The organism is Pseudomonas sp. NLJ1 (assembly GCF_049486705.1).
GTDB lineage: Bacteria > Pseudomonadota > Gammaproteobacteria > Pseudomonadales > Pseudomonadaceae > Aquipseudomonas > Aquipseudomonas inefficax.
In genome coordinates, this window is the sequence record NZ_CP137735.1 from 2,089,280 (window position 1) to 2,145,237 (window position 55,958).

The 55,958-nt window shown below is 64.2% G+C and carries 55 protein-coding genes (2 of these 55 running past the window's edge); 27 read left to right on the forward strand and 28 right to left on the reverse strand.

Going from position 1 to position 55,958, the window contains the following annotated elements; all coding sequences use genetic code 11:
• Both R9B85_RS09365 and R9B85_RS09370 read right to left on the reverse strand, forming a co-directional pair.
• Positions 1-142 carry the start of an acyl-CoA dehydrogenase family protein gene (locus R9B85_RS09365; protein WP_207877231.1) on the reverse strand. The gene continues 1,511 nt to the left of window position 1, outside the view, so 142 of the gene's 1,653 nt are visible here — the first part of the coding sequence; its start codon is at positions 140-142; its stop codon lies beyond the left edge, outside the window.
• Positions 143-339: 197 nt separating this feature from the next.
• Entirely contained in the window at positions 340-2,328 is a 1,989-nt protein-coding gene (locus R9B85_RS09370; RefSeq protein WP_423770989.1) for a sensor histidine kinase, read from the reverse strand.
• A gap of 265 nt (positions 2,329-2,593) precedes the next feature.
• Between R9B85_RS09370 and R9B85_RS09375 the strand changes: the two genes are divergently transcribed.
• The 4 genes from R9B85_RS09375 to R9B85_RS09390 all read left to right on the forward strand — a co-directional run bounded on the left by R9B85_RS09375 (position 2,594) and on the right by R9B85_RS09390 (position 6,130).
• Positions 2,594-3,391 (forward strand): hydroxymethylpyrimidine/phosphomethylpyrimidine kinase, encoded by a 798-nt coding sequence (locus tag R9B85_RS09375; RefSeq protein ID WP_112253607.1) that lies wholly within the window; start codon positions 2,594-2,596, stop codon positions 3,389-3,391.
• A 13-nt stretch (positions 3,392-3,404) separates the two neighbouring features.
• On the forward strand, positions 3,405-4,028 hold the full coding sequence (gene thiE, locus R9B85_RS09380) for a thiamine phosphate synthase (protein ID WP_252379071.1): 624 nt from the start codon (positions 3,405-3,407) through the stop codon (positions 4,026-4,028).
• A 15-nt stretch (positions 4,029-4,043) separates the two neighbouring features.
• Positions 4,044-5,327, forward strand: coding sequence for a glutamate-1-semialdehyde 2,1-aminomutase (hemL, locus tag R9B85_RS09385; RefSeq protein ID WP_112253609.1), 1,284 nt, complete (start codon positions 4,044-4,046; stop codon positions 5,325-5,327).
• Between the two features lie 257 nt (positions 5,328-5,584).
• On the forward strand, positions 5,585-6,130 hold the full coding sequence (locus R9B85_RS09390; protein ID WP_085625747.1) for a tetratricopeptide repeat protein: 546 nt from the start codon (positions 5,585-5,587) through the stop codon (positions 6,128-6,130).
• 4 nt (positions 6,131-6,134) lie between these two features.
• On the opposite strand, the gene R9B85_RS09395 is transcribed toward R9B85_RS09390, so the two are convergent.
• A complete protein-coding gene (locus R9B85_RS09395; RefSeq protein WP_181457389.1) occupies positions 6,135-6,461 on the reverse strand; it encodes a DUF1820 family protein in 327 nt (108 codons plus the stop codon).
• Between the two features lie 249 nt (positions 6,462-6,710).
• Between R9B85_RS09395 and R9B85_RS09400 the strand changes: the two genes are divergently transcribed.
• Genes R9B85_RS09400 through lnt form a run of 4 tightly spaced genes read left to right on the forward strand, consistent with a single transcriptional unit; the run spans position 6,711 to position 10,566 of the window.
• Positions 6,711-7,709 (forward strand): PhoH family protein, encoded by a 999-nt coding sequence (locus R9B85_RS09400; RefSeq protein ID WP_112253612.1) that lies wholly within the window; start codon positions 6,711-6,713, stop codon positions 7,707-7,709.
• Positions 7,702-8,175: an rRNA maturation RNase YbeY gene (gene ybeY, locus R9B85_RS09405; protein WP_112253613.1), complete on the forward strand. Its 474-nt coding sequence runs from the start codon at positions 7,702-7,704 to the stop codon at positions 8,173-8,175. Before R9B85_RS09400 ends, ybeY begins: the two co-directional genes overlap by 8 nt.
• 25 nt (positions 8,176-8,200) lie before the next feature.
• A complete protein-coding gene (locus R9B85_RS09410; RefSeq protein WP_046613214.1) occupies positions 8,201-9,040 on the forward strand; it encodes an HlyC/CorC family transporter in 840 nt (279 codons plus the stop codon).
• 8 nt (positions 9,041-9,048) lie between these two features.
• On the forward strand, positions 9,049-10,566 hold the full coding sequence (gene lnt, locus R9B85_RS09415; protein WP_112253614.1) for an apolipoprotein N-acyltransferase: 1,518 nt from the start codon (positions 9,049-9,051) through the stop codon (positions 10,564-10,566).
• A 129-nt stretch (positions 10,567-10,695) separates the two neighbouring features.
• Here the strand turns inward: lnt and R9B85_RS09420 are convergent, their stop codons facing one another.
• Both R9B85_RS09420 and R9B85_RS09425 read right to left on the reverse strand, forming a co-directional pair.
• Positions 10,696-11,457 carry a YdcF family protein gene (locus R9B85_RS09420; RefSeq protein ID WP_112253615.1) on the reverse strand — a complete coding sequence of 254 codons (762 nt, stop codon included), beginning with the start codon at positions 11,455-11,457 and terminating at the stop codon, positions 10,696-10,698.
• A gap of 136 nt (positions 11,458-11,593) precedes the next feature.
• Positions 11,594-11,908: a hypothetical protein gene (locus R9B85_RS09425; RefSeq protein ID WP_112253616.1), complete on the reverse strand. Its 315-nt coding sequence runs from the start codon at positions 11,906-11,908 to the stop codon at positions 11,594-11,596.
• A gap of 227 nt (positions 11,909-12,135) precedes the next feature.
• Here R9B85_RS09425 and leuS point away from each other — a divergent pair, with 227 nt between their 5' ends.
• The 5 genes from leuS to R9B85_RS09450 all read left to right on the forward strand — a co-directional run bounded on the left by leuS (position 12,136) and on the right by R9B85_RS09450 (position 18,242).
• On the forward strand, positions 12,136-14,742 hold the full coding sequence (gene leuS / locus R9B85_RS09430; protein ID WP_112253617.1) for a leucine--tRNA ligase: 2,607 nt from the start codon (positions 12,136-12,138) through the stop codon (positions 14,740-14,742).
• Positions 14,743-14,802: 60 nt separating this feature from the next.
• Complete coding sequence (lptE, locus tag R9B85_RS09435; RefSeq protein WP_112253618.1) at positions 14,803-15,408, forward strand: LPS assembly lipoprotein LptE; 606 nt, start codon at positions 14,803-14,805, stop codon at positions 15,406-15,408.
• Positions 15,409-15,447: 39 nt separating this feature from the next.
• A complete protein-coding gene (gene holA / locus R9B85_RS09440; protein ID WP_112253619.1) occupies positions 15,448-16,485 on the forward strand; it encodes a DNA polymerase III subunit delta in 1,038 nt (345 codons plus the stop codon).
• Positions 16,486-16,700: 215 nt separating this feature from the next.
• Positions 16,701-16,865, forward strand: a complete 165-nt coding sequence (arfA, locus tag R9B85_RS09445) for an alternative ribosome rescue factor ArfA (protein WP_207877218.1) — start codon at positions 16,701-16,703, stop codon at positions 16,863-16,865.
• 60 nt (positions 16,866-16,925) lie between these two features.
• Positions 16,926-18,242 (forward strand): lytic murein transglycosylase, encoded by a 1,317-nt coding sequence (locus tag R9B85_RS09450; protein WP_215520465.1) that lies wholly within the window; start codon positions 16,926-16,928, stop codon positions 18,240-18,242.
• A gap of 134 nt (positions 18,243-18,376) precedes the next feature.
• Here the strand turns inward: R9B85_RS09450 and R9B85_RS09455 are convergent, their stop codons facing one another.
• From R9B85_RS09455 to R9B85_RS09515, 13 genes are all read right to left on the reverse strand, one after another.
• Positions 18,377-19,315, reverse strand: coding sequence for a S66 peptidase family protein (locus tag R9B85_RS09455; protein ID WP_181457390.1), 939 nt, complete (start codon positions 19,313-19,315; stop codon positions 18,377-18,379).
• A gap of 129 nt (positions 19,316-19,444) precedes the next feature.
• Complete coding sequence (gene lipA, locus R9B85_RS09460) at positions 19,445-20,461, reverse strand: lipoyl synthase (protein ID WP_112253622.1); 1,017 nt, start codon at positions 20,459-20,461, stop codon at positions 19,445-19,447.
• 2 nt (positions 20,462-20,463) lie between these two features.
• On the reverse strand, positions 20,464-21,111 hold the full coding sequence (gene lipB, locus R9B85_RS09465) for a lipoyl(octanoyl) transferase LipB (protein WP_112253623.1): 648 nt from the start codon (positions 21,109-21,111) through the stop codon (positions 20,464-20,466).
• Entirely contained in the window at positions 21,111-21,386 is a 276-nt protein-coding gene (locus R9B85_RS09470) for a DUF493 domain-containing protein (protein WP_003249736.1), read from the reverse strand. Before R9B85_RS09470 ends, lipB begins: the two co-directional genes overlap by 1 nt.
• Before the next feature lie 73 nt (positions 21,387-21,459).
• Complete coding sequence (locus tag R9B85_RS09475; protein WP_085591614.1) at positions 21,460-22,620, reverse strand: D-alanyl-D-alanine carboxypeptidase family protein; 1,161 nt, start codon at positions 22,618-22,620, stop codon at positions 21,460-21,462.
• A 270-nt stretch (positions 22,621-22,890) separates the two neighbouring features.
• Complete coding sequence (locus R9B85_RS09480) at positions 22,891-23,892, reverse strand: septal ring lytic transglycosylase RlpA family protein (RefSeq protein WP_112253624.1); 1,002 nt, start codon at positions 23,890-23,892, stop codon at positions 22,891-22,893.
• Positions 23,892-24,902 carry a lytic murein transglycosylase B gene (gene mltB, locus R9B85_RS09485; protein ID WP_112253792.1) on the reverse strand — a complete coding sequence of 337 codons (1,011 nt, stop codon included), beginning with the start codon at positions 24,900-24,902 and terminating at the stop codon, positions 23,892-23,894. Before mltB ends, R9B85_RS09480 begins: the two co-directional genes overlap by 1 nt.
• Positions 24,903-24,919: 17 nt before the next feature.
• Entirely contained in the window at positions 24,920-26,023 is a 1,104-nt protein-coding gene (gene rodA, locus R9B85_RS09490) for a rod shape-determining protein RodA (RefSeq protein ID WP_015271941.1), read from the reverse strand.
• Between the two features lie 38 nt (positions 26,024-26,061).
• On the reverse strand, positions 26,062-27,951 hold the full coding sequence (gene mrdA / locus R9B85_RS09495) for a penicillin-binding protein 2 (RefSeq protein ID WP_112253625.1): 1,890 nt from the start codon (positions 27,949-27,951) through the stop codon (positions 26,062-26,064).
• 16 nt (positions 27,952-27,967) lie between these two features.
• On the reverse strand, positions 27,968-28,435 hold the full coding sequence (gene rlmH / locus R9B85_RS09500; RefSeq protein ID WP_003249722.1) for a 23S rRNA (pseudouridine(1915)-N(3))-methyltransferase RlmH: 468 nt from the start codon (positions 28,433-28,435) through the stop codon (positions 27,968-27,970).
• Between the two features lie 10 nt (positions 28,436-28,445).
• Positions 28,446-28,865 carry a ribosome silencing factor gene (gene rsfS / locus R9B85_RS09505; RefSeq protein WP_009685825.1) on the reverse strand — a complete coding sequence of 140 codons (420 nt, stop codon included), beginning with the start codon at positions 28,863-28,865 and terminating at the stop codon, positions 28,446-28,448.
• Between the two features lie 43 nt (positions 28,866-28,908).
• Entirely contained in the window at positions 28,909-29,601 is a 693-nt protein-coding gene (gene nadD, locus R9B85_RS09510; RefSeq protein ID WP_423770990.1) for a nicotinate-nucleotide adenylyltransferase, read from the reverse strand.
• Positions 29,570-30,841, reverse strand: coding sequence for a glutamate-5-semialdehyde dehydrogenase (locus R9B85_RS09515; RefSeq protein ID WP_112253627.1), 1,272 nt, complete (start codon positions 30,839-30,841; stop codon positions 29,570-29,572). Before R9B85_RS09515 ends, nadD begins: the two co-directional genes overlap by 32 nt.
• 329 nt (positions 30,842-31,170) lie before the next feature.
• Here R9B85_RS09515 and R9B85_RS09520 point away from each other — a divergent pair, with 329 nt between their 5' ends.
• Both R9B85_RS09520 and R9B85_RS09525 read left to right on the forward strand, forming a co-directional pair.
• Positions 31,171-31,839, forward strand: a complete 669-nt coding sequence (locus R9B85_RS09520) for a DNA-3-methyladenine glycosylase (RefSeq protein ID WP_112253629.1) — start codon at positions 31,171-31,173, stop codon at positions 31,837-31,839.
• A gap of 3 nt (positions 31,840-31,842) precedes the next feature.
• Positions 31,843-33,159 (forward strand): bifunctional DedA family/phosphatase PAP2 family protein, encoded by a 1,317-nt coding sequence (locus tag R9B85_RS09525; protein ID WP_112253630.1) that lies wholly within the window; start codon positions 31,843-31,845, stop codon positions 33,157-33,159.
• Between the two features lie 116 nt (positions 33,160-33,275).
• On the opposite strand, the gene R9B85_RS09530 is transcribed toward R9B85_RS09525, so the two are convergent.
• Genes R9B85_RS09530 through R9B85_RS09540 form a run of 3 tightly spaced genes read right to left on the reverse strand, consistent with a single transcriptional unit; the run spans position 33,276 to position 34,951 of the window.
• The gene (locus tag R9B85_RS09530; RefSeq protein WP_112253631.1) at positions 33,276-33,866 is read right to left on the reverse strand and encodes an LON peptidase substrate-binding domain-containing protein; all 591 of its coding nucleotides are present in this window, start codon (positions 33,864-33,866) and stop codon (positions 33,276-33,278) included.
• Positions 33,867-33,875: 9 nt separating this feature from the next.
• Complete coding sequence (locus tag R9B85_RS09535) at positions 33,876-34,592, reverse strand: LrgB family protein (protein WP_013974365.1); 717 nt, start codon at positions 34,590-34,592, stop codon at positions 33,876-33,878.
• Positions 34,589-34,951: a CidA/LrgA family protein gene (locus tag R9B85_RS09540; protein ID WP_046613232.1), complete on the reverse strand. Its 363-nt coding sequence runs from the start codon at positions 34,949-34,951 to the stop codon at positions 34,589-34,591. Before R9B85_RS09540 ends, R9B85_RS09535 begins: the two co-directional genes overlap by 4 nt.
• A gap of 143 nt (positions 34,952-35,094) precedes the next feature.
• Between R9B85_RS09540 and R9B85_RS09545 the strand changes: the two genes are divergently transcribed.
• From R9B85_RS09545 to R9B85_RS09585, 9 genes are all read left to right on the forward strand, one after another.
• The gene (locus R9B85_RS09545; RefSeq protein ID WP_112253632.1) at positions 35,095-35,550 is read left to right on the forward strand and encodes a MaoC family dehydratase; all 456 of its coding nucleotides are present in this window, start codon (positions 35,095-35,097) and stop codon (positions 35,548-35,550) included.
• Positions 35,551-35,797: 247 nt separating this feature from the next.
• Positions 35,798-36,676, forward strand: a complete 879-nt coding sequence (gene prmA, locus R9B85_RS09550; protein ID WP_313856764.1) for a 50S ribosomal protein L11 methyltransferase — start codon at positions 35,798-35,800, stop codon at positions 36,674-36,676.
• A 42-nt stretch (positions 36,677-36,718) separates the two neighbouring features.
• On the forward strand, positions 36,719-38,089 hold the full coding sequence (locus R9B85_RS09555) for a DUF3426 domain-containing protein (RefSeq protein WP_313856766.1): 1,371 nt from the start codon (positions 36,719-36,721) through the stop codon (positions 38,087-38,089).
• Positions 38,090-38,343: 254 nt separating this feature from the next.
• Complete coding sequence (gene dusB, locus R9B85_RS09560) at positions 38,344-39,357, forward strand: tRNA dihydrouridine synthase DusB (protein ID WP_046613238.1); 1,014 nt, start codon at positions 38,344-38,346, stop codon at positions 39,355-39,357.
• Positions 39,354-39,674: a DNA-binding transcriptional regulator Fis gene (gene fis / locus R9B85_RS09565; RefSeq protein ID WP_019099786.1), complete on the forward strand. Its 321-nt coding sequence runs from the start codon at positions 39,354-39,356 to the stop codon at positions 39,672-39,674. The genes dusB and fis overlap by 4 nt, the downstream gene beginning before the upstream one ends.
• An 81-nt stretch (positions 39,675-39,755) precedes the next feature.
• The gene (purH, locus tag R9B85_RS09570) at positions 39,756-41,363 is read left to right on the forward strand and encodes a bifunctional phosphoribosylaminoimidazolecarboxamide formyltransferase/IMP cyclohydrolase (protein WP_063911866.1); all 1,608 of its coding nucleotides are present in this window, start codon (positions 39,756-39,758) and stop codon (positions 41,361-41,363) included.
• 135 nt (positions 41,364-41,498) lie between these two features.
• The gene (gene purD / locus R9B85_RS09575; RefSeq protein ID WP_075046492.1) at positions 41,499-42,794 is read left to right on the forward strand and encodes a phosphoribosylamine--glycine ligase; all 1,296 of its coding nucleotides are present in this window, start codon (positions 41,499-41,501) and stop codon (positions 42,792-42,794) included.
• 143 nt (positions 42,795-42,937) lie between these two features.
• Positions 42,938-45,709, forward strand: a complete 2,772-nt coding sequence (locus tag R9B85_RS09580; RefSeq protein WP_112253635.1) for a hybrid sensor histidine kinase/response regulator — start codon at positions 42,938-42,940, stop codon at positions 45,707-45,709.
• A 177-nt stretch (positions 45,710-45,886) separates the two neighbouring features.
• A complete protein-coding gene (locus R9B85_RS09585; RefSeq protein ID WP_112253636.1) occupies positions 45,887-46,483 on the forward strand; it encodes a MarC family protein in 597 nt (198 codons plus the stop codon).
• Here the strand turns inward: R9B85_RS09585 and R9B85_RS09590 are convergent.
• The 7 genes from R9B85_RS09590 to cobG form a co-directional block, all read right to left on the reverse strand.
• Positions 46,480-47,103 (reverse strand): hypothetical protein, encoded by a 624-nt coding sequence (locus tag R9B85_RS09590; RefSeq protein WP_112253637.1) that lies wholly within the window; start codon positions 47,101-47,103, stop codon positions 46,480-46,482. The genes R9B85_RS09585 and R9B85_RS09590 overlap by 4 nt on opposite strands.
• The gene (locus tag R9B85_RS09595) at positions 47,096-47,788 is read right to left on the reverse strand and encodes a hypothetical protein (protein ID WP_243432187.1); all 693 of its coding nucleotides are present in this window, start codon (positions 47,786-47,788) and stop codon (positions 47,096-47,098) included. Before R9B85_RS09595 ends, R9B85_RS09590 begins: the two co-directional genes overlap by 8 nt.
• A 58-nt stretch (positions 47,789-47,846) precedes the next feature.
• On the reverse strand, positions 47,847-48,530 hold the full coding sequence (locus tag R9B85_RS09600) for a hypothetical protein (RefSeq protein ID WP_112253638.1): 684 nt from the start codon (positions 48,528-48,530) through the stop codon (positions 47,847-47,849).
• 93 nt (positions 48,531-48,623) lie between these two features.
• Positions 48,624-50,306, reverse strand: a complete 1,683-nt coding sequence (gene cobJ, locus R9B85_RS09605) for a precorrin-3B C(17)-methyltransferase (RefSeq protein ID WP_423771060.1) — start codon at positions 50,304-50,306, stop codon at positions 48,624-48,626.
• A gap of 2 nt (positions 50,307-50,308) precedes the next feature.
• Positions 50,309-51,043 carry a precorrin-2 C(20)-methyltransferase gene (locus R9B85_RS09610; RefSeq protein WP_016712210.1) on the reverse strand — a complete coding sequence of 245 codons (735 nt, stop codon included), beginning with the start codon at positions 51,041-51,043 and terminating at the stop codon, positions 50,309-50,311.
• Positions 51,040-51,666, reverse strand: a complete 627-nt coding sequence (locus tag R9B85_RS09615) for a precorrin-8X methylmutase (protein WP_003257545.1) — start codon at positions 51,664-51,666, stop codon at positions 51,040-51,042. The genes R9B85_RS09610 and R9B85_RS09615 overlap by 4 nt, the downstream gene beginning before the upstream one ends.
• Positions 51,659-52,990, reverse strand: a complete 1,332-nt coding sequence (gene cobG, locus R9B85_RS09620) for a precorrin-3B synthase (RefSeq protein WP_215520468.1) — start codon at positions 52,988-52,990, stop codon at positions 51,659-51,661. The genes R9B85_RS09615 and cobG overlap by 8 nt, the downstream gene beginning before the upstream one ends.
• Before the next feature lie 243 nt (positions 52,991-53,233).
• Between cobG and cbiE the strand changes: the two genes are divergently transcribed.
• The 3 genes in view from cbiE to R9B85_RS09635 are tightly spaced (each overlapping or abutting the next) and all read left to right on the forward strand, a layout consistent with a single transcriptional unit that may run on beyond the window.
• Complete coding sequence (gene cbiE, locus R9B85_RS09625) at positions 53,234-54,445, forward strand: precorrin-6y C5,15-methyltransferase (decarboxylating) subunit CbiE (protein WP_423770991.1); 1,212 nt, start codon at positions 53,234-53,236, stop codon at positions 54,443-54,445.
• Positions 54,438-55,532, forward strand: coding sequence for a cobalt-precorrin-5B (C(1))-methyltransferase (locus R9B85_RS09630; protein ID WP_112253643.1), 1,095 nt, complete (start codon positions 54,438-54,440; stop codon positions 55,530-55,532). Before cbiE ends, R9B85_RS09630 begins: the two co-directional genes overlap by 8 nt.
• Positions 55,529-55,958 carry the 5' portion of a cobalt-precorrin-6A reductase gene (locus tag R9B85_RS09635; RefSeq protein ID WP_112253644.1) on the forward strand. It continues 296 nt past the right edge of the window, so the window shows 430 of its 726 coding nt (coding positions 1-430); the start codon lies at positions 55,529-55,531; its stop codon lies beyond the right edge, outside the window. The genes R9B85_RS09630 and R9B85_RS09635 overlap by 4 nt, the downstream gene beginning before the upstream one ends.

A 55,958-nucleotide genomic window follows, 5' to 3' on the forward strand; every position in this document is an offset into this window, starting at 1 on the left:
CGATCCGCGATTCGGCCCAACCCGCACCGAAACGCCGCGACCATTCCTGTAGCGGCAGGTCGAGGCGGTAAAGGTTGGCACCGTCGAGGGGCGGTGGCTGGTTGGTGACTTCGTGGGTTTCAGCGTACTGGTGCAGGTTCATCGGGGGCTCCTGGATCCGGGTAGCTTGAGAGACCCAGTGAAGCACTCTGTACGAGTCAGTCAAAGTGGCATTAATGACTAAACATGTGGCGGGGGCATGGCTTTGGGTTGCAGCGGGGCTGAGAGGGGTTCGCCGTGAGGGATCTACCAGACGCTGCAATTGTCGTGGCGAGCACTTAGCGCATAAAACCCAACTCTCTAAAGCAACCGTCGCGCCTGCAGAACATTCGATGCCATCTGCACCTGCGCAATAGCCATGTTCAAACTCAACTCGAACCGGCTGCCCAACCCCCGCGTCGACTCATGCGACAACCGCGCCCCCAGCAATTCCCCCATCTGCCGGCAAATCGACAATCCAATCCCCAGCCCGCCATAGCGCCGGGTCATCGAGCCATCGACCTGGAAGAAGCGCTGGTACAGGGTCGCCTGGTCGAGGTCATCGAAGCCGATACCGCTGTCGCTGACCATGAAGGTCAGCGCCAGGTCGTCAGGCCCCACCCGGCGCCCGCGCACCTGGATCATCACCCCGCCCTGGTGGGTGAACTTCAAACCGTTGTCCACCAGGCACCCCAGGCAGCGGGCCAGCTTCTGAGCATCGCCCAGCAACCCGTCCGGCACATCGGCCGGGATGTCCAGGCTCAAGTACAAGCCTTTGCCCAAAGCCTGCCCGGCATAACCGGCACGCACGCCCTGCAGCAGGTCACGCAGGCTGAACGGCGCCGGCTGCGCGCGCAGGCGGCCGGCCTGTAGTTCGGACAGGGTAAGAATGGCATCGACCATATCCATCATGCCCTGGGCCGACCCCACCGCCGTGCGGTGGTACTGGGCCATCTCGGCCTCCATCGGCAGGGTCTGCATCAGCTCCAGCGAGCCGATCACGCCATTCATCGGCGTACGCAGTTCATGAGTCACGCTGGCCAGGAATTCGTCTTTCAGACGATTACTCCTGGCCAGTTGCAAGTTCAGTTGCTCCAGCGTGCGCCCCGTGTCACGCAAGGTCTGGGCCTGCTGCTCACGCAGGCTGTTGATGCGGTCGGCCAGCGCCAGCGACAGCAAGGCCACCTCCAGCGCCGACCCCAGCTGGCTGGCATACATGGTAATGAACACGTTCGGCAGGTAGCCCAGCACCATCAAGGTGTTGACCAGGCCACCGAGCAAGAACGCCGTCCAGGCGATGATGAACCAGCGTGCCACGCGCAAGCCACGCCACCAGGCATACAGACCGGCACTGAAGATGCTCACGGTAAATAGCAACGCCAGCACCGTGGCCATGCGCAAAGCGACACCGTAGGGCATGGTCACCGCCAGCACCATGACCAGCGCGCCACCCAGCATCAGCAGTTGCAGCAGCCGGTCGAAACCACGGCTGATGCTGCCCAGTTGCAGGAAGTGCCGGGCGAACTGGCAGCCGAACAGGCCAGCGGCACCGATGAACAACGGCGTCGAAGCATTCGCCCACCACGGGCTGTCCGGCCAGAAGTAGGCCACACCGGCGCCATTCACCGACACCTGGTACAAGCCGAACGAAGCGATATAGAGGATGTAGTAGAGGTAGCTGACATCGCGCACGCTGAGGTAGATGAACAGGTTGTACACCAGCATCACCAGCAACACGCCGTAGATCATCCCCAGCACATACAGGCGCGTGGGCTGCTCCTCCATATAGGCCTGGGCGGACCACAGCGCCAGCGGCGCCTGCACCGAGCCCTGGCTGTGCAGGCGCAGGTAGGCGGTGGTCACCTGGCCAGGCGGCAGCTGCAGTTCGAACAGGTAGTTGTTCTGCAGGATCTGCCGGCTTTGGTAGGGCAAGGCGTCGCCGGTGCGCCGGGCCAGGCGGTAACTGCCACTGCTGTCGGGCAGGTACAGCTCGAGGTGGTCCAGCGGCGGGTAGGCCAACTCCAGCAGCCATTGCCGTGGGGCGGCGCCGGGTGCGGCGACAGGGCGCAGTTCGACCTTGAGCCAGAACACCGAGGTGGAGTAACCGGCGTTCAGCACGTCTTCATGGTGGGGGCGAAAATGCTTGGCGAACCCAGGGGCAGTGACCTGGGCGATGCTGGCACTGCCATCGAGGTCTTCATAAACCTGCATGGCCTTGCCCAGCGGAAGATGCCGGGTAGCGTCGTCGAAATCGACTGCCCCGGCCAGCATGGGCAGCAAGCCCAGAAGCACGATCAGCAAATAGCGCATACAGCCCCAGCATGGCCTGTCCAGTCGAGTCGCGGTTGCCTCCCATCCGTTTGAGACGACACGATCCGGCAGAACCCGTTTGTAGAGTTATCCGAGCACTCTAGCATAGCTTCGCAACCTGGCAATCGACCACATCCAAACACAAAGAAAAGGCTCTAAATCGGCGCTTACAGAAAGAAATCCGACAGAAACCTGACCTATTGATCAACAAAACTCGTTTGTAGGACGATCCGCCCAAACGGGATTGGTGGTAAGCTCGCCGACCATGAATACCTACAGCTCCCGCCCCGTTGTCCTCTGTCTCTCCGGCCACGACCCCAGTGGCGGCGCCGGCCTGCAGGCAGATATCGAAGCCCTGATCGCCCAAGGCTGTCACGCCGCACCCGCAGTGACCGCCCTGACCGTGCAGGATACCGTCAACGTTTCCGACTTCCGCGTGCTCGACCGCGAGTGGGTGCTGGCCCAGGCCAACGCCGTGCTGGCCGACTCTACGGTGGCCGCCGTCAAGCTGGGCATGCTCGGTTCGATCGAGATGGTCGACACCGTCGCCGAACTGCTGGCCGCCCACCCGCATCTGCCGCTGGTCTGCGACCCGGTGCTGCGTGCCGGTGGTGGTGGCCGACTGGGCAAGGACGAAGTGGGCTATGCCCTGCGCGAACGCCTGCTGCCGCTGGCAATCATCGCCACGCCGAACCTGCCCGAAGCCCGCATCCTTGCCGAACTGCCCGAAGGCACCGCCGACGAGTGTGCCGAGAAACTGTTGCCGTTCTGTAGACACCTGCTGATTACCGGTGGTCACGGCGACGAAGACGAAATTCACAACCGCCTGTACAGCCGCGACGGCCAGCGCCACACCTGGACCTGCCAGCGACTGCCGGGCAGCTACCACGGCTCGGGCTGCACCCTGGCCAGCGCCCTGGCCGGCCGTCTGGCCCTCGGCGAGCAGCTGGAAAGCGCCGTCCGCAGTGCCCTGGACTACACCTGGCGCACCCTGCGTGACGCCGAACAGCTGGGCAAGGGCCAGTTCGTGCCGCGCCGCCTGCCGCTGGATTTCTGTTCCTGACACGAGGCCTCCAATGAAGCTACGCGGTCTGTACGCCATCACCGACAGCCAGCTGCTCGCTGGCCGTTTCCTGTCCCATGTCGAGGCGGCACTGGAAGGCGGCGTGTGCCTGCTGCAGTACCGCGACAAAAGTGACGACGCGGCGCGGCGCCTGCGTGAAGCCGAAGGGCTGCTGAAGCTTTGCGAGCGCTATGGCACCCAGCTGCTCATCAACGACGACGCCGAACTGGCCGCGCGCCTTGGCGTCGGCGTGCATCTGGGCCAGACCGACGGCCCGCTGACCCCGGCCCGCGCCCTGCTCGGCCGCCAGGCAATCATCGGTTCCACCTGCCACGCCAGCCTCGAACTGGCCGTCCAGGCTGCCAGCGAAGGCGCCAGCTACGTGGCCTTTGGCCGCTTCTACAATTCCGTCACCAAGCCGGGGGCACCCGCTGCCAACATCGAACTGCTGGAGCAGGCCCGCGCCCAGGTGAAACTGCCGATCGCGGTGATCGGCGGCATTACCCTCGACAACGCCGCCCCGCTGGTCGCCCATGGCGCCGACCTGCTGGCGGTGATCCACGGCCTGTTCGGTGCCGACAGCGCGCAGGAAGTCACCCGCCGCGCCCGCGCCTTCAACGCCTTGTTCGCATCCTGATTCGAGAGAACCCCCATGTCCCGTTCCGAAGCCCTGTTCGCCCAAGCCCAGAAGCACATCCCCGGTGGCGTCAACTCGCCGGTCCGCGCTTTCAAGAGCGTTGGCGGCACGCCGCTGTTCTTCAAGCATGCCGAAGGCGCCTACGTCGTTGACGAGGATGACAAGCGCTACGTCGACTACGTCGGCTCCTGGGGCCCGATGATCCTCGGCCACGGCCACCCGCAGGTACTGGACTCGGTACGCAGGCAGCTGGAGCACGGCCTGTCCTATGGTGCCCCGACCGCCATGGAAACCGAGATGGCCGATCTGGTCTGCTCGTTGGTGCCGTCCATGGAGATGGTACGCATGGTCAGCTCGGGCACCGAAGCCACCATGAGCGCCATCCGCCTGGCCCGTGGCTACACCGGCCGTGACGCCATCATCAAGTTCGAAGGCTGCTACCACGGCCACTCCGACAGCCTGCTGGTAAAAGCCGGCTCCGGCCTGCTGACCCAGGGCGTACCGAGCTCGGCAGGCGTGCCGGCGGACTTCGCCAAGCACACCCTGACCCTGCCGTTCAACGACATCGCCGCCGTCGAGAAAACCCTTGCCGAAGTCGGCCAGTCCGTAGCCTGCATCATTGTCGAGCCGGTAGCCGGCAACATGAACTGCGTACCACCGGCGCCAGGCTTCCTCGAAGGCCTGCGCGAGCAGTGCGACAAGCACGGCGTGGTGTTGATCTTCGACGAAGTGATGACCGGTTTCCGCGTTTCGCTCGGCGGCGCCCAGGGCCACTACGGCATCAACCCGGACCTGTCGACCTTCGGCAAGATCGTCGGCGGCGGCATGCCGGTCGGTTGCTTCGGCGGCAAGCGTGAAATCATGGGCTGCATCGCCCCGCTCGGCCCGGTGTACCAGGCGGGCACCCTGTCGGGTAACCCGCTGGCCATGGCCGCCGGCCTGACCACCCTGAAGCTGATCAGCCGCCCGGGCTTCCACGCCGAGCTGACCGACTACACCAGCCGTATGCTCGACGGCTTGCAACAGCGCGCCGATGCCGCTGGCGTGCCGTTCGTCACCACCCAGGCCGGTGCCATGTTCGGCCTGTACTTCAGCGGTGCCGACGACATCGTCACCTTCGAAGACGTGATGGCCAGCGACGCCGAGCGCTTCAAGCGCTTCTTCCACCTGATGCTCGATGGTGGCGTGTACCTGGCGCCTAGCGCGTTCGAGGCTGGCTTCACCTCTATCGCCCATGGCGAAAAAGAGCTGCAGATCACCCTGGATGCGGCTGAAAAGGCCTTTGCAGCCCTGAAGTAATTGTCAGCCCATACCGGCCCTTTCGCGGGCTCGCCCGCTCCCACAGGTTCTGCACCAACCTTGAAGATGGTGCGATCCCTGTGGGAGCGGGCACGCCCGCGAAGAGGCCGGCACAGGCAACAAATACCCATGCACAATCAGCTGACTTCCCCAACCAAGCAGAAAATCGAGTAAAACTTTGTAAGGTTGGCGCTGCTTATCCCATAATGTGCCACCAGAGACATTGGCCGCAGCTTTGCAGAGGTAAGTCGATCCCCATGAACCGCACCGGCCGCGCCCTGACCCTGGGCTGCCTGTTGCTTCTTCAGCCCCTGCTGGCCCTGGCAGAGGGCGGTAACTCGTTGCTGATTCCGGCAACGGGCCGCTGCACCTTGAATGTCCAGCCCGAAGACCTGGCAAACGCCCTCAAGGCTTGTGAGCAGACGGCAACCACGGGGGATGCCCAGGCGCAATTCGAACTGGGCGAGTACTACTACACGCAAACGCCGAAAAATCTGGGCAAAGCCCTTAACTGGTTCGAAAAGGCCTCGCTGCAAGGCCATGCCGAGGCCCAGTATCGCCTGGGCGCCATGTTCTTCCGTGGCGAAGGGGTCAAGGCCAACAATGTGCAGGCCTACATCCTGCTGAAGATGGCCGCGGTCAACGGCGCCGAGGATGCGCTGGACATGGCCGACGAAGTGACCGAGCAAATGCCCCGCGACGAGCTGGAGCATGCCACCCAGGTGCTCGGCCAGATTTTCCGCAAGTACCTGCTGGAGCTGCAGAACGCCGAAGGGCGCACGCCGTTCTCGCCACTGCCCTGAGTGGTCACTTTTCCGGCATCGGCATGGGGAACGGCATCACGTTGCCGCCGCCCTTGGCTTCGCTGATCTTCGCCGTGCCCAGGCGTTCCACCTCGTCGATGCGCACGATAGAGTGCATCGGCACGAAACTGCGGATCACCCCCTCGAACTGGCTCTTGAGCTTCTCCTCGCTTGGGTCCACTACCAGCTGCGAGCGCTCGCCGAACACGAACTCCTCGATCTCCAGGAACCCCCATAGGTCGCTCTGGTAGATCTGCTTGGCATACATCTCGAAGACCTGCCCCTGGTTGAGGAAGATCACTTTATAGATGGCAGGTTCGGGTTTGCTCATGTTCGGGGGATAACACATGCGTAAGAAAAGGCCGGCATCATAGCAGTGCCGGCCTCTTCGCGGGTGAACTCGCTCCCACAGGTTCTGCGCAGCCCGCAGGAACCGTGCAATCCCTGTGGGAGCGGGTTTACCCGCGAAGGGGCCAGAACAGGCCACACATACCCTTGATCGTTTCAGTGCTTTCGCCACTGCCATTCAAGGGTTATTCTTGAGCTCACATCCATTGCCGTCGAGCGGCTAAAAACGACCTTGAACGCACCCATAGAACCCCATCGTTTCATCCTCGAACCCTTCGAGGCCCACCGCTTCGCCAACTTGTGCGGCCAGTTCGACGAGCACCTGCGCCTGATCGAACAGCGCCTGGCCATCGAGATCCGCAACCGCGGCAATCAGTTCGAGCTGATCGGCGAACCCAAGACCACCTCCGCTGCCGAGCAGTTGCTGCGCCGTCTCTACCGCGAGACCAAGGCCAGCGATCTGTCCCCGGAAACCGTGCACCTGTACCTGCAGGAATCGACCGTCGAGAACATCGACAACCCGGCCGTCAACGAGGTCAGCGTGTCGCTGCGCACGCGCAAGGGCAACATTCGCCCGCGCGGGGTCAACCAACAGCGCTACGTCAAGGAAATCCTGGCCAACGATATCAACTTCGGCATCGGCCCGGCCGGTACCGGCAAGACCTACCTGGCCGTGGCCTGCGCCGTGGACGCGCTGGAGCGCGAACAGGTGCGCCGTATCCTGCTGGTGCGCCCGGCGGTCGAAGCGGGCGAAAAGCTCGGCTTCCTGCCCGGCGACCTGGCCCAGAAGATCGACCCGTACCTGCGCCCGCTTTACGACGCCCTGTACGAAATGCTGGGCTTCGAACACGTGGCCAAGCTGATCGAACGCCAGGTGATCGAGATCGCCCCGCTGGCCTACATGCGTGGCCGTACCCTGAACAACAGCTTCATCATCCTCGACGAGAGCCAGAACACCACGCTGGAACAGATGAAGATGTTCCTTACCCGTATCGGCTTCGGCTCCACCGCGGTCATCACCGGCGACATCACCCAGGTCGACCTGCCCCGTGGCACCAAGTCGGGCCTGGCGCATGTCATCGAGGTGCTGAAGGACGTTCCGGGGATCAGTTTCACCCACTTCCAACCCAAAGATGTGGTTCGTCACCCACTGGTGCAGCGCATAGTCGAGGCCTACGACCGCTTCGATGCCCGCCAGGCCAAGCCCGAGGCGCCCGGCAAAGATGCTTGAACTCGATATTCAACGGGCCACGGATGCTGCCGCCCCGGATGACACCGCCTTTCGCCGCTGGTGCGAACTGGCCCTGCGCCAGCGCAGCGCCGATTCGGAAATGACCATTCGCCTGGTCGACGAGGCCGAAGGCCGCGAGCTGAACCACACCTACCGGCACAAGGACTACGCGACCAATGTGCTGTCGTTCCCGGCCGACGTCCCCGACGACCTGCTCGATATCCCGCTGCTGGGCGACCTGGTGATCTGCGTGCCGGTGGTCGAGCGCGAAGCCGCCGAACAGGGCAAGTCGCTGGAAGCGCACTGGGCACACCTGGTCATCCACGGTTGCCTGCACCTGCTCGGCTACGACCACATCGAGGATGAGGAAGCCGAGGAAATGGAAAGCCTGGAACGGGAATTGCTGGCAGAACTGGGTCATCCCGACCCGTACGCCGACGATGAAACCGACACCCTCACACACTGATACACGAAGGATCACGAGAACCGCCATGAGCGAAGATCGATCGAGCAACGGGCAGAAGTCCTGGCTGGGTAAACTGACCCAGGCTTTTGCCCATGAGCCGAAAAACCGCCAGCAACTCCTTGAATTGCTGCGCGAAGCCCATCAGAACAAACTGCTGGACAGCGAAGCGCTGACCATCGTCGAAGGCGCCATCCAGGTGGCCGACCTGCAGGTTCGCGACATCATGGTGCCGCGTTCACAGATGATCAGCATCAAGGCCAGCCAGTCGCCCCGGGAGTTCCTGCCGGCGGTGATCGACGCCGCGCACTCGCGCTACCCAGTGATCGGCGAAAGCCACGACGATGTGCTCGGTATCCTGCTCGCCAAAGACCTGCTGCCACTCATCCTCAAAGAGAACGGCGACAGCTTCAACATCAAGGACCTGCTGCGCCCAGCCACTTTCGTGCCCGAGTCCAAACGCCTGAACGTGCTGCTGCGCGAATTTCGCGCCAACCATAACCACATGGCCGTCGTCATCGACGAGTACGGCGGCGTGGCCGGCCTGGTCACCATCGAGGACGTGCTGGAGCAGATCGTCGGCGACATCGAGGACGAGCACGACGTCGAGGAAGACAGCTACATCAAGCCGCTGCCCAGCGGTGACTTCCTGGTCAAGGCGCTGACCCCGATCGAGAACTTCAACGAGTTCTTCGACAGCGAATTCTCCGATGACGAGTTCGACACGGTCGGCGGCCTGGTGATGAGCGCCTTCGGTCACCTGCCCAAGCGCAACGAAACCACCGAGATCGGCCCTTACAAGTTCCGTATTCTCAATGCCGACAGCCGGCGGATACACTTGCTGCGCCTGACACCGATCACCCGTTAAGGACAAACATGCGTTGGATCACCCGCCCCGGCTGGCCCGGTAACCTGCTGGCCCTGGCGGCCGGTGCCTCCACCCTCCTGGCCCTGGCGCCGTTCGACATCTGGCCATTGGCCGTGTTGTCCATCGCCCTGCTCTACCTCGGCCTGCGCGAGCTCAGCCCGCGCCAGGCCATGTGGCGTGGCTGGTGGTTCGGCTTCGGCCTGTACGGTGCCGGCACCTGGTGGATCTACGTCAGCATGAACACCTACGGCGGCGCCTCCCCGCTGCTGGCGATCCTGCTGCTGCTGGCGTTCTTCGCCGCCCTGGCCTGGTTCTTCGCCCTGCCCACCTGGCTGTGGGCACGCTGGTTGCGGCGGACCGAAGCACCACTGGCCGACGCCTTGTGCTTTGCCGCTCTGTGGCTGCTGCAAGAGGCCTTCCGTGGCTGGTTCCTGACCGGTTTCCCCTGGCTCTATGCCGGCTACAGCCAACTGGACGGCCCGCTGGCCGGCCTGGCACCGCTGGGCGGCGTGTGGCTGATTTCCTTTGCCCTGGCCCTGACCGCTGCGCTGCTGTGCAACCTGCACCGCCTGCAAGCCCGCCCCTCGTTCCTGGCGGTGGGCTGCCTGCTGTTGCTGGCCCCTTGGGTGCTGGGCCTGGTGCTCAAGGGCCATGCCTGGACCAAGCCGGCGGGCGACCCGTTGAAAGTGGCGGCCATCCAGGGCAACGTAGAGCAGGACCTGAAATGGGACCCGGCGCACATCGACGCACAACTGGCGCTGTACCGTGACCTGAGCTTCAGCTCCAGGCCGGTAGACCTGCTGGTGTGGCCGGAAACCGCGGTTCCGGTGCTCAAGGACCAGGCCCAGGGCTATATCGATGTGATGGGCCGGTTCGCCGCCGAGCGGCATTCGGCGCTGATCACCGGCGTGCCGGTGCGGGAAGTGGTGCACCACCAGCGCCGCTACTACAACGGCATCACCGTCACCGGTGAAGGCGATGGCACCTACCTCAAGCAGAAGCTGGTGCCGTTTGGCGAGTACGTTCCGCTGCAGGACATGCTGCGTGGCGCCATCGAGTTCTTCAACCTGCCCATGTCGGACTTCGCCCGCGGCCCGGAAGACCAGCCGCTGTTGCAGGCCAAGGGCTACCAGATTGCGCCTTACATCTGCTACGAAGTGGTCTACCCCGAATTCGCTGCTGGCCTGGCGGCCCGCAGCGACCTGCTGCTGACCATCAGCAACGACACCTGGTTCGGCACCTCGATCGGCCCGTTGCAGCACCTGCAGATGGCACAGATGCGGGCGCTGGAAGCCGGGCGCTGGATGATCCGCGCCACCAACAACGGGGTGACCGCGCTGATCGACCCGTTTGGCCGCATTACCACGCAGGTACCACAGTTCCAGCAGGCGGTACTGTATGGCGAAGTGGTGCCGATGCAGCAACTGACGCCGTACCTGCAATGGCGGTCGTGGCCACTGGCGATTGTCTGTGCATTGCTGCTGGGTTGGGCGTTGCTGGCCGGGCGCATTGCCAAGACTGTCTGATGATGTAGCCTGCACCGGCCTCTTCGCGGGTAAACCCGCTCCCACAGGTTCTCCACCGATCTCGTAGCGTGTGGTAATCCTGTGGGAGCGGGTTCACCCGCGAAGAGTCCGGTACAGGCAGTAGAAGGCTCAGTAAAACAGCCGATACCCCACCAACCCCGCCACTTCATTGAGCAACTGCCCGCTCTGCCACATCGCCCGGCTCTCCGGCAGCAACCCGCCGAACGGCCGCGCATGATCACGCCCGAGGAACCCGACCGGCGCCGGCACCACCTCGAACCCAGCCTGCTCGAAACTCCAGCGCGAGCGCTGCATGTGCCACGCCTGGGTCACTACGACCACCCGGCGAATTCCCAACGGCTGCAGCACCTTGGCCGTCAGCTGGGCATTCTCCCAGGTCGTGCGGCTGCCCTCCTCCCGCCATTTCACCTCGACGCCGAAATCTTCACGCAGGCGATCAGCCATCAAGCGCGCCTCGCTCGGCGGCGTGCCGTAGTGCAACCCGCCACTGGTCAGCACCGGCAAGCCCGAAGCCTTGGCCAGCCGCGCGGCAAAGCGCATGCGCTCCAGCGCTGTGGCTGTGGGCTGGTCGCTACCGCCCCAGGCTGGGTCACCGCGCTCTCGCCCCGCACCCAGCACCACGATGGCATCTGCACGGCTGGCCAGCCCGGCCCAATCGCTTACCGCCAGCGGCGCTTCCGTCTCCAGCACACGAGCGGTTTCCTGCACCACCAGCGGCAGGCTCATCAACCACATGCCGCCCAGCCCTGCGGCAAAACACAGCGCCGCCAGCCGCGGCCGCCGGGCGCGCAACCACCACGCCAGAAGCAGCAGCAGAAAAAGCACGCCCGGCGGCATCAGCCATTGTTTGATGAAGAATCGGATCGGCATCGGCTACACCTCCTTGGCAGGCGTGCAGCCTAAGTGGATCGACGCCGGTCAACAAGAGGATGGCCGGCGTCGATCCTGAGCTGTGATGATATTGAAGAACCGGCGCGCGATAGCCTGCGCCTGGCGTCCTGAACGGCTAGCGATGTGGCAGCGTCCTGGATCTCGCCGTGCTGGCGGGGCGTTTCTTGTCCTTGAGCCAGATGATCTTGGCCGATGTCGGCTCCGCTTGTGGGTAACTGCCGACACAGGCATTGTGGCGCTCCGGGAGGGAATCCAGGTAGGCCTTGATCACTTCGAACTCTGCGTGGCTCAGGCCACGCAACTCCAGCTCGGCTGGCATCTCGTCGCGCAATCGCACCGAGGTCCTGGCCACTTCCAGTGCCAGGCCAAGCCGGTCGATCAGGCGTTCGTATAGCTCCGGTCTGATTGCGGGTAGCTGCGTCTCTCCCATCCGTTCACCTCATTGAAGATAAGAATATCTCCCCCCACACCTGAGCTTAGCGTCGTTGCAAAAAGCAGCCGTGTGCCGCGACCAGCGGGCATTCGCAACGAAGGTTTCCCACGATGCGCGGCGCTGCTGTATGCTACGGCGTTCACTCTAAACGACACCGGAGTGCCGGACGCAGCGAGGTTCCGCTGCCTGGAACAAGGTCTCTTCCCTCTCAGCAAAAAGTAGCCATGCACGAACAATACACGCCCCGTGATATCGAAGCCGCCGCCCAGAAGTTCTGGGACGAGCAACAATCGTTCGCTGTTACCGAACAGCCAGGCAAGGACACCTACTACTGCCTGTCGATGTTCCCGTACCCGAGCGGCAAGCTACACATGGGCCACGTGCGCAACTACACCATCGGTGACGTGATTGCCCGCTACCAGCGCATGCTGGGCAAGAACGTCCTGCAGCCGATGGGCTGGGACGCTTTCGGCATGCCCGCGGAAAACGCGGCGATGAAGAACAACGTCGCCCCGGCTAAGTGGACGTACGAAAACATCGACTACATGAAGACCCAGCTCAAGAGCCTGGGCCTGGCCATCGACTGGGCACGTGAAGTCACCACCTGCAAGCCCGACTACTACCGCTGGGAGCAGTGGCTGTTCACCCGCCTGTTCGAGAAAGGCATCATCTACCGCAAGAACGGTACCGTGAACTGGGACCCGGCGGACCAGACCGTACTGGCCAACGAGCAGGTCATCGATGGCCGTGGCTGGCGTTCGGGCGCGCTGATCGAGAAGCGCGAAATCCCGATGTACTACTTCCGCATCACCGACTACGCCGACGAGTTGCTGGAAAGCCTCGACGAGCTGCCGGGCTGGCCTGAGCAGGTCAAGACCATGCAGCGCAACTGGATCGGCAAGTCGCGCGGCATGGAAGTGCAGTTCCCCTACGACCTGGCCAGCATCGGCCACGAAGGCACCCTCAAGGTCTTCACTACCCGTCCCGACACGCTGATGGGCGCCACCTACGTCGCCGTCGCCGCCGAACACCCACTGGCCACCCAGGCTGCCCAGGGCAACCCGGCGCTGCAGGCGTTCATCGACGAGTGCAAGAGCGGCAGCGTTGCCGAAGCCGACATGGCCACCCAGGAGAAGAAGGGCATGGCCACTTCCCTGCTGGTCGAGCACCCGCTGACCGGCGAGAAGCTGCCGGTATGGGTCGCCAACTACGTGCTGATGCACTACGGCGATGGCGCCGTCATGGCCGTGCCTGCCCACGACGAGCGCGACTTCGAGTTCGCCCACAAGTACAACCTGCCGGTCAAGGCCGTGGTACGCACCAGCGCTGGTGATGAAGTCGGCAGCGAGTGGCTGGCCGCCTATGGCGAGCACGGCCAGCTGATCAACTCCGGCGAGTTCGATGGCCTGGACTTCGCCGGTGCCTTCGACGCCATCGAAGCCGCCCTGATCCGCAAGGAGCTGGGCAAATCGCGTACCCAGTTCCGCCTGCGCGACTGGGGTATCAGCCGCCAGCGCTACTGGGGCTGCCCGATCCCGATCATCCACTGCCCGTCCTGCGGCGACGTACCGGTGCCGGAAGACCAGCTGCCGGTCACCCTGCCGGAGAACGTGGTGCCGGACGGTGCCGGTTCGCCACTGGCGCGCATGCCTGAATTCTACGAATGCAGCTGCCCGAAATGCGGCGCCGCGGCCAAGCGCGAAACCGACACCATGGACACCTTCGTCGAGTCGTCCTGGTACTTCGCCCGCTACGCCTCGCCGAACTATGAAGGTGGCATGGTCGACCCGAAAGCGGCCAACCACTGGCTGCCGGTCGACCAGTACATCGGCGGTATCGAGCACGCCATCCTGCACCTGCTGTACGCGCGCTTCTTCCACAAGCTGATGCGTGACGAAGGCCTGGTCACCTCGAACGAGCCGTTCAAGAACCTGCTGACCCAGGGCATGGTGGTCGCCGAAACCTACTACCGTGTGGCCAGCAACGGCGGCAAGGACTGGTTCAACCCGGCAGATGTCGAGATCGAGCGTGATGCCAAGGCCAAGATCATTGGCGCCCGCCTGAAGACCGACGGCCTGCCGGTGGAAATCGGCGGCACCGAGAAGATGTCGAAGTCGAAGAACAACGGCGTCGACCCGCAATCGATGATCGATCAGTACGGCGCCGACACCTGCCGCCTGTTCATGATGTTCGCCTCGCCACCTGATGCGAGCCTGGAATGGTCCGACTCCGGCGTCGAAGGTGCCAGCCGCTTCCTGCGCCGTGTCTGGCGCCTGGCCCAGGCCCACGTGGCCCAAGGCCCGGCAGGCAAGCTGGACATCGCCGGCCTGAACGACGAACAAAAGGTCATTCGCCGCGCCATCCACGCAGCCATCAAGCAGGCCAGCACCGACGTCGGCCAGTTCCACAAGTTCAACACCGCAATCGCCCAGGTGATGACCGTGATGAACGTGCTGGAAAAGGCCCCGCAGGCCACTGAACAGGACCGCGCCCTGCTGCAGGAAGGCCTCGAGGCCGTCACCCTGCTGCTGGCACCGATCACCCCGCACATCTCCCACGAGCTGTGGCAACAGCTGGGCCACCAGCAGGCCGTCATCGACGCCAGCTGGCCAGCCGTCGACGAGGCAGCCCTGGTACAGGACACCGTCACCCTGGTGGTGCAGGTCAACGGCAAGCTGCGTGGCCAGGTCGAAATGCCGGCCGCCGCCAGCCGCGAAGAAATCGAAGCCGCCGCGCGCAGCAACGAGAACGTCCTGCGCTTCATCGATGGCCTGACCATCCGCAAGGTTATCGTGGTTCCGGGCAAGCTGGTCAACATCGTCGCCAACTGATGGCAACGCCCGCCCGCAGCCACTGCGGGCGGGCGAACAGGCCCACAAGGGAGCAACAACATGATCAAACGCAATTTGCTGGTAATTGGCCTGGCGGTCATGCTCAGCGCCTGCGGTTTCCAGCTGCGCGGCACCGGCTCTACCGAGCTGAGCGTGAAAGAAATGGACGTCAGCGCACGCAACGCCTACGGCCCGACCGTGGTTCAGCTGCGTGAAGTACTGGAGCGTAGCGGTGTTAACGTGCACGCTGGCGCACCGTACCGCCTGGTGCTGACCAACGAGCAGGAGCGCGAGCGCTCGGCGACCTACAACAGCGGCAACCGTACTGCCGAGTACGAGCTGACCACCGTGTTGAACTACAGCATCCAGGGCCTGAACAACCTGGAGCTGATGAGCGACAAGCTGGAAGTGCGCAAGATCTACTTGCGTGACGGCTCGAACATCACCGGCTCCGAGCAGGAAGCCGACCGCGCCCGCGAAGAAATGCGTCGCGACCTGGTCAACGCCATGGTCGTTCGCCTGCAGATGCTGACCCCGTCCCAGCTGGACGAGCTGCAGCGTCAGGCCGACGAGCGTGCCAAGGCCGAAGCCGCTGCACTGGACGCCGCTCGCCGCCAGCAGGCCGAGACGCCTCAGCAGTCGCCACTGGAAGTACCGGGCAACTAAGCCCGAGCGGGGTACCTTCGGGTGCCCCGCCTGATTCCCATGAAGCTCGCCCCCGCCCAACTCAACAAGCACCTGCAAGGCGCCCTGGCACCGGTCTACGTGGTCAGCGGCGACGACCCGCTGCTGTGCCAGGAAGCCGCCGACGCCATCCGCAACGCCGCGCGCCAGCAGGGCTTCGATGAACGCCAGGTATTCAGTGCCGACGCCAACTTCGACTGGGGCACCCTGCTCCAGGCCGGCGCCAGCCTGTCGCTGTTCGCCCAGCGCCGCCTGCTGGAATTGCGCCTGCCCTCGGGCAAGCCCGGTGACAAGGGCGCTGCTGCGCTGATGGAATACTGCGCCAACCCCGCCGAAGATACTCTGCTGCTGGTCAGCCTGCCCAAGCTCGACGGCAGCGCACAGAAGACCAAGTGGGGCAAGGCGCTGATCGAAGGTGCCCACTGCCAGTTCATCCAGATCTGGCCGGTGGATGTACACCAGCTGCCACAGTGGATCAATCAGCGCCTGCAGCAGGCCGGCCTGTCGGCACAGCGTGACGCCGTCGACCTGATTGCCGCGCGCGTGGAAGGTAACCTGCTGGCGGCCGCGCAGGAAATCGAAAAGCTCAAGCTGCTCGCCGAAGGCAACCAGATAACTGTCGAGACCGTGCAGGCCGCCGTCGCCGACAGCGCCCGTTTCGATGTCTTTGGCCTGGTCGATGCCATTCTCAACGGCGAAGCCGCGCATGCGTTACGCATGCTCGAAGGCTTGCGCGGTGAAGGCGTGGAGCCACCGGTGATTCTCTGGGCCCTGGCCCGAGAGCTGCGCCAGCTGGCGGGGCTGGCCCAGCAGTTCAGCCAGGGCGTACCGCTGGACAAGGCTTTCAGCCAGGCCCGCCCGCCGGTCTGGGACAAACGCCGGCCATTGGTCAGCAAGGCCCTGCAGCGCCTGTCGGCGCAGCGCTGGGCGCAGTTGTTGCAGGATGCCCAGCGTATCGATGCACAGATCAAGGGGCAGGCCGAGGGCTCGCCATGGACGGGCCTGGCGCGCTTGTCGCTGCTGATGGCCGGTCAGCGTCTCACCCTCCCTTCCGAATAACTGCCCCCCCTGTGGGAGCGGGTTCACCCGCGAACACCGGCAAAGCCGGTGCCATGCACCGCGTCGCATGCTTCGCGGGTAAACCCGCTCCCACAGGGCCGGCGCTCGCCTCAACCTCAGCGCCACGATCTCGACCATAAACACAATCAATTGGCCCCACCCTGTCCCAAGCCCTACAGTGCGCCGCGAAACCCACCCAACCCGGGAACTCCGCCATGAGCAAAAAGCCGAAAAAGCACATCCCCAACAAGGCCAAGTCGATCATCGCCCAACCACTGTTCCGCTGCCGCCAGGAACGGCCAGACAAAGGCAAAGGCAGCTACCGCCGCGAAGCCTTCCAATCGAGAGATTGGGAGGCTTCCTACTTTTTGGCTGCATGAAAGCATCGAAAGCGCAGGCATGGTATGGTCGTCACCTGACCTGCAATTCTGGATCTGTGAATGCTCCTCAGTCTTCTCCCCCGCTGGAAAACCCGTCAGCTGATCGCGGCCTCCAGTTTCATCCTGCTAGTGGCCTGCGCAGAAAAGCCCACCGCCGCCGATGCCCTGCCGCTGGCCCCTGCCCAGCCCACCCCGGTGGTGACCCTGCCCGGCACGACGCCCGATACCAGCACTGAAATCCAGCCTCTGCAAACCTTCGCGCAATGGCAAGCAGGCTTTCGCCAGCAAGCCCTGCAAGCCGGCATTTCGCAAGACACCTTCGACCGCGCCTTCCTCGGCGTCACCCCCGACATGGACGTGATCAAGGCCGATCGCAGCCAGCCGGAGTTCACCCGCCCGGTATGGGAATACCTCGAAGGCGCCCTGTCGCCTTTGCGCGTACGCAACGGCAAGAAGCTGCTGGAACAGAACGCCGAACTGCTGACCCGCATCGAGCAAAGCTATGGCGTCGATCGCCAGGTGCTGGTCGCGGTATGGGGCATGGAAAGCAATTTCGGTCAGTTCCAGGGCAACAAGTCGGTGATCCGCTCGTTGGCTACCCTGGCCTATGAGGGCCGCCGCCCGCAGTTCGCTCAAGACCAGCTGATCGCCGCGCTGCAGATCATCCAGCATGGCGATATCCTGCCTGAGGCCATGCGTGGCTCGTGGGCCGGCGCCATGGGCCAGACCCAGTTCATCCCGACCACCTACAACACCCATGCCGTAGACTTCGATGGCGATGGCCGCCGTGACATCTGGAACAGCACGGCAGACGCCCTGGCCTCGACCGCGCACTACTTGCAGAGCTCGGGCTGGAAACGTGGCCAGCCGTGGGGCTTCGAAGTACAGGTGCCGCCTGGCTTCGATTACTGGCAGGCCGATGGCGCCCTGCGCAAGCCGGTGAGCGAGTGGCTGGCGATGGGTGTGAAACTGCCTGCCGGTACCCAATTGCCGGTGGGCAGCAACCAGCTGTCTGCCGCCCTGCTGCTGCCAGCGGGCGCGCGTGGCCCGGCGTTCCTGGTGCTGGACAACTTCCGCGCCATTCTCAAGTACAACAATTCGTCGTCCTACGCGCTGGCGGTAAGCCTGCTGGGTGACCGCTTCACGGGCTGGGGCTTCATTGCCGGCAGCTGGCCTAAAGAAGACCTGCCGCTCAGCCGCAGCGAGCGCATGGAGCTGCAGAACCTGTTGAACAGCAAAGGGCACGAAGCCGGCAATGCCGATGGCATCATTGGCGCCAATACCCGCAAGGCGATCCGCAATGCCCAGCAGGGGCTGGGGTGGCCGGCGGATGGGTATCCGACCCACAAGCTACTCGAGAGCCTGCGTCAGCCGTGAGAATCTTGGGGCCGCTGCGCGGCCCATCGCGACACAAGGCCGCTCCTACAGGCGATCGCCAACCATCGGGGTAACGCGGTCTCCTGTAGGAGCGGCCTTGTGTCGCGATGGGCTGCAAAGCAGCCCCGACAATCTCAAGCCTGGAAAAGATCCTGCTCCAGCATCAAGCTCTGCCGATCACTGTCCAGCCTGACCCGAGCCCCCAACGGCAAGCACACATTCGGGTCACAATGGCCACTGCGCCACCCGGCCAGCACCGGCACACCCAGCGGCGCGAAGATGTCCTCCAGCAACGGCGTCAATGCCACAGTGGTAATCCCGGCAAAATCCCCCACCAGAACACCCTTCACCCCCTCCAGCTTGCCCGCCAGGCGCAGCTGGGTTAGCAAGCGGTCCACCCGGTAAAGCGGCTCGTTGACGTCCTCGATAAACAGAATGCAGCCCTGCGTATCCAGCTCGGCAATCGTCCCCAGGGTCGCGCCCAGCATCGACAGGTTGCCGCCCAGCAGCGGCCCGCTGGCCACCCCATGCAGCACGCTGCTCAAGGCGAAGTCAGCAGGGTGCAAGATCTGCTCCCCTGCCCGCACATGCCCACCCAGCTGCGCCAGCAACGAAGCCTCGGTTGGCGCCAACTTGCCCCCCAGCAGGTCGGCATTGAGCATCCCGCCATGGAAGGTGAGCATCCCGGTATGCCGGTAGATCGCCGTGTGCAGCGCGGTGATGTCGCTGTAACCGACCAGCGGCTTGGGGTTGCGCCGGATCAGTTCAAAATCGAGCTGGTCGAGCAGGCGCATGCTGCCGTACCCCCCACGCATGCACACAATGGCGTCGATGGCCGGGTCGGCAAAGGCATCATGCAAATCCTGCAACCGCTGCTGGTCCGGCCCCGCCAGGTAGCCCTGGGCTTGGTGTGCCCCTGGGTAGATCCGGCACCGGTAGCCGCGCTCGGCAAACCATCGGGTGGTCTTCTCAGCATCCAGCCGGGCAGGGCCTGCGGGCGCAACGATGCCAAAGCAGGCGTCGTGTAGCAACGCCATCGGCAGATAGGGTTGGATACGCTCAAGGCAATTCACATGCAACTCCTTGCAGGTCGAAGGGCGTGATTCTATTCGTGTGGGCCAAACCCGAGCACAAGGAAACCCCCTCAACAAAAATGCCGATGCCGCCTTCCGGCATGCATCGGCATTTGGCCCAAACTTTGATCAGAGCTTGATCTTGGCTTCGTGAGCCTGCTGGTCAGCGTGGTACGAAGAACGTACCAGCGGGCCGGAGGCAACGTTCTTGAAGCCCATCTTGTAACCTTCCTCGGCGAACCAGGCGAAGGTGTCCGGGTGGACGAAACGCTGCACCGGCAGGTGGCTGCGCGACGGTTGCAGGTACTGGCCGAGGGTGAGCATGTCGATGTCATGTTCGCGCATGCGGTGCATCACTTCGATCACTTCCTCGTCGGTCTCGCCCAGGCCGAGCATCAGGCCCGACTTGGTCGGTACGTGCGGCACCAGCTGCTTGAACTTCTGCAGCAGGTCCAGCGACCAGTCGTAGTCAGAACCCGGGCGCGCGGCCTTGTACAGGCGCGGTACGGTCTCGAGGTTGTGGTTGAACACATCCGGCGGCTCTTGCGCGGTGATCTCCAGGGCAATATCCATGCGCCCACGGTAGTCCGGCACCAGGGTCTCCAGCTGTACGCCCGGCGACAACGCACGGATTTCGCGGATGCAGTCGGCAAAGTGCTGGGCGCCACCGTCACGCAGGTCGTCGCGGTCCACCGAGGTGATTACCACGTACTTCAGGCGCAGGTCGGCGATGGCAACCGCCAGGTTCTTCGGCTCATCGAGGTCCAGCGGTTTCGGCCGGCCGTGGCCAACGTCGCAGAACGGGCAACGACGGGTGCAGATGTCACCCATGATCATGAAGGTGGCGGTACCACCGGAGAAGCACTCGCCCAGGTTCGGGCAGGACGCCTCTTCACACACGCTGTGCAGCTTGTGCTTGCGCAGCAGTTGCTTGATGCGGTCTACCTCTGGCGACACCGGGATACGCACACGAATCCAGTCGGGCTTCTTCGGCAGCTCTTCGGTAGGGATGATCTTCACCGGGATGCGCGCCACCTTTTCGGCACCACGCAGCTTGACCCCGGCTTCCACCTTCTTCGGCGCTGGGCGCGGGGTGGCATCCTGGGAGGGTGTCAGGTTCGGCACGGCTTCTTGCACAGTTGTCATATTCAGTCGATTCCGCCCGTGAGGGTCGTCTGCTCAGCGTAGTCGAGGTGCTTGACCAGCTGTCCGCGCAGCCTTGTCCTGACCTCGTCGAGTTCGATCGGACCTGCCAGGTCGCGCAGCTGGGTCATCGCCAGCCCCGCATAGCCGCAGGGGTTGATTCGGCGGAATGGCGCAAGGTCCATGTCCACGTTCAGGGCAAGGCCGTGGAACGAACGGCCGTTGCGGATTCGCAGGCCGAGGGAGGCGATTTTCGCTCCGTCGACATAGACGCCCGGGGCATCGGGCTTGGCCGCGGCCTGGACATCGTAACTGGCGAGCAGGTCGATGAGCGTCTGCTCGATACGGCTGACCAGCTCACGCACGCCAAAGCCCAGTCGCCGCACATCCAGCAGCAGGTAGGCCACCAGCTGCCCGGGGCCATGGTAGGTCACCTGGCCACCGCGATCGGTCTGCACCACCGGGATGTCGCCCGGCACCAGCAGGTGCTCGGCCTTGCCGGCCTGGCCCTGGGTGAAGACCGCAGGGTGCTCGACCAGCCAGACTTCATCCTGGCTGTCCGGGTTGCGCTGCTCGGTGAAGCGACGCATGGCCTCCAGCACCGGTTCATAGGGCTGCAGGCCAAGCTCGCGAAAACCGAGGCAGGCGGACATCAGAGCACCATTTTCACGATGCCGGTAGCGCGCAGGGCGCTGTTGATATCGTGCAGCTGGTTCTCGCTTTCGGCAACGATGTGCAATTGCACGGTGGTGTACTTGCCTTCCTTGCTCTGGCGCTCGGCCAGGGTGGAAAGGTCGACCTTGGCGTGCTTGCTCAGGATCTCGATCACCGTGTCCTTGAAGCCGACAACGGTGTCACCGATGACCTTGATCGGGTAATCGTCGCAGGGGAATTCGATCTTGTGCGACTTGACGTCTGGTTCGCTCATGGCGGAAACGGCCTCGTAAGCCGTGGCAACAACAATGCCCCCGCAGGATACGCGGGGGCATGCAGGTCACGTATCAGTTGAACAACCCGTAGAAGAATAGACGGATGCTATCCCACATACGGCGGAAGAAACCACCTTCCTCGACGCCATCGAGGGCGATCAGGTCGGCGCTGTGAACCACTTTCTCGTCCAGTTTGACTTCCACTTTGCCGATCACGTCACCTTTGGCGATTGGCGCGGTGAGCTGCGGGTTCATGGTCATCGAAGCCTGAAGGCGCTTCAATTGGCCTTTAGGCATGGTCAGGGTCAGGTCGTTGGCCAGGCCGGCCTTCACTTCGCCAGTCGCACCTTTCCAGACCGGCGACTTGGTCAGCTCGGTGCCCTTCTGGTAGAAGGTCTGGGTTTCGAAGAAGCGGAAACCATAGGTCAGCAGCTTCTGGGTCTCGGCAGCACGCGACTGCTCGCTGTTGGTGCCGAACACCACGGCGATCAGGCGCTGGCCATCGCGAACGGCCGAAGCCACCATGCAGTAGCCGGCTTCGTCGGTGTGGCCGGTCTTCAGGCCATCGACGGTCTTGTCACGCCACAGCAGCAGGTTGCGGTTTGGCTGCTTGATGTTGTTCCAGAAGAACTCTTTCTGCGAGTAGATGGCGTAGTGGGCCGGGTCGACGTTGATGATCGCACGGGCCAGGGTAGCCATGTCGTGAGCCGACGAGTAGTGCTCCGGGTGCGGCAGACCAGTCGGGTTCATGAAGTGGCTGTTGGCCATGCCCAGGTCGGCAGCGGTCTTGTTCATCATGTCGGCGAAGGCGTCTTCGCTGCCGGCGATGTGCTCGGCCAGGGCAACCGAGGCGTCGTTGCCGGACTGGATGATGATGCCGTGCAGCAGGTCGCTGACGGTCACCTGGCTGCCCACCTTGATGAACATGCGCGAACCACCGGTACGCCAGGCGTTTTCGCTGACGGTAACCGGGTCGTTTTCACCGATCTGGCCACGGCGGATGTCCAGGGTGGCGATGTAGGCCGTCATCAGCTTGGTCAGGCTGGCTGGCGGCAGGCGCTCGTCACCGTTGTTCTCGACCAGCACGTTGCCGCTGGACGCGTCCATGAGTACGTAGGACTTGGCTGCCAGTTGCGGTGGCGCCGGCGTCATCTGCTCAGCCGCGAAGGCGGCAGGCGTGATCATCAGCAGTACGGGCAGGCAAAGTCGTTTGGCAAGGTTGGTGATGTTCATCCGTCTCTCGAAAATCGCTAATGGTCTGATGTTCCCTGGGCAAGATCATGTGCCCAGCGCCAGTCAGTCTAGTTTTTGTGGCCGTAGGCCAGGCTCGCAAAGTGCGGCTTTATGTCGCTGCGGGCAAAAGCCGACATTGTACATGCCCGTGCCCGGCAATTCATGACAAAACCGACAGTTTGGTGTTGCCTTCTTCGCGGGCGCGCCCGCTCCCACAGGGTTTCGCATGCCCCTGTGGGAGCGGGCGTGCCCGCGAAGAAGGCAACGCGGTCAGTCAGCTGTGACCAGCTTGGCTTGCCCAAGGTTCGCCAGGCGGATGCTGTCCTGCGCTTGCTGGATCTCGCCCTGGCTGTTGATCGGTCCCAGGCGCACGCGGTGCAGGGTCTGCTGGTTACGCACGATCGAGCTGATGAACACTGGCGCGCTAACCATGCTGCTGAGCTTGGAGCGCAGCAGTTCGGCGGCGTCCGGGTTGGCGAAGGCGCCCACCTGCAGGAAGCTGCCGCCATTGCCGGCCGGCACGTTGTTGCCAGCCACCTGCACAGGCACAACCGGCGCCGCGTGCTGCTGGGGCGGCGGGGTCCATTGCTCGACGCGCCCGGTACTGGCCGGGATTGCCTGGGTCTGGGCTACCTGCGGCTCTTTCAGCACCATCGGTGGTGTCTGGCCACGCTGGGCCCACCATTGCTGCGGGTCGATGCCTTCGACGCGCACGTGCGCGGTACCGATCTCGGCATAACCAAGCTTTTTCGCCGCAGCGTAGGACAGGTCGATGATGCGGTCCGAATAGAACGGGCCACGGTCGTTCACCCGCAGGATCACGCTGCGGCCGTTGGCCAGGTTGGTCACCCGCACGTAGGCCGGCAGCGGCAGGGTCTTGTGCGCCGCGCTCATGCCGTACAGGTCATACAGCTCGCCGTTGGCGGTGTTCTGGCCGTGGAACTTGGTGCCGTACCACGACGCGGTACCCTCCGCGCGATAATTGCGCGAGTCCTGCATCGGGTAGTAGGTCTTGCCCAGTACCGTGTACGGGTTGGCCTTGTAGTTGCCGGTGTGCACGGTTGGCGTGGCGTCGGGGATCTTGTTCACATCCACGTCCCACCACGGCGCGCCGTCCTTGTGCGCCCGGTTGATGTCCAGGCCCGGCTGGGTGCGCACCACGTTGCCACTGCTTTGCTTGGGCGGGCGGTTGGACGAACAGCTGGCCAACACCACGCCGACGGCGAGGCAGGTGAGCAGCTTGAAAGTGTTGCCAGAGAAGATTGCGCGCATTACTTGACGCCCCGTGCTTGAACCAGCTGTTCCGATAGCTGATGCACCGCCATGGCATACATCACGCTGCGGTTGTAGCGAGTGATCGCGTAGAAGTTCTTCAGGCCCATCCAGTATTCGGGGCCATTGTCGCCCTCGAGACGGAAGGCGGTAACCGGCAGATCATCGCGCAGCGAATCATGGACCGACCAGCCAAGCGTGCGCAACTCCCCAACGGTTTTTACCGGTTCGATGCCGGTGGTCAGGCCTTCGTCGGCGCGCCCACCGTCCACCCAGGCGCGGCTGACCACACCTTCGCCGGCCACCCAGCCGTGGCGCTTGAAGTAGCTGGCCACGCTGCCGATGGCATCGTCCGGGTTGTTCCAGATATTGATGTGGCCATCACCGTCGAAGTCCACCGCGAAGTTGCGGAAGCTGCTCGGCATGAACTGCGGCAGGCCCATGGCACCGGCGTAGGAGCCTTTGAGCGTGAGCGGGTCGAGCTGTTCATCACGGGCCAGCAGCAGGAATTCGCGCAGCTCCTTGCGGAAGAATTCGGCCCGTGGCGGGTAGTCAAAGCCCAGGGTCGACAACGCATCGATCACCCGGTAGTTGCCGGTGTTGCGGCCAAAGAAGGTTTCCACGCCGATGATGGCGACGATGTACTGTGCCGGCACGCCGTATTCCTGCTCGGCACGGGCCAGCACCGCCTCGTGCTGGCGCCAGAAGTCCACACCACGTGCGATGCGCGCGTCGGTGATGAACATCGGTCGGTAGTCCTTCCACGGTTTTACCCGTTCGGCCGGGCGCGAAATGGCGTCGAGGATCGACTGTTTGCGCTGCACCTCACTGAACACACCCATCAGCTGCTCGGGGGCAAAGCCATAGTCGCGGCTCATTTCACCAACGAACTGGGCCACCTGGGGCGAGCCTTGGTAATCGCCGGCATGGGCCAGCTGTACAGCGCCGAACAGGCCCACCGCGCCGATCCACGGCGCACAACGGGCAGCCCAGTTACGCACTGCTTGCATGAAATTCTTCACCTTATTCAAACCTGAGCGATCCATTTGCGGTGCGTGTGGATCGACATCAAAACGCCAAACGCTGACAGCAGCGTCACCAACGAAGTTCCGCCATAGCTGATGAAGGGCAGCGGCACGCCCACCACGGGCAGAAGGCCGCTGACCATACCGATATTGACGAACACGTATACAAAGAAGGTCATGGTCAGGCTGCCCGCCAGCAGCTTGCCGAACAGGGTCTGCGCCTGGGCGGTGATCATCAGGCCACGGCCGATCAGCAGCAAGTAGACGATCAGCAGCAGGCAGATGCCGACCAGGCCGAACTCCTCGCCGAGAACGGCGATGATGAAGTCGGTGTGGCTTTCCGGCAGGAAGTCCAGGTGCGACTGGGTGCCCAGCAGCCACCCCTTGCCGAACACGCCGCCCGAGCCAATGGCCGCCTTCGACTGGATGATGTTCCAGCCAGTGCCCAACGGATCGCTTTCCGGGTCCAGGAACGTCAGTACCCGCTGCTTCTGGTAGTCGTGCATGACGAAGAACCACATCGCCACCGCCACTGGCACCGCAGCCGCCAGTACGCTGAGGATCCAGCGCCAGCGCAGGCCGCCCATGAACAGCACGAAAGCCCCGGAGGCAAGGATCAGCAGCGCCGTGCCCAGGTCGGGCTGGCGCACGATCAGGATGAACGGCACGCCGATCAGCACCAGGCTGATCGCCACATGTTTCAGATGCGGCGGCAAGGTGCGCTTGGACAGGTACCAGGCGATGGTCGCCGGCATGATGATCTTCATGAACTCCGAGGGCTGGAAGCGGATCACCCCGGGGATGTTGATCCAGCGTGTGGCGCCCATGGCGTTGTGGCCCATCACGTCCACCACCACAAGCAGCAGCACCCCGGCCAGGTAAGCCAGCGGCACCCAACGGGCCATGAAGCGCGGCTCCAGCTGGGCGATGATGAACATCGACACCAGGCCGATACCGAACGAGGTGGCCTGCTTGAGCAGCAGGTCCCAGTTCTTGCCACTGGCCGAATACAGGACAAACAGGCTGCCGGCCGCAAGGGTCAGCAGAATGATCAGCAAAGGGCCGTCGACGTGGATGCGCTGCAGAAAGCTGGCGCGCCTACGCATCACATCCTCGCTGGAGAGCATGCGATCGAAATTGTTCATCACAGGGCTGATTCCTGGGTAACCGTGGCAGGCGCGAACTCGGGCTTGAGCCGGCCATTTTCGTCAAGCAGCCAGGCGTCCATCACCTGGCGCACCACCGGGGCGGCGACGCCCGAGCCGGACTCACCGTTCTCGACCATGACCGAAACAACGATCTTCGGGTCCTCGGCCGGGGCGAAGGCGACGAACAGGGCGTGGTCGCGGTGGCGCTCCTGCAGCTTGTTGCGGTCGTACTTCTCGCCCTGCTTGATCGCCACCACCTGGGCCGTGCCACTCTTGCCGGCAATGCGGTACTGCGAGCCGATGGCCGCCTTGCGTGCGGTACCACGAGCGTTGTGCATCACCTGCTCCATGCCATGAGTGACCTTGGCCCAGTCGGACTTGTCACGCAGCACGATGTTTTCCATGGGGTTGTCGTCCACCGGCGGCTGGCCTTCGATGGTCTTGGCCAGGTGCGGGCGGTTCCACACGCCCTTGTTGGCGATCAGCGCAGTGGCCTGGGCAAGTTGCAGCGGCGTGGCCTGCATGTAGCCCTGGCCGATGCCGAGGATCAGGGTTTCGCCGGGGAACCAGGCCTGGCGACGGGTGGCGCGCTTCCACTCGCGCGACGGCATCAGCCCGGCGGATTCCTCGAACATGTCGAGGGAAACCCGCTGGCCGATGCCGAACTTGTTCATGTAGCTGGACAGCCGATCGATGCCCATCTTGTGGGCAAGGTCGTAGAAGTAGGTGTCGTTGGAACGCATGATCGCGGCGTCCAGATCGACCCAGCCATCGCCCGAGCGGTTCCAGTTACGGTATTTGTGATCGTAGTTGGGCAGCTGGTAGTAGCCCGGGTCGAACACCCGGCTGCCGGCATTGACCACACCGCTGTCCAGGCCGGCGATGGCCACTGCCGGCTTGATGGTCGAGCCCGGTGGGTACAGGCCGCGCAGCACGCGGTTGAACAACGGTCGGTCGATCGAGTCGCGCAGTTCGGCATAGGCCTTGAAGCCGATGCCGGTGACGAACAGGTTGGGGTCGAAGCTGGGCTGGCTGACCATCGCCAGCACCTCGCCGGTACGCGGGTCAAGCGCCACCACCGCACCACGCCGGCCACCCAGGGCGGCCTCGGCAGCCTCCTGCAGCTTGATGTCCAGACTCAGCACGATGTCCTTGCCCGGTTTCGGGTCGGTGCGCTTGAGCACCCGCAGCACACGGCCGCGGGCGTTGGTCTCGACTTCCTCGTAGCCCACCTGGCCATGCAATTCGGCCTCGTAGAAGCGTTCGATGCCAGTCTTGCCGATGTGGTGGGTGCCGCTGTAGTTCACCGGGTCCAGCGTTTTCAGCTCTTTTTCGTTGATCCGCCCCACATACCCCACCGAATGGGCAAAGTGCGCGCCCTGCGGGTAATGGCGTACCAACTGGGCCACCACTTCCACGCCCGGCAGGCGGAACTGGTTCACCGCCACGCGGGCGATCTGCTCTTCGTTGAGTTCGAACAGGATCGGCACCGGCTCGAACGGCCGGCGACCCTGGCGCATGCGCTTCTCGAACAGGGCGCGGTCGTCGGGCGTCAGTTCCAGCACTTCGACGATGGTATCCAGCACTTCCTGCCAGTTACCCGCACGTTCGCGGGTCATCGACAGGCTGAAGCTGGGCCGGTTATCGGCGACGATCACCCCGTTGCGGTCGAAGATCAACCCGCGGGTCGGCGGGATCGGCTGCACATGCACCCGGTTGTTCTCCGACAGCGTCGAGTGATAGTCGTGCTGGATGACCTGCAGGTAATACAGCCGCGCAATCAACACGCAAATGAGCAGCATGATCGCCACTGCGCCGACCACGACGCGGTTGCGCACCAGGCGGGCGTCTTTCTCGTGGTCCTTGAGACGGATCGGCTGCGACATCGGACTGCTTACAGGCTCATTTATGGTAAGGATGCCCGGACAGCACGGTCCAGGCCCGGTAGATCTGCTCGCCGATGAGTATCCTTACCAACGGGTGCGGCAAGGTCAGCGGCGACAGCGACCAGCGTTGCTCGGCGCGCGCACAGACCTCGGGCGCCAGGCCTTCCGGGCCACCCACCATCAAGTTCACCGTGCGCGCATCCAGGCGCCAGCGGTCCAGCTCGGTCGCCAACTGCTCGGTACTCCAGGGCTTGCCATGGACCTCCAGGGTGACGATGCGTTCCCCAGGCTGAACCTTGCTCAGCATGGCCTCGCCCTCCTGACGGATCAGACGGGCGACGTCGGCATTCTTGCCTCGGGTGTTCAGCGGGATTTCCACCAGCTCCAGCGACAGCTCGGCGGGCAGGCGCTTGGCATATTCATGCCAGCCTTCCTCGACCCACTTCGGCATGCGCGAGCCGACCGCGATCAGGCGCAGACGCACAGCGCTTTCCTTATTCGCGGTCTTTGAGTTTGTCGGAGTACTCGTGGGCATGGTCCGGGCTGTGGTGCTTGCCATCGGCAGCACGGCTCTGCTCGGCACCCTGCCACAGGCGCTCCAGGTCGTAGAACTGGCGGGCAGCGGCGGTCATCATGTGCACGATGACGTCGTTCAGGTCCAGCAGCACCCAGTCGCTGTCGCCCTTGCCTTCTTCACCCAGTGGCTGGGCACCCTTGGCCTTGACCGCTTCGCGGACCTTTTCGGCCATCGCGTTGATCTGGCGGTTGGAGGTACCGGTGGCAATGATCATGTAGTCGGTCAGGCTGTGCTTTTCACGCACGTCGATGACCTGGATGTCCTGGGCCTTGACGTCTTCCAGCGCGGCCTTGGTCACTGCGACCAGTTCTTCGCCGTAAATTTTCTGCTTGGTCATATAAAACTCGTTCAACTCGTTGGATGAGGCGCCAGAGGCACCGTCAGTTAGGTGCACGATACAGTTCGTGCGCCTCGATGTAGGCCAGTACGGCGTCCGGCACCAGGAACCTCACCGATTTGCCGCTGGCCAGCAGCTGTCGGATCTGTGTAGCCGACACCGCAAGCGGCGTCTGCCAGACGAACGAAATGTTTCCCGCCGGGCCGGACATGGCGGTGGGATCGCTCTCCGAGCGCGCAGCCAGCAGGTTGCGCAGCTCGTCAGGGGGTTCTACGTCGGCATCCGGGCGCTGCAGCACCAGGATGTGACAGTGTTGCAGCAATTCTTCCCAGCGGTGCCAGCCGGGCAAGCCACAGAAGGCATCCCAGCCCAGCACCAGGAACAGCTGGTCGTTGGCGGCCAGTTCGGTGCGGATCGATTCCAGCGTGTCGATGGTGTACGACGGCTTGTCGCGCGCCAGCTCACGGGCATCCACGCTCAGGCAGGGCACGCCCTGCACGGCGCCTTGCACCATGGCCAGGCGGTCCTGCGCGGCCACCTGCGGGGTGTCACGGTGCGGCGGCCGGGCGTTGGGCAGCAGACGCAGCTCGTCCAGCCCCATGAACTCCGCCACTTCCAGCGCGCTGCGCAGGTGGCCGATATGCACGGGGTCGAAGGTGCCGCCAAGAATGCCGATGCGCCGGACTGCCTGGGCCTTGCTCAACTCAGCAGGACTCCTGGCCGCGCAGCTGGCCATCGCCGATCACTACGTACTTCTCGCAAGTCAGGCCTTCCAGGCCGACCGGGCCACGGGCATGCAGCTTGTCGGTGGAAATGCCGATTTCCGCACCCAGGCCGTACTCGAAGCCGTCGGCAAAGCAGGTCGGGGTGTTGAGCATGACCGACGCCGAGTCGACCTCGGCCATGAACTGGCGGGCTTCGCCCTGGTGTTCGCTGATGATCGAATCGGTGTGGTGCGAACCATAGTGGTTGATGTGCTCGATCGCCTGATCCAGGCCGTCGACCACGCGGATCGACAGGATCGCGTCCAGGTATTCGGTGTGCCAGTCGGCCTCGGTAGCCGGCTTGGCGTCGATGATCGCCCGGGTGCGCTCGCAGCCACGCAGTTCGACGCCCTTCTCCAGGAAGCGGCGGGCCATTTCCGGCAGGAAGCGCTCGGCCACCTGCTGGTCGACCAGCAGCGTTTCCATGGCGCCACAGATGCCGTAGCGGTACGTCTTGGCGTTGAACGCCACGCGCCAGGCCTTGTCCAGGTCGGCGTGCTGGCTGACGTAGACATGGCAGATACCGTCCAGGTGCTTGATCACTGGCACTCGGGCATCGCGGCTGATGCGTTCGATCAGGCCACGGCCACCGCGCGGCACGATGACGTCGACGAATTCCGGCATGCTGATCAGCGCGCCCACGGCTTCGCGGTCGGTAGTCTCGACCACCTGCACCACGGCTGCCGGCAGGCCGGCAGCTGCCAGGCCACGCTGGATGCAGGTGGCGATGGCGCGGTTGGAGTGGATGGCTTCGGAGCCGCCACGCAGGATGGTCGCGTTACCAGACTTCAGGCACAGGCTGGCGGCATCGATGGTCACGTTCGGGCGCGATTCGTAGATGATCCCGATCACCCCCAGCGGCGTGCGCATCTTGCCGACCTGAATACCCGATGGGCGGTAGCTCATGTCGCGGATGGCACCGACCGGGTCCGGCAGGCTGGCCACCTGGCGCAGGCCGGTGATCATGCCGTCGATACGCGCCGGGGTCAGCGCCAGGCGATCGAGCAGCGCAGGCTCCAGGCCGTTGGCGCGGCCGGCGGCCAGGTCCAGCTCGTTGGCAGCAGTCAGCTCGGCACGAGCGGCGTCCAGTGCGTCGGCGGCAGCTTGCAGGGCGCGGTTCTTCTGCGCGGTGCTGGCACGACCGATCACCCGGGAAGCCTCTCGGGCAGCGCGACCCAGGCGGGTCATGTAGTCAAGAACGGACTCAGTCATGGGTTCGGTGTCTTGGCGAAGGGGAAATCGGCTGATTATAACTGGCGCGCAGGTGTACGCCCAGCGGCGGGTGGCGGATGGTAGAAAATGGCCGGGGGCATTGTGTAGGAAAGATGTAACTGGGCTTAACGAAATTTCTTTCTCCTACTGCGGCCTATTCGCGGGTAAACCCGCTCCCACAGGGGGTTGCATGACTCGATTCTTGTAAGTTTCCTGTGGGAGCGGGTTTACCCGCGAAGAGGCCGACCCTGCCAACATCACTCTTGATTCAGCCTCGATTAAGCCATTCATTGCTATCATCCCCGCCTTCCCAGCCGCGAACCGCCCGCATGCCAGCCTTGCCCGACAGCTTTTTCGACCGCGATGCCCAAACCCTGGCCAAGGCCTTGCTGGGCAAGGTCATCCGCCATCGCCACGGCGACCTGTGGTTGGCCGCGCGCATCATCGAGACCGAGGCCTACTACCTCACCGACAAGGGCAGCCATGCCTCGCTCGGCTACACCGAGAAACGCAAGGCATTGTTCCTCGATGGCGGGCACATCTATATGTACTACGCGCGCGGCGGCGACTCGCTGAACTTCAGCGCCCACGGGCCAGGCAACGCCGTGCTGATCAAGTCGGCCTATCCTTGGCAGGACGCCCGTTCAGGGCCGAACAGCCTGGCGCAGATGCAACTGAACAACCCCGATGCCAGCGGCAATCTGCGCCCCGTCGAGCGCCTGTGCGCCGGCCAGACCTTGCTGTGCCGGGCGCTGGGCCTGAAGGTGCCGCATTGGGATGCCCAGCGTTTCGATGCCGAGCGCCTGTACGTGGAGGATTGCGGCAACGCCGTGCCACGGGTGATCCAGGCTGCCCGCCTGGGCATCCCGCATGGCCGCGACGAGCACCTGCCCTACCGTTTCGTCGATGCCGAGTACGCCCGTTTCTGCACGCGGAACCCGTTACGTCGTGGCCAAGTCGAAGGCCGCGACTTCTTCATTCTCGAACAAGGAAGCTGAACCATGGGCCAATGGCTCGACAGCCTGACTGGCTGGCTCAGCGCCAACCCGCAGTGGCTTGGCCTGGCAATATTCCTGGTGGCCTGCATCGAATGCCTGGCCATTGCCGGCATCATCGTGCCAGGCACCGTACTACTGTTCGCGGTAGCGGTACTGGCCGGCAGCGGCACCTTCAGCCTGGGCGAAACCCTCCTGCTGGGCTTTCTCGGCGGCCTGGTTGGCGATGCCTTGTCGTACACGGTGGGCAAGTACTTCCATCAGAACATTCGCCGCCTGCCCCTGCTGCGCCACCATCCGGAATGGATAGGCAGCGCCGAGGCCTACTTCCAGCGCTACGGCATCGCCAGCCTGCTGGTAGGGCGTTTCATCGGGCCGTTGCGGCCGATGCTGCCGATGGTCGCCGGCATGTTTGACATGCCGCTGCCGCGCTTCATCGCCGTCAGCCTGGTGGCCGGTGCCGGCTGGGCGGTGGCTTATTTGCTGCCCGGCTGGGCTACCGGCGCAGCCATGCGCCTACCCTTGCCGGAAGGCTTCTGGCTGGACGCCGGGATCATCGCCGGCACCCTGGCAGTCATCATCGGGCTGAGCCTGAACACCAGCATTCGCGATCAACGCCACGGCACCCGGCTGATCGCCGGCATGAGTTTCCTTGCCTTGGCCGGGGTATTCCTCGGCTGGCCCTACCTGCACGAGTTCGACCAGGGCGTGATGACACTGGTGCAGGAGCACCGCAGCCAGGCCATCGACGGCGCCGTGGTGCTGGTGACCCGGCTGGGCGACTTCCGCACCCAGTTATTCCTAGGCGGCCTGCTGACGGGCCTGCTGCTGCTTGCCCGGCAGTGGCGGCATGCGATGTTCGCCGCGGGCACGCTGATGGGTACGGCATTTGCCAATGGCACGCTGAAATGGCTGTTCGCGCGGGCCCGCCCGGAAGTGCTGAGTGACCCGCTGACCAGCTACAGCATGCCCAGCGGACACAGCTCGGCGTCGTTTGCGTTCTTCCTGGTAATGGCGGTGCTGGCCGGGCGCGGGCAGCCGCCGCGGATGCGCCTGACCTGGGTAATGCTGGGCTGCATTCCGGCGCTGGCGATTGCCCTGTCACGGGTGTATCTGGGCGCGCACTGGCCGACTGATATCCTCGCCGGGGCCTTGCTGGCATGCTGTGTGTGCGCGCTCAGCCTGGCACTGGCGCAGCGTCACCAGACCCTGCCGGCATTGCCACTGCGGGTGTGGTGGCTGGTGTTGCCGGCATGTGTCGCATTGCTGGCTTTCTTTGCCATGCATGCGCTGCCGCAGGCTTTGCTGCGGTATCAGTATTGATATGGCCTCTTCGCGGGTAAACCCGCTCCCAGAGATAGCGCCGTTCTCAGGCTTGATGCAGTACCTGTGGGAGCGGGTTTACCCGCGAAGAGGCCGGTACTGGCAACACATCACTATCAGGCAAACAGCTCTCCCTGAATCCTCTCCAGCAGCTTCTGGATCTCGCCCAACCGCTCCTGTGGCGAGTCGAGGCTGAGCAGATCCAGCTTGTCCTCTTCCATGAACGGCAGCAGATACGCCAGCTGGTTGGCCAACGCCTGGCGCCCGCCCACCGGGCGCGGCATGTCCAGGGCTTCGACCATCGGGTGCTCGCCCAGGGCCACCAGCAACGCCAGCAGGTCTTCGTCCACCTCGAGCAACGGGCTGTCCACCTGCTCCGGCAACCATTGCACCTGCCCTACCAGCAACTGATCCTTCTGCACCTCGGTGCTGTCCAGATTGAAGCGTCGCACACCTTCCACGCGGATACCCAGCAAGCCGTTATCCTGCTGCACGAAGTCACGGATCACTGCCTCGCAGCCGATCGAGGCGACCACTGGCGGCGCCTTGCCAACCTGCTCGCCTTCCAGGATGCATACCACGCCAAAACCTTCGCCCCGCTTCATGCAGCGCCCGATCATGTCCAGGTAGCGCGCCTCGAAAATCTGCAAATCGAGGAAACAACCAGGAAACAGCACGGTATTGAGGGGAAACAGCGGTAGCGTCATCACAAGTCCTCAAGCCACCAGGCTGACCGCCAGCGGCAGGAACACCGCCGTGGCCACCCCCATCAGGCTCATCGCCAGCGCGGCAAAGGCGCCGCATTCGTCACTTTCCTGCAGGGCCACCGAAGTGCCCACCGCGTGTGCCGTTACGCCCAGCGACATGCCGCGCGCCTCGGGGCTATGCACGCCAAAACGGCTCAGCAGCGCCGGGCCGAAGATTGCTCCGATCACCCCGGTAATCAACACGAACACCGCAGCCAGGGCCGCCACGCCGCCAATCTGCTCGGCCACCAGCATGGCGATCGGCGAGGTCACCGACTTCGGCGCCATGGTCATGAGGATCATGTGCTCGGCACCGAACCACCAGCCCAGCAACAGGCAGCACAGCGTGGCGAACAGGCCTCCGACTACCAGCGTAGTAAATGTGGGCCAGAACAGCTGCCGGATACGCCGCAGGTTGAGGTAGAGCGGCACGGCCAGGGCCACGGTGGCAGGCCCCAGCAAGATGTTCATGATTTCGGTGCTCTTGCGGTATTCGCTGTAGTCGATGCCACACACCAGCAACACGCCGATCACCAGCAGCATCGACACCAGTACCGGCTGCAGGAAGATCCAGCGGGTCTTCTCGTAGGCCGCCAGTACCACCTGGTAGGCCCCAAGCGTGATGCCAATACCGAACAACGGATGATGAACGACCGCATCCAGTGCGCCTTGCCAGTCGAGCATCATGGCTGCTCCTCGCGTCGGCCCTGGCGGTGGATGAGCTTTTGCATCAATACGCCGACGAACACCAGGGTGACAAGGCAGGAGATCAGCAAGGCACCGGCAATGGCCCAGAAGTCGGCGGCAATATCCTTGGCATACACCATTACCCCCACCGCCGGCGGCACCAGCAACAGCGGCAGGTAACGCAGCAGGCTGCTGGCGGCCTCGTTCAGCGGCTTGCCCACCTCACCACGGGCCATGAGGAAGAACAACAGCAGCAACAGGCCGATGATCGGCCCCGGCAGAAACGGCACCAACAGGTGGTTGATCGCCGTCCCCAGCAGCTGGAACAGCACCAGCCAGGTCAAACCACGCAACAGCATAAGCATCTCCCTCGAGCATGGCCGTCATTATAAGCACGTGCCGCCACATACCGATATTCGTCGAAAAGCGCGCAACTTGACTGATACGGTTCGTCGTGCTGATCTTGCACTTTCGTGCCAACTTACAACTCGGAGAGTCCGCGATGCCCCATGTACCGGTTACAGAGCTTTCGCAGTACGTTGGTAAGGAACTGGGCCACTCGGCCTGGCTGAAGATCGACCAGCAGCGCATCAACCTGTTCGCCGAAGCCACGGGCGACTTCCAGTTCATCCATGTCGACCCGGAAAAGGCGGCGAAAACCCCGTTCGGCAGCACGATCGCCCACGGTTTCCTGACGTTGTCGCTGATTCCCAAGCTGATCGAGGACATCCTGGTCCTTCCCGAAGGGCTGAAGATGGTGGTGAACTATGGCCTGGACAGCGTACGGTTCATCCAGCCGGTCAAGGTCGACAGCCAGGTGCGGCTGAAGGTGGACCTGGCCGAGGTGACGGAAAAAAGGCCGGGGCAGTGGTTGCTCAAGGCGATTGCCACGCTGGAGATCGATGGGGAAGAGAAGCCTGCTTATATAGCTGAGTCGCTCTCCCTCTGCTTTATCTGAAGCACCCCATTCTGTGGGAGCGGGCATGCCCGCGAAGCAGGCACCGCGGTGGATGGCACGGGCTTCGCCCGTGTTCGCGGGCGCGCCCGCTCCCACAGGGTTCATGCCAGGATTTCAATGTTGCGCTAGGCAGTAGCCCTCACAGGGTCTGCGCCAGGCCTCCTCTACAAACCCACCGCACTCGCGTAAACTGCCAGCCTTCGCGCAGCCTTGGGCTGCCCCTGTCGATTTACCAAAGGTGCCCGCCATGCCCTGGCTGCAAGTACGCCTGGCCATCAGCCCGGAACAAGCCGAAACCTACGAAGACGCCCTGCTCGAAGTGGGTGCCGTCTCGGTCACGTTCATGGATGCCGAGGATCAACCGATCTTCGAACCAGACCTCAACACCACTCCGCTGTGGTCGCATACCCACCTGCTGGCCCTGTTCGAGGCCGATGCCGACCCTGAGCAGGTATTCGCCCACCTGCGCCTGCTGACCGGCGCCGAGCTGCCCGAGCACCAGGCCGAGGTGATCGAGGACCAGGACTGGGAACGTAGCTGGATGGACAACTTCCAGCCGATGCGCTTCGGCCGCCGCCTGTGGATCGTGCCCAGCTGGCACGAGGCCCCGGAACAGGACGCGGTGAACCTGCTGCTCGACCCGGGCCTGGCGTTCGGTACCGGCACGCACCCCACCACTGCCCTGTGCCTGGAATGGCTCGACGGCCAGCAGCTCGAAGGCACCCAGGTGCTGGACTTCGGCTGCGGCTCGGGCATCCTGGCCATCGCCGCGCTGCTGCTGGGCGCCCGTGAGGCGGTCGGTACCGACATCGACGTGCAGGCGATCGAGGCTTCGCGCGACAACGCCCAGCGCAACGGCATCGCCGACGAGAAGCTGGCGCTGTACCTGCCCGAGAACATGCCGGCCATGCAGGCCGATGTATTGGTCGCCAACATCCTCGCCGGCCCGCTGGTGTCGCTGGCACCGCAACTGTCCGGCCTGGTCCGCCCAGGTGGCCTGCTGGCACTGTCGGGTATCCTCGCCGAGCAAGGTGAGGAAGTTGCCACCGCGTATGCCGCCGACTTCGAGCTGGACCCGATCGTCGTGCGCGACGGCTGGGTGCGCATCAGTGGTCGCCGCCGCTAAGCGGGCCTAGAATACTTTTCTGCATAGCTCCCGGATCGCCGCATGACCGACAGTTTCGTCACCCAGTGCCCGCATTGCCAGACCAGCTTTCGCGTCACCCATCACCAGTTGAGCGTGGCCCGCGGCGTAGTGCGCTGCGGCCACTGCCTGCAGGTGTTCAACGCCGCCAGGCAGCTGCTGGAGCAGAACCGCGCCAGCGGAGCCAGCGCCCCTGCGGTGTCGGCGCCGATGCCAGCTGCCCCTGCCGAGCCGCCGGTCGAGGCGATCGAACCGGCGATCGAACCCGAGCCTGTCGCCAGCGCGCCGGGCATCACCCCGGACGAGGACTGGGCGCTTACCTCCCAGGCGCTGGAGGCGCTCGACCTCGACATGGAGCTGGAGCGCCTGGAACGCCGCGGCCAACCGGCCACGGCTCGCCCGGCAAGCCAGGATGACGGCCTGCAGGCGCGGCGTGACGAACTGCACCCGGACGAACATGCCGACGACCTGTTCGGTACGGCTACCGATGAGCCGTTCGAACCGCAACCGGAAATTGAACCCGCGCCCGTGCTGCGGGAGCCGGAGCCCCTGGAGCTGAATCTGCAACCCGCCCCTGGCGAGCGGACCGAGCCGACATTAAGCGGCAATCTGGACCTGGACATCGACGACGAGCCACCGGTCCACCCTGCCGCCGAAATCGATGATCACCCCGAATTCGACGACCCGCTGAGAGCCAGCGATGATGAAGCCCCCATACTGGGCCTGAGCGCCCGCGATGACGAGCCGCTGGAGCTGCGCCTGTCAGCGCGCGATGACGAGCCTGTCGAGCCGCTACCCGGCGAACGCCTGGAGCCAGGCCTTGCCGGCAAAGCCGAGCGCCCGGCGCGCAAGGAGCCGCTGGTCGATGTGGTCGACGACCCGCTGCAGCTGGGCTGGGAAAAGCCCGCACCCAACTGGGGCAAGCGCCTGTTGTGGGGCTTCCTGACCCTGCTGGCCGCTGGCTTGCTGGCGTTCCAGTACGTGTGGTTCCATTTCGACGAAATGGCCCGCCAGGACCAATATCGGCCGCTTTTCCAGCAAGTCTGCCCATTGGTCGGCTGCGAGGTGCCGACCCGCGTCGATATCGCCCGAATCAAGAGCAGCAACCTGGTGGTCCGCAGCCACCCGGACTTCAAGGGCGCGCTGATCGTCGATGCGATCATCTACAACCGCGCACCGTTCGCCCAGCCTTTCCCGCTGCTTGAGCTGCGCTTCGCCGATCTCAATGGCCAGCTGATCGCCAGCCGGCGCTTCAAGCCCAGCGAGTACCTGTCGGGCGAACTGGCCGGGCGTGGCGAAATGCCCAGCCAGACCCCAATCCATATCGCCCTGGACATCCTCGACCCAGGGCCGAAGGCAGTGAACTACAGCCTGAGCTTCCGCTCGCCGGAATAGCCACCGACCCTGTGGGAGCGGGCGTGCCCGCGAACACGGGCGAAGCCCGTGCCACCCATTGCGCCGCCTGCTTCGCGGGCACGCCCGCTCCCACAGGGGCCGCGCAAGGTCCTGGGGCCTCGTCCGTACCAAAAGTCATAAGCCGACAACTGTTCAGATTTTATCCAAATCCATCTTTATCCGGTCATCGAGAGCGGGTATCATGCCAACCCTTTTTCGAACTCCAAGATTCGGCCCCACAACAGGGATCACCTATGTCGGCGGTACGCATCGGCCCATACACACTACGTAACAACCTGATCCTCGCGCCCATGGCCGGGGTCACGGACCAGCCTTTCCGTACGCTTTGTCAGCGCCTGGGCGCCGGCATGGTGGTGTCGGAAATGGTCTCCAGCGACATGAGCCTGTGGAACAGCCGCAAGTCGAGCCTGCGCCGCATCCATGAAGGTGATCCCGAGCCCCGCTCGGTGCAGATCGCCGGCGGTGATGCGCAGATGATGGCAGCGGCGGCAAAGGCCAACGTCGAAGCGGGTGCCCAGATCATTGATATCAACATGGGCTGCCCGGCAAAAAAAGTCTGCAACAAAGCCGCAGGCTCTGCTTTATTGAGAGATGAAGCCTTGGTCAGCGAGATTCTCCACGCCGTGGTCGGCGCCGTGGACGTTCCGGTGACCCTGAAGATCCGCACCGGTTGGGACCGGGCGAACAAGAACGGCCTGAACGTGGCGAGGATCGCCGAGCAGGCCGGCATCCAGGCGCTGGCGGTGCATGGCCGCACACGCGCCGACCTGTACACCGGCGAAGCCGAATACGACACCATCGCTGCGATCAAGCAGGCGGTGTCGATCCCGGTTTTCGCCAACGGCGATATCACCTCGCCAGAAAAGGCCCGGGCGGTGCTGGACGCCACCGGGGTCGATGGCCTGTTGATCGGCCGTGCCGCCCAGGGGCGGCCATGGATCTTTCGCGAGATCGAGCATTACCTGCGCACTGGCGAACACCTGCCAGCGCCGCAGCTGGACGAAGTGGAACGCATCCTGCTGGAGCACCTGGCCGCGCTGCATGCCTTCTATGGCGATGTGATGGGCGTACGTATCGCCCGCAAGCACGTTGGCTGGTACCTGGCAACACGACCCGGCGGCAAGGAGTTTCGCTCCCGGTTCAACGCTTTGGAAGACACACAAGCGCAGTGCGCCAACGTTCGCGCGTTTTTCAGCGAACGTCGACAGAGCCTTGAGACAGAGGACGGACAAGGGGTGGCCGCATGACGATGATGACCGAGACATTTGTGAGTGGAACAACGCCCGTGAGCGACAACGCCAACCTGAAACAGCACCTCAACACGCCGAGCGAAGAGGGCCAGACCCTTCGCGACAGCGTCGAGAAGGCGCTGCACAACTACTTCGCCCACCTGGAAGGCGCGACCGTGACGGACGTGTACAACCTGGTGCTCTCCGAAGTCGAGGCGCCCCTGCTCGAATGCGTGATGAACTACGTGAAGGGCAACCAGACCAAGGCCAGCGAGATGCTCGGGCTGAACCGAGGTACCCTGCGCAAGAAGCTCAAGCAGTACGACTTGTTGTAAGCCAGAATCCCAACCAGAAAAGGCGGCTCCCTGAACAGAGGCGCCTTTTTTGCTGACTCCACCGCGTTATTGGAACCCGAAATGACCGACCAGACTACCCGCCTGCCAGTCCGCCGCGCCCTGATCAGCGTCTCCGACAAGACCGGTATCCTCGAATTCGCCCGTGAGCTGCAGCAGCTCGGTGTCGAGATCCTGTCCACCGGCGGCACCTACAAGCTGCTCAAGGACAACGGCGTCAACGCGGTGGAAGTGGCCGACTACACCGGCTTCGCCGAAATGATGGATGGCCGGGTCAAGACCCTGCACCCGAAAATCCACGGTGGCATCCTCGGCCGTCGCGGCACCGACGATGCCATCATGAACGAGCACGGCATCAAGCCGATCGACCTGGTAGCGGTCAACCTGTACCCGTTCGAAGCGACCATTTCCAAGCCTGGCTGTGACCTGCCGACCGCCATCGAGAACATCGACATCGGCGGCCCGACCATGGTCCGTTCGGCTGCCAAGAACCACAAGGACGTGGCCATCGTGGTCAACGCCAGCGACTACGCCGGCATCGTCGAAGGCCTCAAGGCCGGTGGCCTGACCTACGCCCAGCGCTTCGACCTGATGCTCAAGGCGTTCGAACACACCGCTGCCTACGACGGCATGATCGCCAACTACATGGGCACCATCGACCAGGCCAAAGAAACCCTGAGCACCGAAGGCCGCAGCGAGTTCCCGCGCACCTTCAACAGCCAGTTCGTCAAGGCCCAGGAAATGCGCTACGGCGAGAACCCGCACCAGAGCGCGGCGTTCTACGTAGAAGCGAAGAAAGGCGAGGCCAGCGTTTCCACCGCCATCCAGTTGCAGGGCAAGGAACTGTCGTTCAACAACGTTGCCGACACCGACGCCGCACTGGAGTGCGTGAAGAGCTTCGTCAAGCCGGCCTGCGTCATCGTCAAGCACGCCAACCCATGCGGCGTGGCCGTGGTACCTGAGGACGAAGGCGGCATTCGCAAGGCCTACGACCTGGCCTACGCCACCGACACCGAGTCGGCGTTCGGCGGCATCATCGCCTTCAACCGCGAACTGGACGGCGAAACCGCCAAGGCCATCGTCGACCGCCAGTTCGTCGAAGTGATCATCGCCCCGAAAATCTCCCAGGCCGCGCGCGACGTGGTTGCCGCCAAGCAGAACGTACGCCTGCTGGAGTGCGGCGAGTGGCCAGCCGAGCGCGCAGCCGGTTGGGACTTCAAGCGTGTCAACGGTGGCCTGCTGGTCCAAAGCCGCGATATCGGCATGATCACTGCCGATGACCTGAAGATCGTCACCAAGCGTGCGCCGACCGAGCAAGAGATCCACGACCTGGTGTTTGCCTGGAAAGTGGCCAAGTTCGTCAAGTCCAACGCCATTGTCTACGCCAAGCAGCGCCAGACCATCGGCGTCGGCGCCGGCCAGATGAGCCGCGTCAACTCCGCGCGCATTGCTGCAATCAAGGCCGAGCATGCCGGCCTGCAAGTGCAGGGCGCAGTCATGGCGTCGGATGCGTTCTTCCCGTTCCGTGATGGCATCGACAATGCGGCTAAAGTAGGTATCAGCGCCGTGATCCAGCCGGGTGGTTCGATGCGTGATGCTGAAGTCATCGCCGCTGCCGACGAGGCAGGTATCGCGATGGTCTTCACCGGCATGCGCCACTTCCGCCACTAATCAAGATGGCCGGCCGACCCTCGGCCCCTGTGGGAGCGGGTTCACCCGCGAATGCGATGCTGGGTTCACCGCCGTATTCGCGGGTGAACCCGCTCCCACAGGGTACGAGGTCTGCCGCCAAACAGAGGTTTTGACATGAAAGTTTTGATCATCGGCAGCGGCGGCCGTGAGCACGCCCTGGCCTGGAAAGTCGCCCAGGACCCACGCGTCGAGAAAGTCTTCGTTGCACCGGGCAACGCCGGCACCGCCATTGAAGCCAAGTGCGAAAACGTTGCCATCGACGTTTGCGCCCTGGAGCAACTGGCTGACTTCGCCGAGAAGAACGTCGACCTGACCATCGTCGGCCCGGAAGCACCCCTGGTCATCGGCGTGGTCGACCTGTTCCGCAGCCGCGGCCTGGACTGCTTCGGTCCGACCAAGGGCGCGGCCCAGCTGGAAGGCTCCAAGGCCTTCACCAAGGACTTCCTGGCGCGTCACAAGATCCCGACCGCCGACTACCAGAACTTCACCGAAATCGAGCCGGCGCTGGCCTACCTGCAGGAAAAAGGCGCGCCGATCGTGATCAAGGCCGACGGCCTGGCCGCGGGCAAGGGCGTGATCGTCGCCATGACCCTGGAAGAAGCCGAAGCCGCCGTGCGTGACATGCTGGCCGGCAACGCCTTCGGCGATGCGGGCTCCCGCGTGGTCATCGAGGAGTTCCTCGACGGCGAGGAAGCCAGCTTCATCGTCATGGTCGACGGCCAGAACGTGCTGCCCATGGCCACCAGCCAGGACCACAAGCGCGTCGGCGACCAGGATACCGGCCCGAACACCGGCGGCATGGGTGCCTACTCCCCTGCCCCGGTAGTCACCGCCGAAGTGCACCAGCGCGTGATGGACCAGGTGATCTGGCCGACCGTGCGCGGCATGGCCGAGGAAGGCAACGTCTATACCGGCTTCCTCTACGCCGGCCTGATGATCGACAAGGCGGGCAACCCCAAGGTCATCGAGTTCAACTGCCGCTTCGGCGACCCGGAGACCCAGCCGGTCATGCTGCGCCTGGAATCGAGCCTGGTGCTGCTGGTCGAAGCAGCCTTCGCCAAGGCACTGGACAAGGTCGAAGCACAGTGGGACCCGCGCCCGAGCCTGGGCGTTGTGCTGGCTGCCGGCGGTTACCCGGGCGACTACGCCAAGGGTGACGTGATCAACGGCCTGGACGCTGCCGCGAAGATCGAAGGCAAGGTGTTCCATGCCGGTACCGCACTCAAGGACGGCAAGGTGACCACCAACGGTGGGCGCGTGCTGTGTGCCACCGCCATGGGCAGTACTGTTGCCGACGCGCAGCAGCAGGCTTACCGCCTGGCCAAGGAAGTAAGCTGGAACGGCAGCTTCTACCGCACCGACATCGGCTACCGGGCCATCGCCCGCGAACGCGGTGAGCACCAGCAGTAAGTGGTAGCGGAGTGCCGCAGCGCGCCCAGCACCTTGCGCCTGCGGCATCCGGCTCGTCGACAGGGCCCCGAGGGGCCTTGCCTTCGACTTGGCGCGCCGCGCATAGTTAATACCCGGCACCTTGGCTAAGAAGGGATTTCGTAGTGCGTCGGCTTCGGATTGCCTCAGCTCTGATCGTCAGCTTGCTGACCTTGCTCTGCATGTTCCCGGCTGCGGCCGAACATGACGGAGGCTGGGCCGTTCTGCTCGACGAACAGGCCAACCTGCAACTGAGCGATGTGCGTTCCGAGCGTTACCGCAACCAGTTCAGCCCGCTGGTACTTGCCGAACTGGATGCCGCACCTGCGGAACAGGCCCTGTGGCTGCACTACCGCCTGGAGCCCGGCGAGCAGGAACAACTGCTGCGGGTTTTCGCCCCAGACCTTTCCGGCCTGGACCTCTACGCCCTCGAGGGCGACCAGCTTCTGCGTCAGCTGCACCATGGGCGCCAGGCCGGCAATGCCAGCCCGACCCTGCGCGGCAGCGACCATGTATTGCCCCTGCCCAACAGCAAGCAACCCCTGGATATCTACCTGCGCCTGGTTTCCGAACACCAGCTACGCCCGGCCATCAGCCTGGAGCCTGCGGCCGTGGCAGCCTCCGACCAGCGCCAGCCACTGCTGTTCGGCATGCTGTTCGGCGGGCTGGTGATGCTGATCCTGCACAACCTGATCCGCTTCCTCTACAGCCGCTCCAACACCACCCTGATACTGGCGCTGTACCATGGCCTGATGCTGCTCAGCGGCCTGATCCTGCTGAACCTCAGCGGCCCCTGGTGGCACGTGTGGCATAGCGCGCAAACACCCGCCGCATACCTGACGCTGGTCCTGGCCGGCCTGGCCGGGCTGTGTTTCACCCAGCATTTCTTCTCGCCATGCAACTCGCCACGGCTCAACCGCCTGCTGCAGGGCGAGATGCTGGTGGCCGGGGTGAGCGGATTGGTGCTGCTGTTCGTCGACACCCTGCCGCTCAACCTGATGACCTACGCCCTGATGGCCCTGGGCAGCGTGAGCATGCTGCTGGTCAGCAGCTACCACTGGTACAAGGGCTATGCGCCAGCACGCCTGTTCAGCCTGGCCATGGTGGTGTTCAACCTCGGTGGCCTGGTGCTGCTGCCGGCGCTGCTGGGCCTGACTCGTACCTCGACACCCTGGCTGCTGTGCATCCTGCTGGGCCTGACCGTGGCCAGCGGCCTGCTGCTCAACCTGGCAGTCAGCGAACGCCTGCGACGCATGAGCGAGGAGCGCTTCAGCGCCAGCCGCGCCCTGGCCGCCAGCGATGCCGAGATCAACGCCAAGGCCGAGTTCCTGGCCAAGATCAGTCACGAAATCCGCACCCCCATGAACGGTGTTCTGGGCATGACCGAGCTGCTGCTGGGCACGCCGCTGTCGGTCAAGCAGCGCGACTACGTGCAGACCATTCACAGCGCCGGCAACGAACTGCTCACGCTGATCAACGAGATTCTCGACATTTCCAAGCTGGAATCCCGGCAGATCGAACTCGATGATGTGCAGTTCGACCTCAACGCCCTGATCGAGGATTGCCTGAACATCTTCCGCGCCAAGGCCGAACAACAGAACATCGAACTGATCAGCTTCACCCAGCCGCAGGTACCACGGGTGATCAGCGGCGACCCGACGCGCCTGCGCCAGGCCTTGTCGAGCCTGCTGGAGAATGCCCTGAAAAACACCAGCCAGGGCGAGATCCTGCTGGTAGTGGCATTGGACCAGCGCGGCGAGGTACCGCGCCTGCGCATCGCCGTTCAGGACAGCGGCGAACCGTTGCCTGCCGCTGACCGCGAAGCCCTGCTGCAGGCCGAGTTGCACAGCCATCACTTCCTCTCCAGCAACAAGCTGGGCGGCCACCTGGGGCTGGTCATCGCCAAGCAGTTGATCGGCCTGATGCAGGGTGAGTTCGGCATCAAGAGCAGCACCGGCATGGGCAACACCCTGTGGCTGACCCTGCCACTGGACCCTTCGCGCCTGGAACAGCCACCGGCAGACCTCGACAGCCCGCTGCGCGATGCCCGCGTGCTGGTGGTGGACGACAACGACACCTGCCGCAAGGTGCTGGTACAGCAGTGCAGCGCCTGGGGCATGAACGTCAGCGCAGTCCCGTCGGGCAAGGAAGCCCTGGCCCTGCTGCGCACCAAGGCTCATCTGCGCGACTACTTCGATGCCGTGCTGCTGGACCAGAACATGCCAGGCATGACCGGCATGCAGCTGGCCGCCAAGATCAAGGAAGACCCGAGCCTGAACCACGACATCCTGGTAGTGATGCTCACTGGCATCAGCAATGCGCCGAGCAAGGTCATAGCGCGCAACGCCGGGGTCAAGCGGATCCTCGCCAAGCCGGTGGCCGGCTACACGCTGAAAACCACCCTGGCCGAAGAGCTGGCCCAACGCGGCCGCGAGCAAGCCGTACCGCCCAGTTTGCCCGGCAGCCCCCAGGCACTGGACCTGCCCGGCGACTTCCGCGTGCTGGTCGCCGAGGACAACAGCATTTCGACCAAGGTGATCCGCGGCATGCTCGGCAAGCTCAACCTCGAGCCCGACACTGCCAGCAATGGGGAAGAGGCCTTGCAGGCGATGAAGGCGCAGCACTATGACCTGGTGCTGATGGACTGCGAAATGCCGATACTGGACGGATTCTCGGCCACCCAGCAGCTACGCGCCTGGGAAGCCGCCAACCAGCGCCAGCGCACCCCAGTGGTGGCGCTGACCGCGCACATACTTGCTGAACACAAGGAACGCGCCCGCCTGGCGGGCATGGACGGGCACATGGCCAAGCCTGTGGAATTGTCACAGTTGCGAGAGCTGATCCAGTACTGGGCCAATCAGCGGGAAGCCAAGGTGGATCCGGTGCATAGTTCCTGATCTCAGGCGCCTGTGCCGTCCTCTTCGCGGGTAAACCCGCTCCCACAGGGATAGCATTGCCTTCAGGCCTTGTGCAGTACCTGTGGGAGCGGGTTCACCCGCGAAGAGGACGGCACAGGCTATTAACAGAATCTGCTGATAAACTCTGCCCAGCCATAACTGCCTGGACCAGCCCCCATGCTCCATGAGTTGTTCAGCGTCTACCTGAAAATGCTCGTGCTCTACAGCCCGTTCTTCGTGCTGTCGTGCTTCATCAGCCTGACCCGCGGCCACTCCAGCAAAGAGCGCAAGCAGCTGGCATGGAAGGTGGCTATTGCCGCGCTCGTCGCCAGTGTCCTGCTGTACCTGTTCGGGCGGGCGATCTTCGGCATCTTCGGCATCACCGCCGACGCTTTCCGCATCGGCGCGGGCAGCGTGCTGTTCATTTCGGCACTGGGCATGGCTCAAGGCAAGTCCGCAGTACAGGCCGACAACGTGCAGCAGGACGTCACCATCGTACCGCTGACCATCCCGCTCACCGTTGGCCCCGGCACCATCGGTGCACTGCTGGTAATGGGCGTCGGCCACCCGCATTGGGACGACAAGCTGTTGGCCATCATCAGCATAGCCCTGGCCAGCTTCACCGTCGGCCTGGTGCTGTACCTGTCACACCGTATCGAGCGCATCCTAGGCGACCAGGGCCTGCAGATCGTCAGCCGCCTGATGGGGCTGTTCGTCTGCGCCCTGGCGGCGCAGATCATCTTCACCGGAATCAAGGGCTACCTGACCTCCTAGAGGGCGTAATCCAGAACACGCTGCATGGACACCTGCACCACCCGGTCCTGCACCTTGGGCAAGAAGCTGTGCTCGAAAGCCAGCAGGTTGAAACGTATCAACTCCGCACGCACGTTCCGGTAGCTGCGCTTGTGGCTGATGAAGCCCGCGCCGAAGGCCGAGCGCGTGTCGGTCTCATGGTAAAGCACCATATCCACACGATTGGCACCGGCCGGCGCACACGGCAACAACTGGAAGTGCTGGCGTTCATAGGCGCGCCGCTCAAGCTCCTGCAGAACCGACGGGTTGGCCAGCAGCTTCTGCATGGAGATGCCAATGGCCGAGGCAAAATGTTCGCCGGCGGTTACCGCAATGGTTTCCAGTACCTGATCGGCCTGCCGGGCGCGGCGCTGGTCGGGCCAATGAAGCTGCTCGGCAGACACGGCGTCCCAGCCCATGTACTTGAGCTGGTTGCGGTAATAGGCAAACCAGTCCTTGACCAGCCCTTCCCTGCACGCCGTCTCGGTCGCGCGCTCGGCCATCGCCAGGGCCAGTTTCACCTTGGTTTTCTGCGCTGCGGAAATACCCGGCAGGAACGAGACAATTCCTGCACCGATCACGGCAGACGTGGCGTCACTCATGATGTGCTCCTGTTGCTGGCGCATGAGGATCGAATCGGTAGTCACCCTGGGCATCCTTCAGTTTCATCAATGCCTGCAGTTCGTCACGCTGGTGTTGGAAGCGCCCGTTATCCAGCAACATAGAAACTGCATTGAACTCGGCTTCCCCCTGAAGCAATTGTTCGCTTAGCAATCCATCCAGCGAGACGCCCGACATCGGCTTGTCGATTTGCAAGGTAATGCTGCAAAGCTCGAGGGCCGGTCCTGGCTTGAGCAGGCCAAGCTCGATCACCAACTGCGAACGCTGCGCCTGGTCCTGCGCGCTGAATTTCAGCAAATGGCAACAACCTGCTGCTGATCGTTCCAGGCCCGCCTTTACCGCGGCCAGCACGGCCTCGTGGCGGATCGAGCGTATTTTCAGCCACGCCTCAAGTGGCTGAGCCTGCGCGCTACGCGCGGGTTGCCCCAACTGTTTGAGATCATGCGTGCTGGCCAGCTTGATCCAGCCCAGTTGGCGGTATGCATCTCGGTAGGCGGCGTACCAGCCTTCGTAGTTTTCAAAGCGTGACCCAGCGTTCTTGTTGGCCAACAACTGCGCGTAAAGTATCGAGTCGAAGGCGGCCTGACGTTGAATCGGGCCGGTTCCCGCGGGATACAGCAACGCCGTTCCGCCAATCAACATCAGTTGTTCAACTTTTTTATCCATTGCGTTGCCTCGTCACAAGGAGTCGAAAAGGCGGCGTTGCGCCAACGCCGCCTTGCACTCAGATGTCGTACTGGAGAACGTTCTCGACGCTGCGCACGCCGAGTTTGTTTTCCACGGTTTCGCGGATTTTGTCGTAGACGAAGGTATTGAGCGTGAGCACCGCCGTACCGGCGTAATACTGCGTCTTGTCCAGCTTCCATTGGATGCCCAGCAAATCGTCATCCAGTTTCGGAGCGCCGGCCTGAATGCAGCTCACCACCATCACCACATCGTTGTTTGCGGTTTCGATGCACGCGGCCAGCCCGACCATGCCCCTGGCCTTGTTCTTGCGCTTGTGGTCGAGCACCTTGGCGTCGTTCTTGACGGTGCTCAGTTTGTCGAAAGCGCTCTTCGCCAGGTCAGCCAGCACCGTGCCACCCAGCATGGCATTGCCGGCAGCCCCTATCGCACGGATAGCGACGGCGCCTACGGTGACAGACAGCTCGGCCGAAGTTTCCAGCTCGAAGCTGCGACGCGGGATGGTAAAGCCGAGATCACGCATGACATCGACGAATTTGTCGTACCACTGCCTGCTCTGTTTTTCGGCGTCAAAGGCTTTGTCGGCCACCAGCGTGGCAAAGTGGAAGGCATTTTTCACATCGTGACGGTTTTGCGCAGACATGCCAGCGCCGCAGGCGAGCAGGTTGCCTTCGACCAGGATGGCGGAGTCGTTGGTGGTGGTGCCTTGGGTTGCTTCGGACATCTGGAAACTCCTTGGTGGTTGCCCCATGAGTCAGGGGCAGCCACCTTAGCCAGCGCGGGCGATACGCAACGCGCTGAAGGGTTTCCGACGTATTCAGGAGGCCGAGGGATACCAACGTGGCGTGTAGGCCCACACTCCACCCGACAGGCGAGGAAACACGCAGGTTGTCGAGGAGCCCACCAGCACCATGGTGCGCATGTCGACCATTTCCGGCAGCAGCTCGGCCAATGTGACGACATTCAGCGTCTGCCCCGGCCTACCGATATCTCGGCCAAGGACTACAGGCGTGTTCCCCTCGCGGTGTCGGCGCACGATCTCCAGCGCGACCCCAAGCTGGTGTGGCCTGGCCTTGGAAATCGGGTTGTAGAACGCCAGCACCAGGTCGGCCTGGGCCGCCAGGTCCAGGCGCTTTTCAATGATCGACCAAGGCTTGAGGTTGTCCGACAGCGACATCACGCAGAAGTCATGCCCCAGCGGCGCGCCTGCCTGGGCGGCCGTCGCGAGCGAAGCCGACACCCCCGGCAGTATCTCGAGATCGACGCGATGCCAAGCGGGGTCGCTCGACTCGTGCAACGCTTCGAGCACCGCAGCAGCCATGGCGAACACGCCTGGGTCGCCAGACGAAACCACCACCACCGAACGCCCTTGGGCCGCCAGTTCGAAAGCGTGCCGGGCACGCTGCATCTCTTCACGGTTATCGGTGCAGTGCAGCACCTGGTCGTCACGGAACGGACCGGCCATGCGCACGTAGGTTTCGTAACCGAGCACATCCTCGGCCCGCGCCAGTTCGGCCTTGACCGCCGGCACCATCAGCTCGGCTGCACCCGGCCCCAGGCCAATGACCGCCAGGCGACCCCGACGACGGCCAACCTGCATCACCTCGACCGGGGCAGGCGCCACCGCGATGACTATATCTGCCACCTCGATCAGTTGCGCAGCGGGCAATGCCGCAGCAACCATGCCCGCCACATCATGCCCCTTGGCGGCGAAGCGCAAGGCGACACCCAGGGCCTGTGCCGCTTCGTGCAAGGAGCCATCGGCCATGGCCTGCTCGTCGGCCAGCAGGCAGGCCACAGCGGGCTCGGCGATGCCGGCCTGCTGCAATGCCGCACGGATACTGGCCAGGCTGCCGCCGGCAACACCCACTACCACCGAACGCGGGTGGATCAGCAGCTCGTCGCGACTGGCCGGGCGGGCCTGGTGCCCCACATGGATGGTACGCCGGGCCGCCTCGCTGGCAGGCAACTGCGCCTGCTGCAGCCACGGCGCGTCACCTTCGATGCGCACCGCCTCGCCAGCCAGCAGGTCGGAGACGAAGCGCTTGCCTTGTTCGATATCCCCCAACGCATAGCCTTGCGGCGGGTTCAGCAGACAGGTGCCGAAACGCAGCTCGCCGCTGGTGGTGATCGCCGCAGCAACACCCAATGCTTCAGCGATCTGGCGCGCGATCACGTTCACACCGCCAAGGCCACCGAGCAACGGCACCACGGCACTGCCGTCTTCGGCCACGGCCAGTACCGGCGGCTCGACACCTTTCTCGCTGAGCAGGCTGGCCAGGCTACGGATGACGATACCCGCCGCGCACAGGGCGATGATCGGTGTGTTCTGCTGGTACAGCTCGCGCAGGGTATCGCCGAACGCGGTGTAGCAAAGGTCGGCACCCTCGACCCGGCCTTCCAGCCCATGGATCGATGCCTGTGGATAACACTGCTGGATACGCTGCGCCGTGGCCAGGCTGCCCTGGCCAAGAATGACGATCGCCGGTGCCTGGTGCATGTTCAGCCCTGCCATTTTTCACCCGGTACGATGATCAGCGAGAAGTACGGTGACGACTGTGGGTCGACCTGGTCCAGCGGCACAATCTTCTGGTTGGCCATGGTCGCCCGCTCCACATACAGCGCGCGCCCGTCCAGGCCCAGTTCCGCCAGCACTTCGCGCACCTTGGGGAAGTTGCGGCCAAGTTTCATGATCACCGCCGCGTCGGCGTCGGCCAGGCGACGCTTGAGCTCTTCGGCCGGCAACACGCCAGACAGCACCGACAGGCTCTGGTTGCGGTATACCAACGGCGCGCCCAGTACCGAGGCGCCACCGAGCATCGAGCAGACGCCCGGGATCACTTCGGCCTCGTAGCGCTGCGCCAGTCGGTCGTGCAGGTACATGTAGGAACCGTAAAAGAACGGGTCGCCTTCGCAGATAACCGCCACGTCGCGGCCGGCATCCAGATGCTCGGCTACCTGCACGCTGGCCTCGTCGTAGAAGTCGCTGATTACCTGCTCATAGGACAGCGGCGCCGGCAGCGCTTCGGTGGTTACCGGGTAGACCAGCGGCAGCAAGGTCTGCTCGGGCTGCAGGTGCGCCTCGATGATGCCGAAGGCGTTACCGCGCTTGCCCTTGGCCACGAAGTAGCCAACCACGGGCGCTTCACGCAGCAGGCGCAGGGCCTTGAGGGTAATCAGTTCAGGGTCGCCAGGGCCTACACCCAGGCCGAGCAGACGTCCACGCGGCGCCATCATTCCACCTCCGTGGCCAGGGCGTTGACCGCGGCGGCGGCCATCGCGCTGCCGCCCAGGCGGCCCTGCATGATCACGAACGGCACGCCACGGCTGTCGGCGGCGAGCATCGCCTTGGACTCGGCGGCACCGACGAAACCGACCGGGAAGCCGAGGATCAACGCCGGCTTGGGGGCGCCGGCGTCGAGCATTTCCAGCAGGTAGAACAGTGCGGTAGGCGCGTTGCCGATCACCACCACACTGCCTTCCAGATGCGGGCGCCACAGCTCCAGTGCCACGGCGGAACGGGTGTTGCCGGCGTCTTTCGCCAGGCCCGGTACGCTCGGGTCGCGCAGGGTGCAGATGACCTTGTTGTCGGCGGGCAGGCGGGCGCGGGTGATGCCTTCGGCGACCATGTGCGCGTCGCACAGGATCGGCGCGCCGTTCAGCAACGCCTCGCGCCCGGCCCGGCCGGCACCTTCGGAGAACTGCAGGCCGTCGATGGCGTCAACCATGCCACAGGCGTGGATCACGCGCACGGCGAGCTTTTCGAGGTCTGCGGGGATCCGCTCGAGTCGGGCTTCTTCGCGGATGATCCGGAAGGAGTTGCGATAGATCTCCTGACCATCGCGGATGTAGTCAATCATCAAGGTGCTCCGTCGGCAGGTCGAGCATGGCGCCTGCTTCATTCAAGGTAAGGTCGGTGGCGCGCAGGGCGCCGAAGCCCGGCTGGCGTGCATCACGCAGGTACAGGTCGTAACGGCCCGGCGCGCGGGCCAGCAGGGTGGCCGGGGCAACATGGGCCACGGCGCAGGATCGGGGGCAACCGGACAAGTGCACGCTGCCGGGCAAGCCAGGGCCGAGCAGTGCCGCCAGGGTGACGGCGTCGGCCTTGGTCTCGCCCAGGGCCTTGGCACAGCCACTGGCGCCGGTACAGGCGCTTATGCGTGCCAGCGGCTCATGGTCGTGGCACAGCAGGCCCAAGGCGGACAGCTCGGCCTGGGCGTGGTCGATGTGTTGCGCTTGCAGGTTGGTCAGCACCAGGCTTTGCCAGGGGCTCAGGCGAAGGCTGCCATCGCCATGTTCACGGGCAACGCGCGCAGCGCCACGCAGCATGGCCGGGGTCAGGCGGCCCTGCGGCGGGGCAACGCCCAAGGCGAGGCCCTGCGCCTGCGGCAGAACGCCCAGCCACGAGACGCTGCGCGGTTCACGTCGCCATGCGAGCACGCCGGCATCGCGGCGGATGGCCAGGCCGAGTCCGTCGATGAAATCGGTTACGGAACACACCTCGAGCAACTGGCGCATGCGCGACTGTGCCGGGGTCGCCAGGTCGAGGAAGCGCTCCAGCACCGCACGCACCAGGGCAAGGCCTTGTTCCGCCGGCACCGCGCCGAGCACCTTGCCGTCTGCCGGGCAACCCGCCAGGCCAAACGCCAGCCAGGTCTGCTGCTCCAGGCGCAGGGCCGACAGCCACAGGTCATGGGGGTGTTCGAGCATGGCCAGGTTTTCGCCGGCATCCAGCTGCACGGCGAACTTGGCCGACAACTGGTGAAAACGCGGGGTGCCTTCCAGCAGGTCGAGGATCTGCCCTGCCAGCGGCCGAGCGTCCAGCAGCATCGCCGGGTCATGCCCGGCCAGCGGGCTGAGCATCAGGTTGCGCACATCGTCCCCGGCGGCATCACGTGGCCCCAGGCCAGCAGCGAGCAGTGTCTCGACCAGGCCGCGATGCTCGCTGCCGATGCCGCGAATCTGCAGGTTGCCGCGGTTGGTGGCTTCGATCACGCCACCGGCGAAACGCTCGGCAGCCGCCGCCACCGCATCGGCCTGGTCGGCCAGCAGCAGGCCGCCCGGCAGCTTGATGCGGCAGATGCCGCCATCACGGGCACTGACGATACGCCACAACCCCGGGCAGGCCGAGGGGCGGGGCGATACATGGGGGGCATTGGCCTGGGTCAATGGGGCGTCCGGCAATCTGTGAAAATGCGCTTGAGTGTAGAAGGCGCGGTATTATGCCTGCTTTGTCCGGCGGCATGAAAAGCCGGTGGTCGAGCATCATCGACGATCGAGTGGAAATCCAGGACCGCGTCGCCTTCTTCGCGGGCACGCCCGCTCCCACAGGACCGCCGCTGCCCTCAACGGCTGCGATGCACCTGTGGGAGCGGGCGAGCCCGCGAAGGGGCGCGCAGCGGCCCCAAAAATGGCGGAATGAAATACATGGCACCCTGGCTGACAGTAGTAGGTATCGGCGAAGACGGCTTCAGCGGCCTGGGCAAGCAGGCCCGGCGCGCGCTGCTGGGCGCTGCGCGGATCTTCGGCAGCCCGCGCCAGCTGGCCTTGCTGCCACGCTGCGTGGCCGGCGAACGGCTGGGCTGGCCAAGCCCGTTCTCGCTGGCCCCGCTACTGGCCCTGCGCGGCGAGCCGGTGTGCGTGCTGGCCAGCGGCGACCCGATGTTCTACGGCGTGGGCGCCAGCCTGGCGCGCCAACTGCCCGCCGCTGAAATGCGCGTGCTGTCGATGCCCTCCTCCTGTGCCCTGGCTGCCGCCCGCCTGGGCTGGTCGCTGCAGGATGTGCAGGTGGTATCGCTGGTCGCTCGGCCCCTGGCAGCGCTCAATGCCCACCTGCACAGCGGCTTGCGCCTGCTGGTGCTGAGCAACGACGGCGACAGCCCGGCAGCAATTGCCACGCAACTGCGCGAGCGGGGCTTCGGACCAAGCCGCCTGCGGGTCTTCGAACACTTGGGTGGCGCCAACGAACGTGAGTTGGCCGGCACCGCCCAGGACTGGCCGCACAGCGAAGCCGCCGCGCTCAACCTGGTAGCCATCGAGTGCCTGGCCACGCCCGAGGCCCCGCGCCTGCACCGCCTGGCCGGGTTGCCAGACAGCGCCTTCCGGCATGACGGCCAGCTGACCAAACGCGATGTCCGTGCCATCACCCTGGCCCGCCTGGCACCGCAGCCCGGCGAGCTGCTGTGGGACGTGGGCGCCGGCTGCGGCTCGATCGGCATCGAATGGATGCGTGCCCACCCAGCCTGCCGCGCCTTGGCCATCGAGGCCGACGAAGGCCGCCAGGGTTTCATCGAACACAACCGCGATGCGCTGGGAGTACCCGGCCTGCAACTGGTCCGCGGCAAGGCCCCGGCGGCGCTGGAAGGCCTGGAGCAACCGGATGCTGTCTTCATCGGTGGCGGCGTCACCCGCGAAGGTGTGCTCGACCTATGCTGGGCAAACCTGCGCCCGGGTGGCCGGCTGGTAGCCAACGCCGTGACCCTGCAAAGCGAGCTGGCCCTGGCCCATTTTCGTGAGCGCCACGGCGGCGAGCTGACTCGCATCCATGTCGCCCATGCCCAGCCACTGGGCGCGTTCGACACTTGGCGCCAAGCGCTGCCGATTACCTTGCTGGACGTGGTGAAACCCGCCCATGCGTGAAGAAACCCGCGAACAGCCCGCCCCATTGCGCAGCGGCCTGACCACCGGCAGTTGCGCCACCGCCACCAGCCTGGCGGCAGCACGCTTGCTGCTGCTCGGCGAGAGCAGCGATGCCGTCAGCATCACCCTGCCCAAGGGCAAGGTGGTGCAGATGCGCCTGGAGTTCTGCCGTCTCACCAATCAAGGTGCCGAAGCGGGCACGCTCAAGGACGCCGGCGACGACCCGGACGTGACCCACGGCGCCCTGCTCTACAGCCAGGTGCGCCTGTTGGCCGAACCGGGCATCCGTTTTGTCGCCGGTACCGGCGTGGGCACCGTGACCCGCCCGGGGCTGGTGCTGGCGGTGGGTGAGCCAGCCATAAACCCGGTGCCGCGGCGCATGATCAGTGAACACCTGCAACGCCTGGCGGACGAATGCAGCTACCCCGGCGGCTTCGAGGTCACGGTCAATGTGCAGGGCGGCGAGCAACTGGCCCTGAAGACCATGAACCCGCGCCTGGGCATCCTCGGCGGGCTGTCGATCCTCGGCACCAGCGGCATCGTGCGGCCGTTTTCCTGCGCGGCCTACATCGCCTCGATCCACCAGGGCATCGACGTCGCCCACACCAACGGCTACACGCATATCGCCGCCTGTACCGGCAACGCCAGCGAAGACACCATGCGCCGCGTCTATGGCCTGCCGGAGATAGCCCTGATCGAAATGGGCGACTTCGTCGGTGCAGTGCTCAAGCACCTGCGCAAGGTGCCGGTGCCACGCCTGACCCTTTGCGGCGGCTTCGGCAAGATCAGCAAACTGGCTGCCGGGCACATGGACCTGCACAGCCGCCACTCCAGCATCGACCTGCCACAACTGGCCGGCTGGGCAGCGGACATCGGCGCCGACGAGGCGCTGCAGGCATCGATCATTGCCGCCAACACCAGCCAGCAGGCCCTGGCACTGGCCCATGCCGCCGGCATCCACCTGGGTGACGCGGTGTGCGCCCACGCCCTGGCCTTCGCTCGCAGCGTGGTGCCGGCGCAGGTACAGGTGGAGGTCTTCGCCATCGACCGCCAGGGCGGCATCGTCGGCCGGGCGGGTGTGCAATGAACGGGCGCATCCTGCTGCTGGGCGGAGTCACTGAAGCCCTGGCCATCGCTCGCCGTCTGGGCCCGCAGCACGTCTACAGCCTGGCGGGCATCGGCCGGGTGCCGCAGGACCTGCAATGCCAGGTTCGGGTCGGCGGCTTTGGTGGCGCCGAAGGGTTGGCCCACTACCTGTGCGAGGCAGGCATCACGTTGCTTATCGATGCCACCCATCCCTATGCCGCGCAAATCAGCAGCAATGCTGCCAACGCCGCACGCATGGCTGGTATCCCGTGCTGGGCCTTGCGCCGCCCGGCCTGGCAGGCACAAGCCGGGGACGACTGGCGCGAGGTCGAGGACTGGGCAGGTTTGATCGGGGCACTCAAGCCGTTTCGCAGGCCATTGTTCACGCTGGGGCGTGAACCGCTGCAACATCTGGACGAGATACCGC

What these genes read in the sequence shown, in the direction of transcription:
- R9B85_RS09530 (WP_112253631.1), bottom strand. Translation starts at nt 33,866, where the DNA reads ATGACGCTACCGCTGTTTCCCCTCAATACCGTGCTGTTTCCTGGTTGT.
- R9B85_RS09450 (WP_215520465.1), top strand. Translation starts at nt 16,926, where the DNA reads ATGCTCCTCAGTCTTCTCCCCCGCTGGAAAACCCGTCAGCTGATCGCG.
- lipA (WP_112253622.1), bottom strand. Translation starts at nt 20,461, where the DNA reads ATGACAACTGTGCAAGAAGCCGTGCCGAACCTGACACCCTCCCAGGAT.
- arfA (WP_207877218.1), top strand. Translation starts at nt 16,701, where the DNA reads ATGAGCAAAAAGCCGAAAAAGCACATCCCCAACAAGGCCAAGTCGATC.
- R9B85_RS09480 (WP_112253624.1), bottom strand. Translation starts at nt 23,892, where the DNA reads ATGCGCGCAATCTTCTCTGGCAACACTTTCAAGCTGCTCACCTGCCTC.
- R9B85_RS09410 (WP_046613214.1), top strand. Translation starts at nt 8,201, where the DNA reads ATGAGCGAAGATCGATCGAGCAACGGGCAGAAGTCCTGGCTGGGTAAA.
- lipB (WP_112253623.1), bottom strand. Translation starts at nt 21,111, where the DNA reads ATGTCCGCCTGCCTCGGTTTTCGCGAGCTTGGCCTGCAGCCCTATGAA.
- R9B85_RS09595 (WP_243432187.1), bottom strand. Translation starts at nt 47,788, where the DNA reads ATGGATAAAAAAGTTGAACAACTGATGTTGATTGGCGGAACGGCGTTG.
- R9B85_RS09610 (WP_016712210.1), bottom strand. Translation starts at nt 51,043, where the DNA reads ATGATGGCGCCGCGTGGACGTCTGCTCGGCCTGGGTGTAGGCCCTGGC.
- cbiE (WP_423770991.1), top strand. Translation starts at nt 53,234, where the DNA reads ATGGCACCCTGGCTGACAGTAGTAGGTATCGGCGAAGACGGCTTCAGC.
- R9B85_RS09425 (WP_112253616.1), bottom strand. Translation starts at nt 11,908, where the DNA reads ATGGGAGAGACGCAGCTACCCGCAATCAGACCGGAGCTATACGAACGC.
- mrdA (WP_112253625.1), bottom strand. Translation starts at nt 27,951, where the DNA reads ATGTCGCAGCCGATCCGTCTCAAGGACCACGAGAAAGACGCCCGCCTG.
- prmA (WP_313856764.1), top strand. Translation starts at nt 35,798, where the DNA reads ATGCCCTGGCTGCAAGTACGCCTGGCCATCAGCCCGGAACAAGCCGAA.
- R9B85_RS09600 (WP_112253638.1), bottom strand. Translation starts at nt 48,530, where the DNA reads ATGTCCGAAGCAACCCAAGGCACCACCACCAACGACTCCGCCATCCTG.
- R9B85_RS09520 (WP_112253629.1), top strand. Translation starts at nt 31,171, where the DNA reads ATGCCAGCCTTGCCCGACAGCTTTTTCGACCGCGATGCCCAAACCCTG.
- purD (WP_075046492.1), top strand. Translation starts at nt 41,499, where the DNA reads ATGAAAGTTTTGATCATCGGCAGCGGCGGCCGTGAGCACGCCCTGGCC.
- R9B85_RS09540 (WP_046613232.1), bottom strand. Translation starts at nt 34,951, where the DNA reads ATGCTGTTGCGTGGTTTGACCTGGCTGGTGCTGTTCCAGCTGCTGGGG.
- purH (WP_063911866.1), top strand. Translation starts at nt 39,756, where the DNA reads ATGACCGACCAGACTACCCGCCTGCCAGTCCGCCGCGCCCTGATCAGC.
- ybeY (WP_112253613.1), top strand. Translation starts at nt 7,702, where the DNA reads ATGCTTGAACTCGATATTCAACGGGCCACGGATGCTGCCGCCCCGGAT.
- R9B85_RS09615 (WP_003257545.1), bottom strand. Translation starts at nt 51,666, where the DNA reads ATGATTGACTACATCCGCGATGGTCAGGAGATCTATCGCAACTCCTTC.
- hemL (WP_112253609.1), top strand. Translation starts at nt 4,044, where the DNA reads ATGTCCCGTTCCGAAGCCCTGTTCGCCCAAGCCCAGAAGCACATCCCC.
- R9B85_RS09390 (WP_085625747.1), top strand. Translation starts at nt 5,585, where the DNA reads ATGAACCGCACCGGCCGCGCCCTGACCCTGGGCTGCCTGTTGCTTCTT.
- R9B85_RS09475 (WP_085591614.1), bottom strand. Translation starts at nt 22,620, where the DNA reads ATGAACATCACCAACCTTGCCAAACGACTTTGCCTGCCCGTACTGCTG.
- cobJ (WP_423771060.1), bottom strand. Translation starts at nt 50,306, where the DNA reads ATGCACCAGGCACCGGCGATCGTCATTCTTGGCCAGGGCAGCCTGGCC.
- R9B85_RS09585 (WP_112253636.1), top strand. Translation starts at nt 45,887, where the DNA reads ATGCTCCATGAGTTGTTCAGCGTCTACCTGAAAATGCTCGTGCTCTAC.
- rodA (WP_015271941.1), bottom strand. Translation starts at nt 26,023, where the DNA reads ATGCGTAGGCGCGCCAGCTTTCTGCAGCGCATCCACGTCGACGGCCCT.
- dusB (WP_046613238.1), top strand. Translation starts at nt 38,344, where the DNA reads ATGTCGGCGGTACGCATCGGCCCATACACACTACGTAACAACCTGATC.
- R9B85_RS09470 (WP_003249736.1), bottom strand. Translation starts at nt 21,386, where the DNA reads ATGAGCGAACCAGACGTCAAGTCGCACAAGATCGAATTCCCCTGCGAC.
- lptE (WP_112253618.1), top strand. Translation starts at nt 14,803, where the DNA reads ATGATCAAACGCAATTTGCTGGTAATTGGCCTGGCGGTCATGCTCAGC.
- holA (WP_112253619.1), top strand. Translation starts at nt 15,448, where the DNA reads ATGAAGCTCGCCCCCGCCCAACTCAACAAGCACCTGCAAGGCGCCCTG.
- mltB (WP_112253792.1), bottom strand. Translation starts at nt 24,902, where the DNA reads ATGCAAGCAGTGCGTAACTGGGCTGCCCGTTGTGCGCCGTGGATCGGC.
- leuS (WP_112253617.1), top strand. Translation starts at nt 12,136, where the DNA reads ATGCACGAACAATACACGCCCCGTGATATCGAAGCCGCCGCCCAGAAG.
- rsfS (WP_009685825.1), bottom strand. Translation starts at nt 28,865, where the DNA reads ATGACCAAGCAGAAAATTTACGGCGAAGAACTGGTCGCAGTGACCAAG.
- R9B85_RS09395 (WP_181457389.1), bottom strand. Translation starts at nt 6,461, where the DNA reads ATGAGCAAACCCGAACCTGCCATCTATAAAGTGATCTTCCTCAACCAG.
- R9B85_RS09590 (WP_112253637.1), bottom strand. Translation starts at nt 47,103, where the DNA reads ATGAGTGACGCCACGTCTGCCGTGATCGGTGCAGGAATTGTCTCGTTC.
- nadD (WP_423770990.1), bottom strand. Translation starts at nt 29,601, where the DNA reads ATGGCCAGCTGCGCGGCCAGGAGTCCTGCTGAGTTGAGCAAGGCCCAG.
- thiE (WP_252379071.1), top strand. Translation starts at nt 3,405, where the DNA reads ATGAAGCTACGCGGTCTGTACGCCATCACCGACAGCCAGCTGCTCGCT.
- R9B85_RS09420 (WP_112253615.1), bottom strand. Translation starts at nt 11,457, where the DNA reads ATGCCGATCCGATTCTTCATCAAACAATGGCTGATGCCGCCGGGCGTG.
- R9B85_RS09545 (WP_112253632.1), top strand. Translation starts at nt 35,095, where the DNA reads ATGCCCCATGTACCGGTTACAGAGCTTTCGCAGTACGTTGGTAAGGAA.
- R9B85_RS09525 (WP_112253630.1), top strand. Translation starts at nt 31,843, where the DNA reads ATGGGCCAATGGCTCGACAGCCTGACTGGCTGGCTCAGCGCCAACCCG.
- fis (WP_019099786.1), top strand. Translation starts at nt 39,354, where the DNA reads ATGACGATGATGACCGAGACATTTGTGAGTGGAACAACGCCCGTGAGC.
- R9B85_RS09630 (WP_112253643.1), top strand. Translation starts at nt 54,438, where the DNA reads ATGCGTGAAGAAACCCGCGAACAGCCCGCCCCATTGCGCAGCGGCCTG.
- R9B85_RS09515 (WP_112253627.1), bottom strand. Translation starts at nt 30,841, where the DNA reads ATGACTGAGTCCGTTCTTGACTACATGACCCGCCTGGGTCGCGCTGCC.
- R9B85_RS09375 (WP_112253607.1), top strand. Translation starts at nt 2,594, where the DNA reads ATGAATACCTACAGCTCCCGCCCCGTTGTCCTCTGTCTCTCCGGCCAC.
- lnt (WP_112253614.1), top strand. Translation starts at nt 9,049, where the DNA reads ATGCGTTGGATCACCCGCCCCGGCTGGCCCGGTAACCTGCTGGCCCTG.
- R9B85_RS09370 (WP_423770989.1), bottom strand. Translation starts at nt 2,328, where the DNA reads ATGCGCTATTTGCTGATCGTGCTTCTGGGCTTGCTGCCCATGCTGGCC.
- R9B85_RS09555 (WP_313856766.1), top strand. Translation starts at nt 36,719, where the DNA reads ATGACCGACAGTTTCGTCACCCAGTGCCCGCATTGCCAGACCAGCTTT.
- R9B85_RS09535 (WP_013974365.1), bottom strand. Translation starts at nt 34,592, where the DNA reads ATGATGCTCGACTGGCAAGGCGCACTGGATGCGGTCGTTCATCATCCG.